Origin of the sequence: Clostridium sp. NSJ-145 (assembly GCF_021044725.1) — a bacterium.
Lineage (GTDB): Bacteria > Bacillota > Clostridia > Clostridiales > Clostridiaceae > Clostridium > Clostridium disporicum_B.
Genome location: NZ_JAJNOS010000001.1, coordinates 1 through 57,671, shown reverse-complemented (window position 1 = coordinate 57,671; position 57,671 = coordinate 1). Strand labels below are relative to the sequence as shown.

67 protein-coding genes and 5 pseudogenes (1 of these 72 running past the window's edge) are annotated in these 57,671 nt (G+C 28.2%); 69 read left to right on the top strand and 3 right to left on the bottom strand.

Annotated elements, in window-relative coordinates; all coding sequences use genetic code 11:
• The 51 genes and pseudogenes from LQE93_RS00355 to mgsA form a co-directional block, all read left to right on the top strand.
• On the top strand, window positions 1–1,408 hold the 3' portion of the coding sequence (locus tag LQE93_RS00355; RefSeq protein WP_231071617.1) for a GspE/PulE family protein. 14 nt of this gene lie to the left of the window's left edge; 1,408 of the gene's 1,422 nt are visible here — the last part of the coding sequence; the start codon falls outside the window, past its left edge; the stop codon is at window positions 1,406–1,408.
• Window positions 1,374–2,408 (top strand): type II secretion system F family protein, encoded by a 1,035-nt coding sequence (locus tag LQE93_RS00350; RefSeq protein WP_055265864.1) that lies wholly within the window; start codon window positions 1,374–1,376, stop codon window positions 2,406–2,408. The genes LQE93_RS00355 and LQE93_RS00350 overlap by 35 nt, the downstream gene beginning before the upstream one ends.
• The gene (locus LQE93_RS00345; RefSeq protein WP_055265862.1) at window positions 2,401–2,847 is read left to right on the top strand and encodes a type II secretion system protein; all 447 of its coding nucleotides are present in this window, start codon (window positions 2,401–2,403) and stop codon (window positions 2,845–2,847) included. Before LQE93_RS00350 ends, LQE93_RS00345 begins: the two co-directional genes overlap by 8 nt.
• Before the next feature lie 13 nt (window positions 2,848–2,860).
• Window positions 2,861–3,262 carry a type IV pilus modification PilV family protein gene (locus LQE93_RS00340; protein WP_055265860.1) on the top strand — a complete coding sequence of 134 codons (402 nt, stop codon included), beginning with the start codon at window positions 2,861–2,863 and terminating at the stop codon, window positions 3,260–3,262.
• A 4-nt stretch (window positions 3,263–3,266) separates the two neighbouring features.
• Window positions 3,267–3,734, top strand: coding sequence for a type II secretion system protein (locus tag LQE93_RS00335; RefSeq protein ID WP_055265858.1), 468 nt, complete (start codon window positions 3,267–3,269; stop codon window positions 3,732–3,734).
• A complete protein-coding gene (locus LQE93_RS00330) occupies window positions 3,725–4,159 on the top strand; it encodes a prepilin-type N-terminal cleavage/methylation domain-containing protein (protein WP_055265856.1) in 435 nt (144 codons plus the stop codon). Before LQE93_RS00335 ends, LQE93_RS00330 begins: the two co-directional genes overlap by 10 nt.
• Before the next feature lie 8 nt (window positions 4,160–4,167).
• A complete protein-coding gene (locus LQE93_RS00325) occupies window positions 4,168–4,815 on the top strand; it encodes a hypothetical protein (protein WP_055265854.1) in 648 nt (215 codons plus the stop codon).
• Window positions 4,796–5,188 (top strand): hypothetical protein, encoded by a 393-nt coding sequence (locus LQE93_RS00320; RefSeq protein ID WP_055265852.1) that lies wholly within the window; start codon window positions 4,796–4,798, stop codon window positions 5,186–5,188. Before LQE93_RS00325 ends, LQE93_RS00320 begins: the two co-directional genes overlap by 20 nt.
• A gap of 2 nt (window positions 5,189–5,190) precedes the next feature.
• Complete coding sequence (locus LQE93_RS00315) at window positions 5,191–5,538, top strand: hypothetical protein (protein ID WP_055265848.1); 348 nt, start codon at window positions 5,191–5,193, stop codon at window positions 5,536–5,538.
• 162 nt (window positions 5,539–5,700) lie between these two features.
• Entirely contained in the window at window positions 5,701–6,258 is a 558-nt protein-coding gene (gene efp / locus LQE93_RS00310; protein ID WP_186838557.1) for an elongation factor P, read from the top strand.
• A 133-nt stretch (window positions 6,259–6,391) separates the two neighbouring features.
• Window positions 6,392–6,754, top strand: a complete 363-nt coding sequence (locus LQE93_RS00305; protein WP_055265844.1) for a CD1247 N-terminal domain-containing protein — start codon at window positions 6,392–6,394, stop codon at window positions 6,752–6,754.
• A gap of 152 nt (window positions 6,755–6,906) precedes the next feature.
• Entirely contained in the window at window positions 6,907–7,830 is a 924-nt protein-coding gene (spoIIIAA, locus tag LQE93_RS00300; protein WP_055265842.1) for a stage III sporulation protein AA, read from the top strand.
• A complete protein-coding gene (spoIIIAB, locus tag LQE93_RS00295) occupies window positions 7,815–8,333 on the top strand; it encodes a stage III sporulation protein SpoIIIAB (protein ID WP_055265840.1) in 519 nt (172 codons plus the stop codon). The genes spoIIIAA and spoIIIAB overlap by 16 nt, the downstream gene beginning before the upstream one ends.
• Before the next feature lie 21 nt (window positions 8,334–8,354).
• Entirely contained in the window at window positions 8,355–8,552 is a 198-nt protein-coding gene (spoIIIAC, locus tag LQE93_RS00290) for a stage III sporulation protein AC (RefSeq protein WP_055265996.1), read from the top strand.
• A 9-nt stretch (window positions 8,553–8,561) separates the two neighbouring features.
• Complete coding sequence (gene spoIIIAD, locus LQE93_RS00285) at window positions 8,562–8,945, top strand: stage III sporulation protein AD (RefSeq protein ID WP_055265838.1); 384 nt, start codon at window positions 8,562–8,564, stop codon at window positions 8,943–8,945.
• 9 nt (window positions 8,946–8,954) lie between these two features.
• Entirely contained in the window at window positions 8,955–10,142 is a 1,188-nt protein-coding gene (spoIIIAE, locus tag LQE93_RS00280) for a stage III sporulation protein AE (RefSeq protein ID WP_055265836.1), read from the top strand.
• Window positions 10,143–10,145: 3 nt separating this feature from the next.
• A complete protein-coding gene (locus LQE93_RS00275) occupies window positions 10,146–10,733 on the top strand; it encodes a stage III sporulation protein AF (protein ID WP_231071615.1) in 588 nt (195 codons plus the stop codon).
• Complete coding sequence (gene spoIIIAG / locus LQE93_RS00270; RefSeq protein WP_055265832.1) at window positions 10,734–11,339, top strand: stage III sporulation protein AG; 606 nt, start codon at window positions 10,734–10,736, stop codon at window positions 11,337–11,339. It begins immediately after the preceding gene.
• Between the two features lie 54 nt (window positions 11,340–11,393).
• On the top strand, window positions 11,394–11,897 hold the full coding sequence (locus LQE93_RS00265) for a SpoIIIAH-like family protein (protein WP_055265830.1): 504 nt from the start codon (window positions 11,394–11,396) through the stop codon (window positions 11,895–11,897).
• A gap of 87 nt (window positions 11,898–11,984) precedes the next feature.
• A complete protein-coding gene (locus tag LQE93_RS00260; RefSeq protein WP_055265828.1) occupies window positions 11,985–12,374 on the top strand; it encodes an Asp23/Gls24 family envelope stress response protein in 390 nt (129 codons plus the stop codon).
• Between the two features lie 191 nt (window positions 12,375–12,565).
• A complete protein-coding gene (gene nusB, locus LQE93_RS00255) occupies window positions 12,566–12,970 on the top strand; it encodes a transcription antitermination factor NusB (RefSeq protein WP_055265826.1) in 405 nt (134 codons plus the stop codon).
• A gap of 30 nt (window positions 12,971–13,000) precedes the next feature.
• Entirely contained in the window at window positions 13,001–13,849 is an 849-nt protein-coding gene (locus LQE93_RS00250; protein ID WP_055265824.1) for a tetrahydrofolate dehydrogenase/cyclohydrolase catalytic domain-containing protein, read from the top strand.
• A complete protein-coding gene (gene xseA / locus LQE93_RS00245; RefSeq protein ID WP_055265822.1) occupies window positions 13,839–15,053 on the top strand; it encodes an exodeoxyribonuclease VII large subunit in 1,215 nt (404 codons plus the stop codon). The genes LQE93_RS00250 and xseA overlap by 11 nt, the downstream gene beginning before the upstream one ends.
• The gene (gene xseB / locus LQE93_RS00240; protein ID WP_055265820.1) at window positions 15,053–15,268 is read left to right on the top strand and encodes an exodeoxyribonuclease VII small subunit; all 216 of its coding nucleotides are present in this window, start codon (window positions 15,053–15,055) and stop codon (window positions 15,266–15,268) included. Before xseA ends, xseB begins: the two co-directional genes overlap by 1 nt.
• Window positions 15,258–16,127: a polyprenyl synthetase family protein gene (locus tag LQE93_RS00235; protein WP_055265818.1), complete on the top strand. Its 870-nt coding sequence runs from the start codon at window positions 15,258–15,260 to the stop codon at window positions 16,125–16,127. The genes xseB and LQE93_RS00235 overlap by 11 nt, the downstream gene beginning before the upstream one ends.
• A gap of 17 nt (window positions 16,128–16,144) precedes the next feature.
• Window positions 16,145–18,004, top strand: a complete 1,860-nt coding sequence (gene dxs, locus LQE93_RS00230) for a 1-deoxy-D-xylulose-5-phosphate synthase (protein WP_231071614.1) — start codon at window positions 16,145–16,147, stop codon at window positions 18,002–18,004.
• Window positions 18,005–18,015: 11 nt separating this feature from the next.
• On the top strand, window positions 18,016–18,825 hold the full coding sequence (locus LQE93_RS00225) for a TlyA family RNA methyltransferase (RefSeq protein ID WP_055265814.1): 810 nt from the start codon (window positions 18,016–18,018) through the stop codon (window positions 18,823–18,825).
• 41 nt (window positions 18,826–18,866) lie between these two features.
• The gene (locus tag LQE93_RS00220) at window positions 18,867–19,718 is read left to right on the top strand and encodes an NAD(+)/NADH kinase (RefSeq protein ID WP_231071612.1); all 852 of its coding nucleotides are present in this window, start codon (window positions 18,867–18,869) and stop codon (window positions 19,716–19,718) included.
• A gap of 1 nt (window position 19,719) precedes the next feature.
• Window positions 19,720–20,169 (top strand): arginine repressor, encoded by a 450-nt coding sequence (locus LQE93_RS00215; protein WP_055265810.1) that lies wholly within the window; start codon window positions 19,720–19,722, stop codon window positions 20,167–20,169.
• A gap of 23 nt (window positions 20,170–20,192) precedes the next feature.
• A complete protein-coding gene (gene recN, locus LQE93_RS00210; protein ID WP_231071611.1) occupies window positions 20,193–21,893 on the top strand; it encodes a DNA repair protein RecN in 1,701 nt (566 codons plus the stop codon).
• A 179-nt stretch (window positions 21,894–22,072) separates the two neighbouring features.
• Complete coding sequence (spoIVB, locus tag LQE93_RS00205; protein ID WP_231071609.1) at window positions 22,073–23,263, top strand: SpoIVB peptidase; 1,191 nt, start codon at window positions 22,073–22,075, stop codon at window positions 23,261–23,263.
• A gap of 244 nt (window positions 23,264–23,507) precedes the next feature.
• Window positions 23,508–24,314, top strand: coding sequence for a sporulation transcription factor Spo0A (spo0A, locus tag LQE93_RS00200; RefSeq protein ID WP_231071608.1), 807 nt, complete (start codon window positions 23,508–23,510; stop codon window positions 24,312–24,314).
• Between the two features lie 221 nt (window positions 24,315–24,535).
• The gene (locus tag LQE93_RS00195) at window positions 24,536–25,492 is read left to right on the top strand and encodes a tyrosine-type recombinase/integrase (protein ID WP_331000390.1); all 957 of its coding nucleotides are present in this window, start codon (window positions 24,536–24,538) and stop codon (window positions 25,490–25,492) included.
• 732 nt (window positions 25,493–26,224) lie between these two features.
• Complete coding sequence (locus LQE93_RS00190) at window positions 26,225–26,809, top strand: hypothetical protein (protein ID WP_231071606.1); 585 nt, start codon at window positions 26,225–26,227, stop codon at window positions 26,807–26,809.
• 2 nt (window positions 26,810–26,811) lie between these two features.
• The gene (locus LQE93_RS00185; RefSeq protein ID WP_231071605.1) at window positions 26,812–26,979 is read left to right on the top strand and encodes a hypothetical protein; all 168 of its coding nucleotides are present in this window, start codon (window positions 26,812–26,814) and stop codon (window positions 26,977–26,979) included.
• 68 nt (window positions 26,980–27,047) lie between these two features.
• Complete coding sequence (locus LQE93_RS00180) at window positions 27,048–27,965, top strand: hypothetical protein (RefSeq protein WP_231071603.1); 918 nt, start codon at window positions 27,048–27,050, stop codon at window positions 27,963–27,965.
• 475 nt (window positions 27,966–28,440) lie between these two features.
• Window positions 28,441–28,812, top strand: coding sequence for a helix-turn-helix domain-containing protein (locus LQE93_RS00175; protein ID WP_231071601.1), 372 nt, complete (start codon window positions 28,441–28,443; stop codon window positions 28,810–28,812).
• 237 nt (window positions 28,813–29,049) lie between these two features.
• Complete coding sequence (locus tag LQE93_RS00170; RefSeq protein ID WP_231071599.1) at window positions 29,050–29,643, top strand: recombinase family protein; 594 nt, start codon at window positions 29,050–29,052, stop codon at window positions 29,641–29,643.
• Between the two features lie 433 nt (window positions 29,644–30,076).
• Window positions 30,077–30,886: a hypothetical protein gene (locus LQE93_RS00165; protein WP_231071597.1), complete on the top strand. Its 810-nt coding sequence runs from the start codon at window positions 30,077–30,079 to the stop codon at window positions 30,884–30,886.
• A 75-nt stretch (window positions 30,887–30,961) separates the two neighbouring features.
• On the top strand, window positions 30,962–31,411 hold the full coding sequence (locus LQE93_RS00160; RefSeq protein ID WP_231071595.1) for a hypothetical protein: 450 nt from the start codon (window positions 30,962–30,964) through the stop codon (window positions 31,409–31,411).
• Between the two features lie 173 nt (window positions 31,412–31,584).
• On the top strand, window positions 31,585–31,827 hold the full coding sequence (locus LQE93_RS00155) for a hypothetical protein (RefSeq protein ID WP_231071593.1): 243 nt from the start codon (window positions 31,585–31,587) through the stop codon (window positions 31,825–31,827).
• A 138-nt stretch (window positions 31,828–31,965) separates the two neighbouring features.
• Window positions 31,966–32,259, top strand: coding sequence for an HNH endonuclease (locus tag LQE93_RS00150; protein WP_231071592.1), 294 nt, complete (start codon window positions 31,966–31,968; stop codon window positions 32,257–32,259).
• Between the two features lie 175 nt (window positions 32,260–32,434).
• Window positions 32,435–32,581, top strand: a pseudogene (locus tag LQE93_RS00145) (sporulation initiation factor Spo0A C-terminal domain-containing protein); the annotation flags it as partial.
• Window positions 32,582–32,778: 197 nt separating this feature from the next.
• Window positions 32,779–33,450 (top strand): HD domain-containing protein, encoded by a 672-nt coding sequence (locus LQE93_RS00140; RefSeq protein WP_231071590.1) that lies wholly within the window; start codon window positions 32,779–32,781, stop codon window positions 33,448–33,450.
• 81 nt (window positions 33,451–33,531) lie between these two features.
• Complete coding sequence (spoIIM, locus tag LQE93_RS00135; protein ID WP_055265800.1) at window positions 33,532–34,167, top strand: stage II sporulation protein M; 636 nt, start codon at window positions 33,532–33,534, stop codon at window positions 34,165–34,167.
• Between the two features lie 71 nt (window positions 34,168–34,238).
• A complete protein-coding gene (locus LQE93_RS00130) occupies window positions 34,239–35,117 on the top strand; it encodes a tyrosine-type recombinase/integrase (protein WP_055265798.1) in 879 nt (292 codons plus the stop codon).
• A 56-nt stretch (window positions 35,118–35,173) separates the two neighbouring features.
• Window positions 35,174–36,343: a phosphopentomutase gene (locus LQE93_RS00125; protein ID WP_055265796.1), complete on the top strand. Its 1,170-nt coding sequence runs from the start codon at window positions 35,174–35,176 to the stop codon at window positions 36,341–36,343.
• A 22-nt stretch (window positions 36,344–36,365) separates the two neighbouring features.
• A complete protein-coding gene (locus tag LQE93_RS00120; protein ID WP_055265794.1) occupies window positions 36,366–37,670 on the top strand; it encodes a pyrimidine-nucleoside phosphorylase in 1,305 nt (434 codons plus the stop codon).
• A 91-nt stretch (window positions 37,671–37,761) separates the two neighbouring features.
• Window positions 37,762–38,985, top strand: a complete 1,224-nt coding sequence (locus LQE93_RS00115) for a D-alanyl-D-alanine carboxypeptidase family protein (RefSeq protein WP_055265792.1) — start codon at window positions 37,762–37,764, stop codon at window positions 38,983–38,985.
• Between the two features lie 104 nt (window positions 38,986–39,089).
• Window positions 39,090–39,719, top strand: coding sequence for a hypothetical protein (locus tag LQE93_RS00110; RefSeq protein WP_055265790.1), 630 nt, complete (start codon window positions 39,090–39,092; stop codon window positions 39,717–39,719).
• 86 nt (window positions 39,720–39,805) lie between these two features.
• A complete protein-coding gene (mgsA, locus tag LQE93_RS00105; protein WP_055265788.1) occupies window positions 39,806–40,174 on the top strand; it encodes a methylglyoxal synthase in 369 nt (122 codons plus the stop codon).
• 44 nt (window positions 40,175–40,218) lie between these two features.
• Here mgsA and LQE93_RS00100 read toward each other — a convergent pair whose 3' ends face one another.
• Window positions 40,219–40,947 carry a YwaF family protein gene (locus tag LQE93_RS00100; protein WP_055265786.1) on the bottom strand — a complete coding sequence of 243 codons (729 nt, stop codon included), beginning with the start codon at window positions 40,945–40,947 and terminating at the stop codon, window positions 40,219–40,221.
• Window positions 40,948–41,092: 145 nt separating this feature from the next.
• Here LQE93_RS00100 and LQE93_RS00095 point away from each other — a divergent pair, with 145 nt between their 5' ends.
• The 6 genes from LQE93_RS00095 to scpB all read left to right on the top strand — a co-directional run bounded on the left by LQE93_RS00095 (window position 41,093) and on the right by scpB (window position 45,724).
• Window positions 41,093–42,037 (top strand): CobW family GTP-binding protein, encoded by a 945-nt coding sequence (locus LQE93_RS00095; protein WP_055265784.1) that lies wholly within the window; start codon window positions 41,093–41,095, stop codon window positions 42,035–42,037.
• Window positions 42,038–42,051: 14 nt separating this feature from the next.
• Window positions 42,052–42,675, top strand: a complete 624-nt coding sequence (locus tag LQE93_RS00090) for a GTP-binding protein (RefSeq protein WP_055265782.1) — start codon at window positions 42,052–42,054, stop codon at window positions 42,673–42,675.
• A 22-nt stretch (window positions 42,676–42,697) separates the two neighbouring features.
• The gene (locus LQE93_RS00085) at window positions 42,698–43,609 is read left to right on the top strand and encodes a permease (protein WP_055265780.1); all 912 of its coding nucleotides are present in this window, start codon (window positions 42,698–42,700) and stop codon (window positions 43,607–43,609) included.
• A gap of 12 nt (window positions 43,610–43,621) precedes the next feature.
• Entirely contained in the window at window positions 43,622–44,281 is a 660-nt protein-coding gene (locus tag LQE93_RS00080; protein ID WP_231071588.1) for a TIGR03943 family putative permease subunit, read from the top strand.
• Between the two features lie 68 nt (window positions 44,282–44,349).
• On the top strand, window positions 44,350–45,114 hold the full coding sequence (locus tag LQE93_RS00075) for a segregation/condensation protein A (RefSeq protein ID WP_055265776.1): 765 nt from the start codon (window positions 44,350–44,352) through the stop codon (window positions 45,112–45,114).
• A complete protein-coding gene (scpB, locus tag LQE93_RS00070) occupies window positions 45,107–45,724 on the top strand; it encodes an SMC-Scp complex subunit ScpB (RefSeq protein WP_055265774.1) in 618 nt (205 codons plus the stop codon). The genes LQE93_RS00075 and scpB overlap by 8 nt, the downstream gene beginning before the upstream one ends.
• Before the next feature lie 95 nt (window positions 45,725–45,819).
• Here scpB and ytfJ read toward each other — a convergent pair whose 3' ends face one another.
• Window positions 45,820–46,245, bottom strand: a complete 426-nt coding sequence (gene ytfJ, locus LQE93_RS00065) for a GerW family sporulation protein (protein WP_055265772.1) — start codon at window positions 46,243–46,245, stop codon at window positions 45,820–45,822.
• A 15-nt stretch (window positions 46,246–46,260) separates the two neighbouring features.
• Window positions 46,261–46,572: a DUF2953 domain-containing protein gene (locus LQE93_RS16935; protein WP_423230666.1), complete on the bottom strand. Its 312-nt coding sequence runs from the start codon at window positions 46,570–46,572 to the stop codon at window positions 46,261–46,263.
• 403 nt (window positions 46,573–46,975) lie between these two features.
• Here LQE93_RS16935 and LQE93_RS16860 point away from each other — a divergent pair.
• The 12 genes and pseudogenes from LQE93_RS16860 to LQE93_RS00005 all read left to right on the top strand — a co-directional run.
• Window positions 46,976–47,887 (top strand): annotated as a pseudogene (locus LQE93_RS16860) (D-alanyl-D-alanine carboxypeptidase family protein); the annotation flags it as partial.
• A 432-nt stretch (window positions 47,888–48,319) separates the two neighbouring features.
• Window positions 48,320–48,922, top strand: coding sequence for an NUDIX hydrolase (locus LQE93_RS00055; RefSeq protein WP_055265766.1), 603 nt, complete (start codon window positions 48,320–48,322; stop codon window positions 48,920–48,922).
• Between the two features lie 19 nt (window positions 48,923–48,941).
• Window positions 48,942–50,276 (top strand): APC family permease, encoded by a 1,335-nt coding sequence (locus LQE93_RS00050; protein WP_055265764.1) that lies wholly within the window; start codon window positions 48,942–48,944, stop codon window positions 50,274–50,276.
• Between the two features lie 115 nt (window positions 50,277–50,391).
• Window positions 50,392–51,135: a hypothetical protein gene (locus LQE93_RS00045; RefSeq protein ID WP_055265762.1), complete on the top strand. Its 744-nt coding sequence runs from the start codon at window positions 50,392–50,394 to the stop codon at window positions 51,133–51,135.
• A 301-nt stretch (window positions 51,136–51,436) separates the two neighbouring features.
• Complete coding sequence (locus LQE93_RS00040; RefSeq protein WP_055265760.1) at window positions 51,437–52,429, top strand: sulfide/dihydroorotate dehydrogenase-like FAD/NAD-binding protein; 993 nt, start codon at window positions 51,437–51,439, stop codon at window positions 52,427–52,429.
• Window positions 52,426–53,424, top strand: a pseudogene (locus LQE93_RS00035) (FAD-dependent oxidoreductase); the annotation flags it as partial. The gene LQE93_RS00040 and the pseudogene LQE93_RS00035, both read left to right, overlap by 4 nt.
• 2 nt (window positions 53,425–53,426) lie before the next feature.
• Window positions 53,427–53,843 carry a helix-turn-helix domain-containing protein gene (locus LQE93_RS00030; RefSeq protein ID WP_172675753.1) on the top strand — a complete coding sequence of 139 codons (417 nt, stop codon included), beginning with the start codon at window positions 53,427–53,429 and terminating at the stop codon, window positions 53,841–53,843.
• 316 nt (window positions 53,844–54,159) lie between these two features.
• Window positions 54,160–55,206 carry a PIN domain-containing protein gene (locus LQE93_RS00025; RefSeq protein ID WP_231071586.1) on the top strand — a complete coding sequence of 349 codons (1,047 nt, stop codon included), beginning with the start codon at window positions 54,160–54,162 and terminating at the stop codon, window positions 55,204–55,206.
• Between the two features lie 302 nt (window positions 55,207–55,508).
• On the top strand, window positions 55,509–56,093 hold the full coding sequence (locus LQE93_RS00020) for a helix-turn-helix domain-containing protein (RefSeq protein ID WP_231071585.1): 585 nt from the start codon (window positions 55,509–55,511) through the stop codon (window positions 56,091–56,093).
• 12 nt (window positions 56,094–56,105) lie between these two features.
• Window positions 56,106–56,693, top strand: a pseudogene (locus tag LQE93_RS00015) (type I restriction-modification system subunit M N-terminal domain-containing protein); the annotation flags it as partial.
• Between the two features lie 336 nt (window positions 56,694–57,029).
• Window positions 57,030–57,230, top strand: coding sequence for a helix-turn-helix domain-containing protein (locus LQE93_RS00010; protein ID WP_231071584.1), 201 nt, complete (start codon window positions 57,030–57,032; stop codon window positions 57,228–57,230).
• A 30-nt stretch (window positions 57,231–57,260) separates the two neighbouring features.
• Window positions 57,261–57,551, top strand: a pseudogene (locus LQE93_RS00005) (type I restriction-modification system subunit M N-terminal domain-containing protein); the annotation flags it as partial.
• Between the last annotated feature and the right edge of the window lie 120 nt (window positions 57,552–57,671).

Sequence of the window (57,671 nt, the reverse complement as noted above, 5' to 3'; positions counted from 1 at the left end):
AAAGGGTGAAAAGATGTTGATAGACTTTGAAAAAATTAATATTAAAATTTTAAGAAAAATAACAAAAGACGATGCAAAGAGACTTAAGGCTATTCCTTATAGGAATGAAGGTGAAAAAATATATATTATTGCTTCTAATGTAAACCTAAACATTAAAAATGAATTGAAATTTATTTTTGATAAAGAATTAGAGATAAAAGAAATAGATGAAAATACTCTTTTTGGAATGATAGAAAGATTATATGTAGGTTTAGAAGATGATGTAGAAGAGATAATAATAAGAAAATCTATAGAATTAAATGCATCAGATATACATTTTGAACCAAGAGAGAAATTTACAGTAGTTAGAATGAGAATAGATGGTAAGCTTGTTATTACCAATATTTTAACATTAGAAGAACATTTAAAGATAATATCTAAGTTAAAGGTTAAAAGTAATTTAGATATTACAGAAAAAAGACGACCACAGGATGGTAAACTTACTTTTAAAGAAATGGATAAAAATTATGATTTAAGACTTTCATTTACTAACACAATATTTGGAGAAAAACTTGTAGTAAGAATATTATATGGGCAGGTTTTTAATTATAAATTGGAAAGTTTAAGATTAACTAAAAATCAAATGAAGAAGATTAAAGAAATAATAAAAGTGAGCAATGGACTTGTGTTAGTTAACGGACCAACAGGATCTGGCAAATCAACAACATTATATACAATATTACAAGAGGTAAATACAGAAGAGGTAAACATAACGACTCTTGAAGATCCCGTAGAAGTTGTTATGCAAGGTATAAATCAAATTGCTCTAAACAAGACTATTGACTTGAATTTTGCAGAGGCTTTAAGAAGCACATTAAGGCAAGATCCAGATATAATAATGGTTGGTGAAATTAGGGATGATGAGACTGCTGTAATATCTGCTACTGCTGCAATAACAGGACATAAGGTATATTCGACTATACATACTAAAACAGCAAGAGAGGTTTTCTTTAGATTAGAAGATATGGGAGTAAAGAATTATATTATAAAAGATTCTTTAGTAGGAATTATTTCACAACGTCTAATAAGGATACTTTGCGATGATTGTAAAGTATTAGAAGGTGAAATTGAGAGTGAAGGCAAAAAAATCAATGTATATAAAAAACGAGGATGCAGTAGGTGTAATTTTACAGGGTATAGAGGAAGAGCATTAGTAGCAGCTATACATCATATGAATAAAGAAAATAAACGGAAATTAGTTAATCTAAATGAAGATGATAGATTACTAAGTAATAAAGAGATGGTAGACAATTTGAAGGAACTTTTAAAAGATGGGCTAATTAGTTGTAATGATTATAATCTGTTTTTAGAAGTAGAGGAGATTGAGTTTGACAATGAGGATAAATACACTCCTAAACACAAAACATAGAGATTTACAGATAGTTATAGAAAATTTATATAATCTATATAAATCTGGAATACCTTTATTTAATTCTTTTGAATTGATGGAAGAATTACCTTTAACAAAAGAATATAAGAAAAGCATTACAGATATACGAGGAGACTTAGGGAAGGGTGAAGGATTATATTATTCTTTTAGCAAATATGATAGATTATATCCAAAATTCTTTTTATCTATGTTAAAAGTAGGGGAAGAGACAGGGAGATTAGGCGATGTTTTAAATGGGTTATATGTATATTACAAAAAGGTGAATTTGATGAAAAGAAGATTAAAAAGCTCTTTAACGTATCCAGCTATATTAGTGTTTATAACAATTTTATTAGTATGTTTTTTTGTAATGGTTGTAATACCGACTTTCCAAGATATCTTTATTTCTATGGAAAAGGAAATACCAAAAGTAATAGAACTTTCTATTTTATTAAAAAAATTTATTGATAAATCACCAATCTTATTTATAGTATTTTTCTCTTTTTGGGGTGTACTTGCACCGGCTACAGTTATTTTTTACTTCAGAAATAATTTAGCTAATATTATATATAAAACTCCTTTAATAAGAAGATTTAAAGAATATGTTTCCGTAGTTTTACTTTCTATAATTGTTAAAAGTGGTATTAGTTTATCTATAGGATTAGAACGTTGTATGGATATAGATTTATTAGGTGGAATAAAAGAAGATTTTAAATTTATTAATTTAGCAATTTTAGAAGGTAAGTCGTTAACGTTAGCTTTAGAGGGGACTTCTGGATTTACTAGGTATACATTAGCACATATAAGATTAGGAGAAGAGTGTGGGAACCTTGAAACTGTATTGACTACATTAGAAGATGAACTTTTTGATAGATTAAATACTGAACTTAATAGGATACTAGAGCTTATACAACCAATAACAATAGTATTTATAGGAGGATTAGTGATAAGCTTTATTTTAATAGTTATACTACCTGTTTTTGAAGGGTTGATTGGATAGAAGTATGAGAAAAAGAGGATATACATTGATAGAGGTTATAGTTGTAATAGCAATATTATTAGTAATTATGCCGATATTTATAAATGGTAAGTCAACATATAAACTTATTGATACTATTACATCAAAAAGTTTAAAGAATGATATAGCTAATATAATTAGTTTTGCTAAACACTATAGCTATAATACTGGAAATACTGGCAGATTAGAGATAAATACTTTAAGTGGAGAAATACTTTTTATAGATACAAAAAATGAAATTACAAAGAATATAATTGCGAAGGTAACTTTACCAAAGGGATATAAATTTGTATCTGATTTTAAAATACCTGTAAGTAGTAAAGGGGTAGTTTCTAGCAATTCTATAATTTTTAAAAGTTTAACTGGAGAATATCATGAAGTAACAATTTCAGTTGGGATAGATTTAGTAAATATTTATTAATAAAGGTGGATAAATGAAAAGAAAAGGTGTTACTTTGATTGAAACTATAGTAAGTTTGATGATTTTAATGATTGTTATAACATTATTTGTAGCGTTAGTTAAAGATTATAATATTAATCTTACTAGTAGAAAAACGAAAGAAAAATTGAGTAGAATAACATACTGTATTATGAATGAATTAAAGTATAACTGTACTAAGGAAAATATTATTTCACAAAGTAATGCTAACAAAATAGAATTGAAAAATTATGATAATATATTAGAGGATTTAAAATGTAAAGGTTTATTTGAAGTGGATAAAGGTAATGGAATCACTATTTCATTTTCTGATAATAGTGATGATAGCTTAAATGTTAAAATTTCAATTTATGAAGATGGGTTCACAGAAGAAAGGGAGTTTATAAAGTGGAGGTAGTTTATTGAAAGAAAAAAAGAATAAAAGAGGATTTACATTAATAGAACTATTAGTTTCTTTAGGTATTTTTACTATAATAACAACGGTATCTTTTAATATAATTATTTCTGCTACTAAAGAATACGTTCTATATATAAATAAAAGCACGGAATTAGATAATTTGGATAATTGTCTTATAAATATTGATAATATTCTTAGAAGTGATTATATAATAGCTATCAATGTAGAAGGGGACAAAATTGAGATTGTATCAAAAATGGTTCATAAAGGTAAAAGTATTAAGAAAAAGATTATATATAAAAAAGATAATAACTTAATGGTTAAAACTTTAATAAATGATGATTTAGATACTAGCACAGGAAACAATGTTCTTTTAAAGAATGTTAAAGACTTTAATGTTTTACAGAAAGATGAACTTATATATTTTGAAATTATTACAAAGAGTGAAGAGAGAAGAATAAGATGTATATAAAGAAAAAGAGAGGGTTTGCATTATTAGAAACTTTAATCGTTATAAGCATTCTAATAGTTCTTATATCCTTATATGCAAAACAAAACTTTGTAAACCTAAGAAAATCTAATTATTATGGGATAAAAGAAGATATTTTAACACTTAATAGTGAAGAAGAACAGTTGATAAAAGTGGCAGAAAATAAAATTTCTTTAGATATAGAGCTTATGAGAAAGCTAGAAGAAGAGGGAATAGAAGAAAAAATAATATATACTTCATCAAATGATAATAATTTATATATAGAGTTATTAGATAAGGATATATATTTGATTCATAAGAAAAATTTAGAGAGGAAATATAGAAAATTGGAATATGAGGTTGTAAGTGAGCCTGAAAAGATTAAATTAATTCCCACGAGATATATCACAGCATACACTAATAAATAGGAGAGTTTATGAATACTGTTGTTATAGAAAAGAATAAGTATGTCTATAAAGGTAAAATATATGAAGATAATGATATAGAGAGTCTGACAAGTAAATGTGGTAAAAATATTAGAGTAGTAATATTAGCAGAAAATCCATTAATAAAAATTTGTGAAAAGATAGATATAAATATTAATAAAGATATAGAAAAAGATATACAAAATAATTTGATTATTGATGAAGATACATTAGTGGATTACATTATTGATAAAAAATCAAAGAAAATATATATATATTCAATTAAACAGAGAAATAAAGTAAGTAGAATTTTATATAAAGCTGAAAAGATGCGTGTAGAACCTATTCAATATACTTTAATAAGCATTATAAAGAAAAGGTTTAAATATAAGAAAACCTATAAAGCTTTAGTTAAAATAAATAATTATTTATATTTTATTCGGGTTCAAAGTGGAATATTAATTTACTCGAAAACCATGGAAGAAAGAGAAGATACTTTACATAAGTTACTTCTTGAAGAATTAGTAGGAGAAGATTTATTAGTCGATATTAATTTGAAGGATATAATTATAGAAAGTATTTCAGAAAATGAAGTCGTTAAGGAGATTAATTTTATAAATTTGAAAGAGAAGGTAGAATATGAAATATCAAAAATATAAAGATTTTTTACCAGAGAATATTAGAGTAAAGAAAGTTAGTGAATTTGAGAGAAGTAATAAAAGAGCATTATTTCTGATGATTTTTTTAAATAGTATTTTACTACCTTTAAATTTAAATAAGATAAATTATGATAAAGATATAGAAGTATTTAGTGAAGATGATATATATTACTATGAAAATAAAATAAAAAGTATAAAAGAATGGATTAATATAAATGATGATTACTATATAAATATTTCAATACAAAACAACGATGGAGAAATATATTTAAAAGATAGAAAATTTGCATATAACATTGAGGAAGAAGGGTTTGATATAAAAGAGTATAAGAGGATAGAAGATAATATGATTTTAAGGGTGATAAAAAGATAATTATGATTAAAAGAAAAATGATTATTTATATTGTTATATTTGCGATAACTATTATACAAATTTGTTTATATTTTAATGAGGATAACAAAACAACAGAAGTTATTTCTAGTAATGAAGTTAGAGTAAAAGGAAATTTTAAAGAGATTGATATAGAGTTAAATGAAATAGAAAATTTAGAAGTATTAGAGTTAAAAGATGATGGAGAGATATGGAGTGGTAAAGTTTTATTGTCAGGTAGTAAGGAAGAAGTATTGAATAGTATAGAATTACTAAAAAATTATAATATAATTAATTATAAAATTGATGGAAATGTTAATGATTTTCAGGTTTTATTGGACATATGTAGATGAAATAATTAAAAATTCAACAGATATTTATGAAATAATTGCATTTCTTTAGTAATTTTGATAGAATATTTTTGTTGTGTCATTATGCAACAATATAGTTATGACTATTTATCGAGTTTTACGGTCATAATAATTATGAATTCAAGTTATTTGGAGGGAACTTATATGATATCAGCAGGTGATTTAAGAAAAGGTACTACTTTTGAATATGAAGGACAAGTTTTTACAGTAATCGATTTTCTTCATGTAAAACCAGGTAAAGGTGCTGCATTCGTTAGAACTAAGTTAAGAAACGTTATTTCAGGTGGAGTTACAGATACAACTTTCAACCCAACTGCTAAATTACAAGAAGCAGTAATAGAAAGAAAAGAAATGCAATACTTATACTCTGATGGAGAATTATACTACTTCATGGATCAAGAAACTTATGAGCAAATTCCACTAAACTATGAAAAAGTTGAAGATGCTATAAAATTCTTAAAAGAAAACATGTTTGCTATAATTAAATTCTACAAAGGAGATGCTTTCTCAGTTGAAGCACCAAACTTCGTTGAATTATTAATAACTCAAGCAGATCCAGGAATCAAAGGTAATACAGCAACAAATGCTATGAAACCAGCTACATTAGAAACAGGAGCTGTAGTTAACGTTCCAATGTTCGTTAATGAAGGAGATACTATAAGAGTAGATACTAGAACTGGCGAATACATGGAAAGAGTTTAATATCTTAATTAATGCTAAGTTCCTTAGAACTTAGCATTTTTTAATATCTATTTTTAATAATAAGTTGATAATAAATTTTACAAAAAGGGTATAATTTAGATAAGAGTATTAACTTTTAAGGAAGTGAAAGCAAGTGAGAGAGATTTTTGATGAAATAGATAATATCAAAAATAGTATAGAAAGTATACAAGATGAGAAATATAAAGAGTTATTCAATCAAATTTCTAATTTGTTAATTAATTTAAGTGATAAAGTAGAAGAAGTTATAGTTAAACAAGAGTCTCTAGAAGAGAATGTTGGATACATAGGTGAAGATTTAACAGATATACAAGATGAATTATTTGAAGAAGTAACTTTTGAAGACTTAATGGATATTGAAGATGAATATATTGAGATTAGCTGTAAATGTTGTGGAAAACCACTTTTTGTTGAAAAGGATGCTTTAAATAAAAATAATAATATTCCATGTCCATTTTGTAATAATAAGGCTAATTAAAAAGAAACTGCAAAGATTTGCAGTTTCTTTTTTTTATAAAAATATGTTATCTAAATAATAAAAATATTTTACATATTTTATTTATATTAAGAATAATTATAAAGTGTGTGAAATAAAAATTATATAGAACGGTGGAAGAGGAAGTGATTAAAATGGTTTATGGAGAAGAAGTTATAAGAATACTTCCTGAAAAAATTGCTAATGAAACAAAAAAATTTATAAGCGATGGAACTATACAAGAGATAAGAATAAAGGTTGGTAAACCAATAATATTAATATTATCAAATGAGGAGAAGGTATTAAATTATGTTACAACTAATGATGAAGTTAAAGGAATACTTGTAAAGATATCAAACTATTCTTTATATGCTTATGAAGAGGAAATAAAACAAGGATATATAACAATAAAAGGTGGACATAGAGTTGGGATAGCTGGAGAGTGTGTTATTTCTAATGGAGAGATTAAAACTATAAAAAATATATCTTCATTAAATATACGTATATCTAAAGCAGTTGTAGGATCAGCTAAGAAAATCATGCCTATTATAACTGGAGGTGACAGAATTTATAATACTCTTATAGTTTCTCCACCTAAGTGTGGGAAAACAACTATCTTAAGAGATATAGCAAAGAATATCTCAAATGGAGTATATTCTCTTGGGTTAAAAGGAAAAAAGGTTGTTATTATTGATGAAAGAAGTGAGGTAGCAGCTTGTTATAATGGAGTACCTCAGATGGATGTGGGTATTAGGACGGATGTACTAGATAACTGTTTGAAAAAAACAGGGATGATTATGGCGATAAGAAGTCTGTCACCAGATGTATTGATATGTGATGAAATAGGTACTTTAGGAGAAGTTGAAGCTCTTAATATGGCATTTAATTCAGGAGTAAATATAGTTGTAACAGTTCATGGTTTTGACATAGAAGATATATATAGTAGAAAAGTTTTTAAAGAGTTAATTGATGAATCAATAATAGAAAGAGTAGTGATATTAAGTAGTAGAAAAGGAGCAGGTACTATTGAAAGAATATACAAAATAGAAAGAGGTGAAATTAAATGTTTAGAATTATAGTTATTTTAGTGGTATTTCTAGCATGCATCTATATAGGATTCTATTTTGGAGAAGTGTTTAAACATAGAAGCGTAGAGCTTAAAGATTTCCAAAAGGCATTAATGCTTATGAATACTGAGGTCTTATACTCTAGTACACCGTTACCTACAGCGTTATTAAATATTAGCTATAAGCTTGAAAGTCCTTTTAGTAAAGTTTTTAAAGAAACAGCTGATATGCTGGAGGTTGGAGAGATATATAGCGTATATGAAGGATTCAATAAAAGTTATAATAACCATAAAGATGAGTTTCATTTAAAGGCAGATGATTTTAATATAATTAAAGATTTCTTCTTTTCATTAGGTGAATCTGGAGTTTATGGGCAGGAGAAAATTTTTAATTTAACTTCTGAAGAATTGAAAAGAAAATACCTTGAAGCTGAGGAAGAGTGTAAAGTTAATAGAAAAATGTATAGGGGTATTGGTGTTTGTGTTGGAGCAATAATAGCTATATTTTTCATATAAAAAGGGGGATATTTAAAAGTGGTGTTGGATTTTAGTTTATTATTTAAAATTGGAGCTATGGGGGTCTTATTGATAATAATCGATAAGGTTCTAAAAAGCGGAGGAAGAGAGGATATATCTGTATTAACTAATTTAGCAGGGATAGTAATAATCTTAATAGCAGTACTAAGTATAATATATAAATTATTTGATTCAGTGAAGACTCTATTTACTTTATAGGAGTATTTTATGGAGATTATAAAAGTAGTTTCTTTTGCTTTAGCAGCACTATTTATATTTATGCTTCTAGGTGAGAGAAAAAAAGAATTGGCAGTTTTGGTAGCTATTATCGCAGGAGCAATAATATTTTTAGCTCTAATAGATAAACTAAGCGAGATAATAAATTTTATTAATACTATTGCTGATAAAGCTAATATAGATATGGTTTATATAGGAATAGTTCTTAAGATACTTGCCATTGCATATCTTTCAACATTTTGTAGTGAGATATGTAAAGACGCGGGTGCTACAAGTATAGCATCTAAAGTTGAGTTTGCTGGAAAGATACTTATTTTAGCATTAGCTATACCGATACTGATGGCAGTATTAAATTCAATCCTTCAGATATTGTAGGTGTTAGATATGAATAAAAAAATAAAAAGAATATTTTTAAGTTTAATTTTTTCAATAATACTTTTCAGTTTTGGTTCAGTGACAAATATATCTTTTGCAGAAGATAATATAACATCAGTTCTAGGTAATGATGAGATACAAAGTGAAGTAGACAGCTTATATAATTATATAAACACTATGAAAAGTGATATAGAGCTTATGAATGAATTAGATCCAGTAAGTTATATTAAAGCTTATATGGAAGATGGTAAAGGGAATATTAGCTTATCAAAGATAGGGGGAGCTGTTGTAAGCTTACTTTTAAAGGAAGTCAAAAGTGTTTTAGGTTTATCTTTTTCGATTATTGCAATAGGAATAATTAGTGCATTGCTAAAAAGTCTGCAAGAAGCATTTAATTCAGAGGGAATATCTGAAGTAGCTTTTTATGCCTGTTATGCTTTAATGATAGTAATACTTACAAAAACCTTTTTGATATCTTTAGATATGGCGAAGGATGTTATAACAAATGTAGTGGAATTTATGAGTAAATTGTTACCTGTATTAGTTTTGATGCTAGGTGCAGCTGGTGGATTAACTCAAGCAGCTACAATGGATCCTATAGTTTTAGGTGCTACAATTTTAATTCCACAACTATACTTAAATATAATAATACCACTTATTTTATCAAGTTTTGTATTGCAGTTTGCAAACAATATGACTAATGGAAGTAAGTTAAGTAATTTATGTGATATAGCAAAAAAAAGTACAATATGGATACAGGGAATAATAATAACAATATTTATAGGATTGTTAACGGTTAGAGGAATTACATCTTCTACGATTGATGCTGTTACTTTAAAAACAACAAAGTTTGCTATTGATAACTTTATACCTATAGTTGGGAAATCATTTTCAGATGCTATATCATCTGTAGCTGGTTATTCGTTGATTATAAAAAATGCTATAGGATCAATAGGGCTTATAGTAATTATACTTATAATATTGTACCCGATAATAAAAATAGTTTTATCATCTATAATATTCAAATTGTCTGCATCTCTTTTAGAACCAATAGCAGACAAGCGTATAACAAAATCTATAGCGGCAGCAGGAGAATCGTTAACATTGATAATGAGTTGTGTATTATGCGTTAGTTTAATGTTCTTTTTACTGATTGCAATGATGGTACAAGCAGGAAAATTTGTAATAGGGGGATAGTGTATGGAGTATATTAAAAGCTTTATAATTGCATTAGTTACAACAATAATATTTATAACCTCAGTAGAAATGATAGCTCCAGATAAACCTATTAAAAAATATATAAAGTTTGTTTTAAATTTGGTCCTTGTTTCTGTATTGTTAAATCCTATTGTTTATCTTTTTACAAAAGGGGAAGGGGAAATTATAGGAGCTATTGAGAAATACGAACAAATTTTATCTCAGGGGACAATTTCAAATGATAACAGTGCAGTTAATGATACGAGGGTAGAGGCTTTTAAGGAGAATTTAAACAAAAACTGTGCAATGCTTCTAGAAGATAAGTTTGATGGTAAAAAATTTGAATGTGATGTTATATGCACAGTTGATTTAGAAAATATGACATATAATATTGAAAAAATAAATGTTGGAGTAAAAGATAACAAAATAAAACTTATAGAGAAGATTAAGATAGATACAAGTAAAAGTACTGAAGTTATGTCATCAAATGAAGAGATAGAAGGTAGCGAAGAAATAATCGATTACTTGACAGAAGAACTTAATGTTTCTAGAGAAAAAATAGAGGTATATAAAGTGGAGAGGAGTGAGTAAATGGATAAAGAGAAACTTAATAACGAACTAAAGAAAATAGTTAATAATAAAACTTTTTTTAATGCACTGGCAGTTTTACTTGTTATAGCATTTCTATGGTTAGCTTATACTGCATTTTTTACTGGTAGTAGCAATGAAAAATCAAGTTTAACTCCAAAAGGTGCACAAGAAGTAACTGTAGAGGAAGCTGAAATAAGTAAAGAAATTTTAGATTATGAAGCTGAACAAAAGCAAGAACTGCAAGATATACTATCTAAGATGGAAGGTGTTGGGAAGGTGGATGTTAAGATGCACTTTGAAAGTGGAGAAGTAAAGGTTCCAGCGTATAATTCTACAACACAAACCGCTGAAACTAGAGAAGAGGATTCACAAGGTGGAACACGATCTACAATACAAGAAACTGGAGGAGATACCGTTGTTATGTATTCTGATGGAAGTACTAATGAACCGTTTATAGTACAGACTTATAAGCCTAAGATAACAGGAATAATTATAGTAGCAGAAGGTGCAAGTAATAGTAAATTAAGATATGATATTCAAATTGCAGTTTCTACTTTATATAATTTAAGTTTAGACAAGGTTAATGTATATCCTATGGAAAACTAGCATATAATTTATAGAAAAATAGAAAATAGAAAAATGTATAGGGGGATTTTTAAAATGACAAAAAAACAATTTGGGATTATCTTTACACTTATGGCTTTGATAGTATGTGTTGGAGTATTATCAATGAAATTAAATGAAAGCGGATTAACAGATCCAACAGATTTAGGTGCAATGTTACTAGAAAATGATACAGAAGAACAAACAATGAGTACTCAAGATTATTTCTATAACCTAAGAACACAAAAAGCTCAATCTGATGCAAAAATTAAAGATGAGATGAAAGCAATTACTGAAGATGCAAGTGCTTCTCAAGAGGCGAAAGACATAGCAAATAATTCGTTAATTCAAAAAGCTCAACTTCAAGAACAAGAATCAAGAGTTGAAATGGGAATCATGAATAAAGGGTATGAAGATGCTATTTGTATGATAGATTCTAATAAGGTTACAGTATATGTTAAAGTAAAGGAAACTCCTACTACAGAGGAAACTGCTTTATTACAACAATTAGTTGAAGATATTACAACATTAAGTGATATACAAATAGAAACAAAGAAATAATTCGTTGTAATAGTAAAAGTATTTTGATATAATAAACATAAGAAAAAAGAGGTTTTACAAAAATGTAAACCTTGAGGAGGGTTTAATATGGAAAATGTTAAGACTGATTCAGCATTAGGAATCGTAAAGATTTCTGATGAAGTTGTTAGTGTAATTGCAGGAATAGCAGCAGAAGAAATTGATGGAATAATAGAGCTTCCACAAGGCGTTGGAAATAACATATCACAAATATTAAAAGGTAAGAAGAATAACTTAGGAAAAAGCGTTAAAGTTACTTTAGTAGAAGACAAGGCTGTTATTGACTTATCTGTAGCAGTTGAGTATGGAGTTAAGATTCCAGATGTAGTTAATAGTGTACAAGAAAATGTAAAGAAAACTGTTGAAACTATAACTGGGTTAAGTGTTGAAGCGGTAAATATAAGTGTTCAAAACATATATGTACCAAAGCAAGAACAAGAAAATCTAAAAGAAGATTAGTAAAACCCTCTGATCATCAGAGGGTTTCTCATTATTTAGAGAAATTTTAGTTAATAAATTGATTTATTATAGACACAAGTAAGATTATATTGTAATATACATATGTTTAATTAATAAATATAAGTTTATAATATTAATAAAGTAAGTGTTTATATAGATATAATATATGCATTAGTACTTAGGAGGAAATTATGAAAAGACAAAGATCAAGAGAAATTGCAATGGAATTATTATTCGGAATGGAATTAAGTAAAAATTCATATGAAGAAACAATAGAAAACTTTGTAGAAGACTATGAAATGGATCTTACAACTATAGATTTAGAGTATATTAAATCTACAGTGAAAGTTGTAACTGATAATTTAGAAAAGATAGATGGAATAATTACAGAATCATTAGTGAATTGGAAATTAGATAGAATTTCAAGAGTTAACCTAACAATACTTAGACTAGCTGTTGGTGAAATGCTTTATGTTGAAGATGTACCAGAAAAAGTTGCTATAAATGAAGCGATTGAGTTAACTAAAAAATACTCTGATGAAAAGAGCGTATCATTTATCAATGGTGTATTAGATAAAGCGTTTAAAAGTATTTAATTATATGAATAGGTGAGTAGGGGTATACATATGGGAGAAATAATTAAAGGAAAAAATATAGCTGATAAAATAAAACTAGATATATCGGAGTTTGTAAATTTTAGAAAAGCTAATAATTTAATAATACCTAAAATAGCATCTATTCTTGTTGGAGAAGATGGAGGGTCTATTTATTACATAAATAATCAGGAAAAAATATCTAAGTCATTAGGTGTTGGTTTTGATAAAATATTATTCCCTAGTTCTATTTCAGAAGAAGAATTAATAAACGAGATTATAGATTTAAATAATAGAGAAGATATTAGTGGAATAATACTTCAATTACCTTTACCAAAAGAAATGAATGAGAAAAGAGTTATTTCTAATATTTCAGCAGATAAAGATATTGATTGCTTAACATATGAGAATGTTGGAAAGTTATATATGGGAGAAAAATGTTTTCTTCCATGTACCCCAAACTCAGTTATAAGAATTTTAAAGAGTTTAGATATTACTTTAGAAGGTAAAAGAGCTGTAGTAATTGGGAGAAGTAATATTGTAGGTAAACCTCTAAGTACATTATTATTAAATGAAAACTGTACAGTTACAGTATGTCATTCGAAAACTAAGAATTTAAAAGATGTTTGTAAGGAAGCCGATATATTAATTAGTGCTATTGGAAAGCCTAAGTTTATAGATGATGAATTTGTAAAAGATGGAGCCATAGTAATTGATGTTGGGACATCTTCAGTTGATGGGAAAATAACAGGAGATGTAGACTTTGATAAAGTTATTGATAAAGCATCATTTGTAACACCTGTTCCAGGAGGAGTAGGAGCATTAACTACCACTTTACTAATAAAAAATTCATGTGAGGCATTAGAGAAAGATGAAGATTAAGACATTATCTGTATCAGAAGTAAATAACTATATAAAAAAAATATTGGATAATGACTTTATTTTAAATAATCTCTCTGTAAAAGGGGAGATTTCTAATTTAAAGCTTCATTCAAGTGGACATATATACTTTTCGTTAAAAGATTCTGCTGGCAAGATAAACTGTATAATGTTTAAAAATAGAGCTTATGATTTAAGATTTCCTTTAGAAGATGGAATGGAAGTTGTTATAAGAGGTAGAGCTTCTGTTTATACAGCTAGTGGGACATTTCAAATATATTGTGATGAAATTGAAAAAGAAGGTATAGGAGAACTATACGTTAAATTTGAAAAGTTAAAGTCTAAACTAGCAAAAGAAGGATATTTTGATGAAGATTTAAAAAAAGATATACCTAGAGATATAAGATCAATAGGTGTAGTAACATCTGAAACAGGAGCAGCTATACAAGATATAAAGAATGTTATTAGAAGAAGAAATACATTAGTGGATATAATGCTTTATCCAGCTCAGGTTCAAGGAAATGGAGCGTACAAGACAATAATTGAAGGTATAAAGTATTTTAATAGAAAAAAGAATGTAGATGTAATAATTATTGGTAGAGGTGGAGGCTCCATTGAAGAGTTATGGAACTTTAATGAAGAAGAGTTAGCTAAAACAATATTTAATTCTAATATTCCTATTGTGTCAGCCGTTGGACATGAAGTAGATTTTACCATATCAGATTTTGTAGCAGATATAAGAGCAGCAACGCCATCACAGGCGGGGGAATTGGTAGCTCCTTTAGAAGAAGATATATATAAGAGAATAGAAATTAACAAATATAATCTAAACACAATAATGCAAAGAAAATTTGAAATAGAAAAAAATCTCTTAGAAAGTTATGATGAAGTATTAAGATTAAAATCCCCTTTAAATAAGATTGTAAATGGATATTTAGAAGTTCAAAACTTAAAAGAAAGATTAGATTTTAGTATTAAGAATAAGATAGATAAGGAAAAACAAAAATTAATATCTTTAAATGAAATTCTTCAAGCTCGTAGCCCTATAAATATATTAAGAAAAGGATATGCTATAATTAAGGATGAGAATGATAATATCTTAAAAAATGTAGAGGATTTTAGTGATAAAGAGGAGATTAATATTACTTTAAGGGATGGATATGTTAAAGGAAGCTTTATCTTGACAGAAAGGGGAGGAGATTTATAATGGCAAAAAAAGAGAGTTATAATGAGATGTTAGAAAACTTAGAAGATATTCTAAGAAACTTAGAGAATTCTGAGCTTACCCTTGAGGAATCAATGAAGGAATATGAAAAAGGTAGTAAGCTTATAAATAAATTATATAAAACATTAAATACATTAGAAGGTAAATTTATAAATATTAAAGAAGAAAATGAAGCGGTGAATAGTGATGAAGAATAAAGAGATTAGGGAATCGCTTAATGATTATTTGAAAAATTATTTTAATGATAAAGGCAATTATAATAAGATAATATATGATTCAGCTAGCTATAGCTTAAATATAGGTGGTAAAAGGATTAGACCTATATTAATGATATTAAGTTATAGTATGTATAAGAATAATTGGAAAGATATTTTACCTGTAGCTGCAGCTATGGAGATGATACATACGTATTCATTAATTCATGACGATTTACCAGCTATGGATAATGATGATTTAAGAAGAGGGATGCCAACAAATCATAAAAAATATGGTGAGGCAATAGCTATATTAGCTGGTGATACGCTATTAAATGAGGCTATGTCATTAATGATGAGCTTTGCACTTAAAAATGGAGAAAATGCTTTAAAAGCAGCAATTGAAATAGCTGAAGCTGCAGGACCAGAAGGCATGATTGGTGGCCAAGTTGTAGATATTGTAAGTGAAGGAAAGAAAGTCTCAAAAGATGTATTAAATTATATGCATTTAAAAAAGACTGGTGAACTTATAAGAGCATCGGTTGTAGTTGGAGCGATGCTTGCTGGAGCTAATGAAGATGATAAAAATAAACTAAATGAATTTGGACAAAAATTAGGTTTAGTTTTTCAAATAAAAGATGATATACTTGACGTAGAAGGCAATGTTAATAAGTTAGGGAAAAATACATTAAGTGATGAGAATAATGATAAAACAAACTTCATATCACTTTATGGATTAGAATATTGTAAAATAGAATGTAAAAAGTTAACGGAGAATTGTATTGATATACTTAAGACTCTATCTGTTGATGCTAGTGATTTAATTAAATTAACATATGAGTTGTTAGATAGAGAATATTAAACAAAGGAATGGTATGTATGGGAAATATATTGAATAATATAAAGTCTCCAGATGATATTCATAAGTTAAGTAGTAAAGAATTATATAAATTGTCCGAAGAAGTTAGAGAATTTTTAATAGATAGTGTTTCAAAAACGGGAGGACACTTATCTTCTAATTTAGGGGTAGTAGAATTAACTTTAAGTCTATACAAATCATACAATCTTGAGAAAGACAAGATTGTATGGGATGTTGGACATCAAGCTTATGTACATAAAATATTATCAGGAAGAAAAGAAAAGTTTGACACTTTAAGAAAATATGAAGGATTGTGTGGATTTCCTAAAAGATCTGAAAGTAAATATGACGCTTTTGGAGCAGGGCATAGTAGTACATCTATTTCAGCAGCTATAGGAATGGCAAGGGCTAGAGATGTATTAAAAGAGGATTATGATGTTGTAGCAGTTATTGGTGATGGAGCATTAACAGGGGGAATGGCTTTAGAAGCACTTAACGATGTAGGATTTAATAAAACCAATCTTACTATTGTGTTAAATGATAATCAAATGTCTATATCAAAAAATGTTGGAGGATTATCAAATCACTTAAACAAACTTAGAGTTGGACCTGGATATAATAAGTTAAAAGAAGACATAAATTCGACCTTAAATGGCTCAAATGTTGGAAAAGCATTAAGTCATTCTATACATAAAGTTAAAGATAGTATAAAGCAATTATTAGTACCATCAATGTTTTTCGAAGGGATGGGAATAAAATATATAGGACCAATAGATGGACATGACATTAATATGATGAACGATGTTTTAACAAAAGCTAAGCGTATTAATGGTCCAGTTATTATACATGTAATAACTCAAAAAGGAAAAGGATATGAATTCGCTGAGAAAAATCCAAATAAATATCATGGAGTATCACCTTTTGACTTAGAAAGTGGAGAAACTAATATAAATCCTAAAAAGACTTATTCAAAAGTTTTTGGAGATACTATGATGGAACTTGCTGAAGTTGACAATAGAGTAGTAGCTATAACAGCAGCAATGCCTGACGGAACTGGATTAAAAGAATTTTCAAAAAAATATCCTAATAGATTTTTTGATGTAGGAATAGCAGAGGAGCATGCAACAACTTTAGCAGCTGGTATGGCAAGTGCCGGATTAAAACCTGTATTTGCGGTTTATTCAACTTTCCTACAAAGAGCATTTGATCAGATAATTCATGATGTATGTATACAAAATTTACCTGTAGTTTTTGCAATAGATAGGGCAGGAATAGTAGGAGAAGATGGAGAAACTCATCAAGGAGTTTTTGATTTATCATATCTTTCGCAAATACCTAACTTAAAGGTTTTAGCACCAAAGCACTTAGAGGAATTATCATTAATGCTGAAATGGGCTATAAATCAAAATGGACCAGTGGCTATAAGATATCCTAGAGGTTCAGATTGTTGTGATGAAATTATACCTGTAAGTGAAATAAATTGTGGAAAGTGGGAAAAGATTATAGATGGAGAGAATGTTGCAATCATAGCTACAGGAAAAATGGTTCAGCATTCACTAATTGCTAGAAGCAAGTTATTAGAACTTGGATATAATCCAACTATAATTAATGCTACATTTATAAAACCTTTAGATTTAGAAATGCTAAATGAATTAGTGCAAAAAGGATTTAATATAGTTACTATTGAAGATAATATAGTAAACGGTGGATTTGGTTCATATGTACTTATGGAATTAAATAAATTAGGATTTAAAGGTAGATTTAGATCATTAGGATTTAAAGATGAATTTGTACCACATGGAGATGTTACAAATCTTTATAAGGATGCAGGATTAGATCCAAAAGGAATAAAAGATTGCATAGTAGAGATACAAGGATAAAGGAGATAAAGATGTCATCAAAGAAAGAAAGATTAGATATACTTTTAGTTGAGAAGGGCATATGTAATTCAAGAGAAAGAGCTAAAACTAATATTATGGCTGGATTAGTTTTTGTTGATGGACAGAGAGTTGACAAAGCTGGAGAGAAAGTTAACAGAGATGCTGAAATTATATTTAAAGGCGAAGAGTTAAAATACGTAAGTAGAGGCGGATTAAAGCTAGAAAAAGCAATGAATGAGTTTAATATATCATTAGATAATAAGGTATGTATGGATATAGGTGCTTCTACTGGTGGATTTACAGATTGTATGCTTCAAAATGGCGCAGCTAAGGTGTTTTCAGTAGATGTAGGATATGGACAGTTTGCTTGGAAACTTAGAGTTGATGAAAGAGTTGTTTGTATGGAGAGAACTAATATAAGATATGTGACTCCTGAAGATATAGGAGATAAATTAGATTTTGCTTCTATAGACGTTTCATTTATTTCTTTAAGAACTATAATGCCTGCAGTTAAAAATTTATTAAAAGACAATGGTGAAGTCGTGGCTTTAATTAAACCACAATTTGAAGCAGGAAGAGAAAAAGTTGGTAAAAAGGGTGTAGTTAGAGATAAAGAAGTACACAAAGAAGTTGTATCCAACATAGCTAATTATTTAATAGAAAATGACTTTAATATAATTGGCATGAGTTTCTCACCTATTAAAGGGCCAGAAGGAAATAGAGAATATCTTGTGTATTTTTCAAAAGATAAAGAAAAAGAATCAGATTTTAGTTTAGATAAAATTAATGATATAATAGAAGAATCACATAGCCAGCTATAATAGCTGGCTTTAGGTATAGGAGAATTAAAAAAGGAAATATTATGAGAAATATTGCTATAGCGTTAAATCCTTCAAAAGATAAAGATGGGAAAATACTAGAAAAGATATTATTAAAATTAAATGATGTATTCTTAGATTCTAAAATTACAGTTTTAAATAGTTTTGATATAAGTTCTATTAATATTGATGAAGAGCTTGATTTAATTATTGTATTAGGTGGAGATGGAACTATTTTAGGTGTAGCGAGGGATATAAACGACAAATACAATTATCCTATTTTAGGAGTTAATATCGGTAATTTAGGATTTCTTGCAAGTATAGAAATAGATAATTTAGATTATGCTTTGAAAAAAATTAAAAATAATGAATTCATAATTCAAGAAAGAATTTTATTAGAGTGTGAAAGTAATATAGAAGGTAATTTTGAAGTGAATAAGGCTTTAAATGATATAGTTATAGCTAGAGGGACATTATCTAGAATGATGAAATTTAAGGTGTTTATAGATGATAAGTTATACTATACTTTTAAAGGTGATGGACTAATAATTTCTACTCCAACAGGATCTACAGCATATTCATTTTCAGCAGGAGGTCCATTTGTTTATCCAGATATGGACGTAATTACAATCATACCTATTTGTCCGCATACTAAGAGTATGCAACCAATAGTTTTAAATAGTAAAAGTAAAATTGAAATTAAAGCAGATAGTTATAGTGAAGAGATATACTTGACTTTTGATGGACAAAAATCTTTAAAAAATATTGATAAAAGTATTATTAAAATAAAAAAAGCAAAAGAAAATGCAAAAATATTACTATTAGATGATTATGATTATTTTAAGGTGTTACGTAAGAAAATCTTAAATAATCAAGTAGAAGGGGAGGAAAATTAGTTTGAAGTCAAAAAGACATAATAAAGTACTAGAAATAATAAACCAATCCGAAATTGAAACACAAGAAGAATTAGCAGAAGAGCTTAAAAAAAATGGATTTGATGTAACTCAAGCTACAGTATCAAGAGATATAAAGATATTAAAACTTGTAAAAATGCAGAGTTCATCAGGCAAATATAGATATGTAGCGCCAAGTAAAGAAGAGCGTGGATTAAATGATAAATTATATAGCATTTTAAAAAATGCAGCAATTTCAGCAGAAAAAGTGGATAAGTTTGTAGTATTAAAAACATTAACTGGTACTGCTTCAGCAGTTGCAGAGGCTATAGATAATCTTTATACAGAAGATGTTGCAGGAACGATTGCAGGAGACAATACAATATTTATTTTAGTAAGAACAGATGAAAAGGCAGAAGAGCTTATTTTAAAGGTAAGAAAGATAATTTCTTAAAATAGATATTAAGGTGGGGTACAATGTTAATAGGATTAAATATAAAGAACTTTGCGTTAATTCAAGAACTTTCAGTTGAATTTGGTGCAGGATTTAATATATTATCAGGAGAAACTGGTGCCGGGAAATCTATATTAATTGATACTATTGATTATGTTTTAGGTGGAAAGTTTTCTAAAGATTTAATAAGATATGGAGAAGAGAAAACATATGTTGAAGCTATTTTCTCTATAGAAAATGAAGAAATATATGAAATTTTAGACGAATTAGGAATAGAGAAAGATGAACTGTTAATAATCACAAGAGAAACTACAATTTTTGGGAAAAGCTTTATAAAAGTAAATGGTAGAACTATTGTGTTATCACAATTAAAAAGAATAAGAGAAAAGCTTCTTGATATACACGGACAACATCAAAACCAAAATTTACTTAATAAAGGAACTCATATTTTATATTTAGATGAATTTTATATGGATAAATTAAAAGGATTATTGAGTAAATTTGATAAGTTAAGATGTAAACATATAGAATTAATAGAAAAATTAAATAGACTTAAAGGAAGCGAAGATAGAGAAAAACTTGTAGATTATATTAAGTTTCAAATAGATGATATTGAAAAAGCTAATTTGAAAATTGGAGAAGATGAAGCATTAAAAGAGGAGTTTAATCTTCTTAATAATGCTGAAAAAATATCATTAAGTCTCTCTAAAAGTTATAGTTATTTACATACTTCAAATAATGGAATGTCAGTATTAGAAGGTTTATCTAAGGTAATAAGTGAGTTATCATCTGTTGAAGGTCATTCAGAGAAGATCAAAAATAGAAGAGTTGAAATAGAAGAAGCGTATTATGTTATAGAAGAAGCTTCACGTGAGATTAGAGATATTGGCGATGAAGTATATTATGATGAAAATGAATTAGCTAAAATTAATGAAAGAATATATCAGATAGATATTTACAAAAGAAAATATGGAAACTCTATAGAAGATATTTTAAATAATTTAAAAAATTTAAAAGAGCAATATGAAGAGTTAACAAATTCTGAAGTTATAATTAATAAATTAAAAGAAGAATTAGAAGAATTAAAAGTTCAAATGAGAAAAGTTGGAGAAGAGATACATATATTAAGAGTTGAAGCTGCTGAAATTTTACAGAAAAGTATAAAAGAAGAGCTTTCATATGTAGGATTAGAAAAAGCAATCATAAAGATAGAAGTTGAATTATGTGAAGACTTTAATCAATATGGTTATGATGATGTTCAATTTTTAGTATCTGCAAATCCTGGAGAACCATTAAAACCATTAGAGAAGGTTTTATCAGGAGGAGAATTATCAAGAATTATGTTAGCATTAAAATGTGTATTTGTTGATAAAGATAGAATTCCAACACTTATTTTTGATGAAATTGATACAGGTATAAGTGGTACTATTGGAAAAAGAGTTGGAGAAAAAATGTATCAAGTTTCTACAAAGCATCAAGTTTTATGTATAACTCACTTACCTCAAATAGCTGCACTTTCAGATAATCATTACTTTGTATCAAAAAAGGTTGAAGATAATAAAACATTTACTGGCATTAAGATATTACCTAAAGATGAAAAAGTAAAAGAAATTGCTAAAATGATTGGTGGAGATGAAATTAGTAGCGTAGCTTTAGAAAATGCTTCAGAAATGGTTAGATTTGCTGATTTAAAAAAAGAAGAAATTAAAAAAAATCATATATAGTTACATAAGATTAAGCAATACTGCAAAAAATAAAATCATGGAAAAAAAACATGGTTTTATTTTTTTTATAAAAAATTATTTTTCTTAATAATTTTTAACTTTAATAACAAAGTTACTACAGCATATTGTAAATTCTATAAGGGAAAATTAAAGTCAGAAGCAAAGGAGGAGGAGATAAAATGATTAAAAAGTTCATTAAACGCTTTAGCATAATAGCTGCTCCAATGTTTATTTTGACTTTAATTACTTATCTAAGTATCTCAAGGATACCAGATAAAATATACATTAATGAAGAATCAAAGTTAACAGACCTTTCATTACATGATAATAGCTTTCTAAACAAAATAAAATTAAATAACGATAAATTGAATATAGACTTTTTAGGACTTTTTCCTATAAAATCTGTAGCTGTTCAAACAGTTCCAAATTTAGAGGTATATCCAGGTGGAACTAGTGTTGGAGTCAAATTATCAACTAATGGAGTCCTAGTTGTAGGATATTCAAATGTGGAGACACTAAATGGAACAGAAGATAGCCCAGGTAAAAGTTCAGGTATAGAGCTAGGAGATATGATATTAAAAGTTAATGGAACTGACATAGAAAGTTCTAAGGATTTGATATCTAAAGTTAAATCAAGTAATAGTGATTTTATAAATGTTGAAATTTTAAGAGGTAAAAGTAAGTTAACAAAAGAAATTAAACTTTTAAAAGAAGGAGAAGAATATAAATTAGGATTATGGGTGCGTGATTCTACTGCAGGGATTGGAACATTAACATTTTATCATGAAGATAGTGATACTTTTGGTGCATTAGGACATCCAATAACAGATTCTGATACAAATACAGTATTTTCAATAAAAAATGGTGAATTACTTAGATCATCCATTTTAAGTGTTAGAAAAGGTCAAAGAGGAGCTCCTGGAGAATTGAAAGGATTATTCCTCAATGAAAAAGAATCAATTGGAAGTATAAGTAGAAATATGGGATCAGGAATATATGGAAAGACCTCTGAACCATTAATAAATCCTGTATTTAATGAACCTATGCAAGTTGGTTATAGGAATGAGATAAATGAAGGACCAGCAAAAATTATAACAACTATAGGAGAAGATGGTCCAAAATTATATGATATAGAAATTGTTAAATTATTGCCTCAAGATAAACCGGGGGCAAAAAGTATGATAATCAAAGTAACTGATGAAGAGTTATTAAGTCGTACAGGTGGAATTGTTCAAGGAATGAGTGGAAGTCCAATAATACAAAATGATAAAATTATTGGTGCAGTTACGCACGTTTTGATAAATAAACCCGATTATGGATATGGTATATATATCGAATGGATGTTAAAAGATGCTGAAATTTTACCATAAAAGCAAGGCCTACTTTATTAAAGTAGGCTTTTGTTTAAAAAAAGGCAGAAAAATTTCAAAATTATGTAAAAAGGACTATTATGTTTTTTTTTATTGTGTTATAATACAAATATAATGTGATTTGTATTATAAAAAACATAAATTTTACAAATAATTAAAAATCTATTAAATTGAAGGGTTTTTTTATATAACATTGAATATGGTTTATATTTTTATGTAAAATCATGGTAAAGGAGAAAGGGAAATGGAATCAAACAAAATTTCAGTATTAATTGCAGATGATAATAAAGAATTTTGCAGTATTTTAAATGACTATTTATTAAATCAGAGAGATATTGTTGTAACAGGTATTGCAAAAGATGGAAAGGAAGCTTTAGCACTTATTGAACAAAAAGAACCAGATTTAGTTGTTTTAGAAATAATTATGCCACATTTAGATGGCCTTGGAGTTCTTGAAAGATTACATTCAATGAATTTAAAGAAATTTCCAAGAATCATTGTTCTTTCAGCAGTAGGACAAGATAAGATAACTCAAAGAGCTATAACTTTAGGTGCAGATTATTATGTAGTAAAACCATTTGATATGGATATTTTTACAAAGAGAATAAGGGAAATGTTTAATGGGGTTGTTACAACAGAAGTTATAAAGAAACCTATATCAGTACCTGTAAACGAAGTAGTGTCATCTAATGGGCCAATGGATTTAGAAACTGAAATTACAAATATTATCCATGAGATTGGTGTGCCTGCTCACATAAAAGGATATATGTATTTAAGAGAAGCTATAACTATGGTTGTTAATGATATGGAACTTCTATCTGCTGTTACAAAGGAATTATATCCTTCAATAGCTAAGAAATACAATACAACAGCTTCAAGAGTAGAAAGAGCTATAAGACATGCTATAGAAGTTGCGTGGGGAAGAGGGCAAATAGAAGCTATCAACAAATTGTTTGGATATACAGTTCATAATGATAAAGGAAAGCCTACAAATAGTGAATTTATTGCTATCATTGCAGACAAGCTAAGATTAAAGAATAAAGTGTCTTAGGGCTGTCTAACGCTAGTGAAATCAGCGTAGAGCAAGTATTTCTAATTTGTCAAATGTATTTCAGGTATAGCACTAAACTACATTTAGACGACACTAAATTTTATATAGAGAAGATAAAAAACACTTTTTATTAATTGGTAAAACAGTTAATAGGAGGTGTTTTTTTTCGTGCCTAAAATTTTAAAGTCTAATAGAGTATTCATTTTTATATCGAAGATTTTATGGAATATTGTAGCTTAAAGGGGCTATCTGTAAAAACTATGTCATCATATGAGACTACTTTAAAGTTATTAGCTAAGTATCTACAGGAAGAGTACTGTATTTCAACACTAAAAGAAATCAAAGGAGAACATATATCAGAGTATTTAAAGTTTACAAAAGATAGAGGTAAATACTCATATGTAAGTGATGATAAGACAGTAGGTCTAAATAACCCAGCAGGTAGAAAAGATTTTGGAAAGCCTGTATCTGATGTAACCATTAATAATTACATAAGAAATATAAAGGTATTTTTTAACTGGCTGTATGACCAAAGGGTTATTAAAAGTAATCCAGTAGAAAAAATAGGCTTTATAAAGGTTAAGAGAAAGGCTAAGGAAGATATATCAGATAGTGAGTTTAAGGCTTTAGTCAAGGCTTTAGACGTTACTAAGTATCATGAGTATAGGGACTATGTAGTTATACAGCTGATTATGGATACTGGTATGAGATTAGGAGAGACATTAGCTTTATCTTATGAGGATATAGACATAGATAAAAGAGCTATTTTAATACCAGCTCAAATATCTAAGGGTAAAAAAGATAGATATGTATTTTTCAGCTCAATAATGGCTGGAATACTTAGAAAGTGGCTCCAATATAAAGACAGATATAGTATTACTGATAAGACTTTATTTCCAACTAGAAAAGGGACAGCATTAACAGTACGTAATTTTGAAAGAAACTTTAGAATTTATAAAAATAGAGCAGGTATATCTAAGGATATAGCTCCTCACGGATTACGTAATAATTTTGCTAAGAGAGCTTTAATGTCAGGTATGGATATATATACTCTCTCAAGAATACTGGGACATAGTTCAGTAACAGTAACAGAAAAGGCGTATTTAGACTTGACTGTAACAGATATTAGAAAAAATTATCAGAGGTTTAGTCCTTTAGAAAATATGCAGAGAAAGTAAGAGATAAAAGGAGTAATAAGATATATGGACGTTAAAGAAATTCAAGATATATTACTAAGATATTTAAGAAAAGAAAGAGTTACTAAAGAGGAAGAAGATAAACTTTTTAAATACTATGAAGAACATATTTTTTAAGATAACAGAAAAGGAGCTATTCCACTAGCTCCCCCTGTAACAATTAAATATTGTTAAATAAATCTTTGTGTACCTCACTAGGAGATACTGTTAACCGTTAAATATATGGTATCAAAAAAAGAGAGAGTATGCAAGGCTTTATTTCCTATACCCTAAAATAGGGAGTAGGTTAGTCTGTAAGCACTCTAGGACTATAAATTTAGAGTAGGTGAGCTGGAGCCGTTGCAGAAAATACAGCAGGAGTATTCCGACTGACTCGGAGTATTGCTTTAGGAGGGTACAGCTGACCTCCTTATGAATTAGCTGGGGAGGAAGTCTGGACTAGAAATAGTCGGGGTTACTGTATTTGCTTATGGGCAGACTATAGGTGTACAAGCAGTAATTAACAAGTCAGAAAGCCGAAACGAAACGACGTGAAAAAGAGGCTGTATAATGTTTACCTTTGAAAAATAGGGTAAACTATACCTTCACTCACTTAGCTCCCCTAAGGCTGTATAGACGCTACGCTACTTAAACTAAAGTAATTACTTGCTTAATAGATATACATTAGAAAAAAATTTAATAATTAGTATAATATTTATAGATAGGAGGGGGAATATGGAATATGTAAACGAACTTAGAAAATTAAAACTTAATGAAGATAGTAAAATACATATACAAAAAAGAAAGGAGTTTATAAATGCTACAAAAAGAGACGATACGTTAGCTATTGTATTAAAAGCACATTTATATATTGAGGCAGAATTAGAGGAACTATTAAGATTAGGGACTAAAAATTATAAAGCATTAGATTTAAAGTATTTTAAAGAGAAGTTAAATCTATGTTATGGGATAGGATTGATAGATAGGGATTTATATACTGTACTCACAAAGTTCAATACAATAAGAAATAAGTATGGTCATAAGGTAGAGTTTGAGATAACAGAAACAGAATTTAAAGAAATGTACGATTTGATGAATAGTGAACAAAAAATAGAGTATAGTGAGGATTTGAAAATTACTACTATGTATTCACAAGAAACTTTTGATATGAGGTTGAGGGTGTTATTGGCAAGTTTATATTCAGAGGTAGTAGTATCTTCTCAGTCAGTAAACAGCACAATAGTGGATAATTTCTTAGAGTGGCAAATTAATATACTTAATGAGTATTCAGATATATTAAAAAAAGGAGTAGAAAAGTAATAATGTTTATAGAGCCTATTAACATAAGAATTATAGTTGCTATAGTATTATTTATAGCTGGACTAGTATGTTATTTAATAGCACAGAGACCAGCATTATCAGAAAAGGAAGAGAAAGAGCTACAGGAGCTAGATAATGAAATAAGTAGATTGTACGGAGGCAAGAAGTAGAGAGCTGTAACAAGGCTCTTTTTTTATTTGTATTACTTACTGAAATATAAATAATAGGAGGTAATACTATGATTAATAGAATAAGTGGAAGGCTTACAGAGTTTGTACAGGTGGATACAGGAGAAGTGCTGACAGCTGAGGAAATAGTAAGAGAGCATTTGCAGGAGGAGACTAAGAAAAGGTCTAATCAGATAAAAGGTCTGAATAAAAGGAAATCAAAAGAGGAGCTACAATACTATTTAGATTTTAGCTATGGTAGCTTTAGTTTTAATAGATATAAGAGAGTAATAGACATTTTTACTAATGAGGGGAAGTTTGACGGTGCTACTTGCTTTAAGTTTATGTATTTAGTAACGTTTATGGACTATGATAATAAGCTGAGATACGGCTGTAAGTATGGAGATAAACATAGAAATCTTATGACGGCTAGTGATTTGCCTGAGGTGCTTAGAATAAGTCGAAAGCAAGCTATAATAGTAAAGGATAAGTTAACGGCGTTAGGGGCTGTAATAATAGATAGTAACGGTAATATGACTATAAACCCTGAGTTAGTATCTAAGGGGAGATTAAATAAGGGATATAAGCAGAATAGTGCTAGAGTATTCGAGGAGACTGTAAGGGAGTTGTATGAGAGGTCTAAGATTAGAGAACATGCTAGATTAGCTATATTTATTCAACTACTACCTTATATTAATATCTACCATAACTCAATATGCTCTAATCCTGAGGAGAGAGACGCTAGACTTATTGAGCCTATGTCTATGACTGATATATGTAGAGTATTAGGATTAAACGTAGAAAAGGCTAAGAGGACAGAGACTGAGTTATTTAAAATTAGTGTAGCTGGTGAGTATATGATAGGGAAATTTTTAAGGTATGGAAAGTATTCATACTGTATTAATACTAGATTATATTATAAAGGTAGTAGTATAGAAGATTTAAAGGCTTTAGGAAACTTGTTTTTAATAGGTACAGAGGTAAAGTAGTAGGGGCTGGAGTAGGCTCCTTTTATATTTGCCATTGAGGTTACAAAAGTACTAAAAAACTTGCCATTGAGGTTACAATACTTTGAGGCTATTACTGGCTTAGAGCATAAAACTTATTCTATATCTGTGTTAAGTAAACAGGAGATAAAACTAGCATAATAATAACTGGAGATAGAGACGGCGAGACAGTAAAAAGGACAGTAAGACCGTTATACTTCGGCTCAAGAGCCTCAGGAGCTTACGCTCTACATAGTCTAAATACTAGGATATAGAACTCTAAACATATCTAAACATAATTGTAGAAGGGGCAGAGCCTTAACGAAGTTAGGCTATGAATACCGAAGGTATTTAGTAACGGTATAAACAGCATAACAGTACAATGTAGATTAACAGTTAGTACTTTCAGTATAAACAGTAATAAAGTTGATTATTAATATTCAAAAGAGATAAAGAATAAAACAGGAGGAGATAACATATGACTAAATTAGAAAGATTAAGCCAACAGGAGCAGGACTTTATATATGAGATTAGCCGTAAATTCATTACAGGCAAAACTATGGATAAGATAGCAGATGAGATAGGTATATCTAGGAGAACAGCTTTTAACTGGAAGGAGAAGTTTAAGGAGCTAATAGAGGAGCAGAAAGTAGCAGAGTTTAGCACCATAGAGGATAAGGTATTAAAGACAGCTAATGACCTGCTAGATAGCAGTAAATTATCTGATAGACTAAAAGGCTCAGAACTATTCTTTGATACTATGAAGATATTACAGGCTAGACGTGATATGAAAGCTATTAAAAGACCTGAGCTATCTACTGAGGACGTATTAAAAGAGTTAGGACTGTAGTAATTAGTGGGGCAGGCTCGCTGTGTGTCTGTCTATTGCACTTAGTAAATATCTATCTATACTAGTATTTTCAACGGTTAGAGGCTTTTTAGGGAGTGCATAGGTGCAAGTTCAAAAGTATCAACTAGCTCATAACTTAAGAGTATTGACCCAATTAAAAGAGCTATGATATAATCAGTACTGAGCCTAGCTCATAAGTTAAGCTCAAAAGTGATTTTAGAAAGAGGTTAATATTTTATGATATATGGATACTGTAGAGTTAGTAGTAAAGGGCAGATAGATAATAATAGCTTAGAGGCACAGGAACATGAGATATTGCAGAGATACTCTGAGGCTAAGATATATAAAGAACAGTTTACAGGAGCTACTACAGATAGACCAGTATTAGGAACTGTTATGGAGGAGCTACAAGCTGGTGATACGTTAGTAGTTGCTAAACTTGATAGACTAGCTAGAAATACTGTAGAAGGAATTAACATAGTAAAGGAGCTGTTCAGTAAAGGTGTAGCTGTTCATGTACTTAACATAGGACTATTAGAAGATACAGCTATGGGGCAATTCTTTTTAACTACTTTATTAGCTGTAGCAGAATTAGAAAGGGTACAGATTATAGAACGTACTCAAACAGGTAAGGTTGTAGCAAAAGCTAAGGCAGAGGCAAAGGGAGAGAAGTTTAAAGACGGAAGACCTAAGAAATATTCAATCTCTCAACTAGACCATGCTATGGAGTTAAGGAAAGAATACAGCATTAAGAAAGTATCAGAAATGACAGGAATATCAGAGGCAACAATTAAGCGAGAACAGGCAAGGAGAAGGGCAGAGGAAGTGTAATAACTTTCTCTTTTTTTATTTGAGGTGGGTAACAGAGTAAGGGTACTGGGGGAAGGGGAAGGAGGTACTAGTAGACTCTGTGTAAGAGAAATTGACAGTACTTAATATATTTTTAAAATTAATATAAAAAAATTTATATTTTTACTTATAAAAAAGGTCAAGTCGTGAGCTAGTAAGTGATTAAGAGAGTAGTTCGGTAATTCTACTCTCTAGCGAATAGTATTCTGTATTATAAAGAAAAATACATTTTGCTTGTTCTAAAAATACTAGCAACACAGGGCAGGAGGATTCTACAGCTCTTGCTTAAATTACTTCCTTAATTTTAGTAAAGAGGAACAGTCAGAACGGTTAGGCTGTTCCTCATTTTTATTTTATTGAACTTTACAAGTCAGTAAATAAGCTGGCATTAACAGAACAAAGGAGGAGACTATATATGTCACAAAAGAATTTATTAAGTTACTGTCAGGGTACTTTAGAAAAAGGCTCTGTATTATCAATGGCTACAGCTACGCCAGTAGTTGAGGCTATGCCTTTTATTCAAATTAGAGGTAATGCTTACTCTTATAATGTAGTGGATACTTTATTACCAACTGAACATAGAGAGTTAGGCGAAGACGTTATCGCCTCAGAGTTACAGTCTACTAAGGTTACTAAGAGCCTAGTTATCTTAACAAACTCAGTTAAAACAGATAGAGCTTTAGGGGTAATGTCAGATATTACAGACATTAAAGCTGAAGGACAGCATTTAGCTATGGTATCTAGTGGTAAAGCATTAGAGAAAAAAGTAATAGCTGAGTTAAAAGATATGCTAACTAAAGATATAGCTGGTACTAAATTAACTGGAGAGTTAACTATTGATTTAATGGACGACGCTTTAGACGCTGTACCAGGGGCTAATATGATATTTGTAAATAACAAAGGTCATAGATCATTAAAGAAGTTATTTAAATCAGAAGGATATACACCAGTACAAATTGAGGCTTTTGGACATAGGGTAGTGTCTTATAATGGCGTGCCTATAGTAGTATCTCAGGACTTAGCTGATAATGAGATATTAGTAGTTAAATTTGCCGAGGACGGTGTATGTGGTATTACTAACGGAGGCTTAAATGTATATGAGAAAGAAGTAGGAGTATTTCATGTAGCAGATACTGAGTTACTTTATAACATTGTAGCTAAGGTGAAACATTCATTCTCTTTGGTAGAGTTTACTGGTGGAGCTGTAGCTAAGGCTAGAAAGTAGATAATATAATGAGGGAGCTGTAATATCAGTTCTCTTGTACTTTTTTAGATTTAAGAAATGGGAGGACTAAATATTATGAATAAAGATAGAGTAGAAATTTTAAAAAGAGAAATAATAGGGGCAGATATTAACGATATTAGTAAAGGACAGCTATTACTAGCTATGGAGGCTGGAGAGTTATCAGAGAAGGTACTAGAGGAGTTATATAAAAGATTGGTAGCGCAGAGAGAGGCAAGTATATCTCCCGATATAACAGCTCATACAGCTAATGTGAATTATAATTTTATAGAACTTTTAAAACATATGACTACAGATAATTTCATAGAGAGCTGTAAGGTATTACATGTTAAATATGGCTTGAAGTATGGACAGATAGCTGAGGCAATGAGGATAGCTAAGCCTACTATGTACGCTATAGGTAATGGTAGTTTTATTCCTAGTGAGAAACTAATGGAGGCTGGGATAACAGCTATCAAGGAGTATTATTTAGGACAGTATTACGCTGAGATATTAGAGAGGATATAAAACGTCCTCTCTAGTAAAAAAGAATTTTGAAAAATGATATAAACAGTAGCTAGGTAAATCATTCATATTCTTTAGTAGAATATAATTAGGTAGAGTAAAGTAAAAATATGACTCCGAATTATTAATAATATATTGTATAATATAGGATATATTAATAACTTGGAGGGAATTGTATGGCTCATAAGAATAAATGGCTTGATGAAATAATTGAAGCTATAGAGGAATTAGGTGGACATGCTTTTTACAAGGATATCTATGATAAAATAATAGAAAGAGATAATATGGATTTAGTACAAAATAAGAGTTGGACAGCTTCAGTTCGTGGAACTATAGAAAGATATTCAAGTGATAGTGATGTTTATAATGGGAAAATGGATATTTTTTATTCTGTTGAAGGAAAAGGAAAAGGACATTGAGGATTAAGAAATTTTACACCAACTATAAAGAATATCGATATTACAGATGATGATTCTGGGTTTCCAGAAGGAAGAAAAAGGCTTAAACAGCACGTAGTTAGAGAAAGAGATCCAAGGGTTATAAAAAAGGCAAAAGATATGTTTAAGGAGAAAAATGGTAAGATATACTGTGAGGTATGTGGATTTGATTATGAAAGTGTTTATGGAGAAATTGGAAAAGATTATATAGAGGGGCATCATATAAAACCAGTATCGGAGTTAGAAGAAAATGAAGTTACTAAGGTTGAGGATATTGTTTTGGTTTGTGCAAACTGTCATAGAATGTTACATAGAAAAAGACCTTGGTTAAGTAAAGAAAAACTTAAATTACTAATAGAAAGTAAGATTTCAATTAAAGAGATTGAGGTTCCTATAAAAGAGACTAACGTATAAATATCAATAGATTAGTTGTAAGATAAGCAAATATATGGTATATTAAATTTGATAATGAATTTATAACAGTTAAGGCAACTAATATCTAGTGGAAAACTATTAAATCTGTTATAAAATTTAGTGAGAAATTAGCAGTATCTAACGCTGATGAAATACAGGCTAAACTATCCTAAAGCTAGAAGTTGCTTGGGGTAGAGGACAAGTAGAAGCTATCAATAAGTTATTTGGTTATACTGTACACAATGAAAAAGGTAAGCCAACAAATTCAGAATTTATCGCTATAATTGCAGACAAGCTAAGACTTAAGAATAAAGTTTCTTAATAATTAAAAAGCTAAATAAGAATGGTTAAGACAGCAACTAATTTGTTAAATGCATTTTAGTTGCTGTTTTTTATGTTATTTGATTATTATTGTTTTATAACTTAATAGTAATTTAGTAATATAGATAAAAAAGAGAGGGATAATATAGTTAAAATTATAAATTTAAAATAATAGTTAAAAAGAAAGTAGGTATAAATTTGAGTACATTATTAAGATATATAATTGATCATCTTTTAGCTGATGCTAAACCATCAATTTATTTAAAAAGTATTAAAGAATCATTAAAAGATACACCTTTAGAGATACTGATAGAATTAGAATCGGTAGAACAAGAAAAAAAACACCATCCAGAAGGAAATGTGTGGAATCATGTATTATTAGTTGTAGATCAAGCTGCTACTATAAGAGAGTATGCAAATAGTCCTAAGAGTCTAATGTTAGCAGCTTTATTACATGATGTAGGAAAAAAAGCAGCAACTAAAAAAAATAGAAGCGGTAGATGGATATCTTACGATCATGATAAAATTGGAGCTGACTTAGCTCGTAAAATATTAAAAAACTACGATATTAAAGAAGATGAAATTGATAAGGTTTGTAATATGGTTAGATATCATATGCACCATTTATTTATTATAAAAAACTTACCTTATGGAAATGTTGAAAGCTTGATAAATGATGTAGATATTAATGATATGGCATTATTATTTATTTCTGATAGATTAGGAAGAAATCAAGAAACATATGAAGAAAAGAGTAAGGAAGTTTTAGATGTACTAGAAATCTTAGATATTTTAAAAAGAAATTATAATGTAGATGTAACTCAAGCTAAGGAAAATGTTGAAAAAATACTGAAAAATTTAAATAAATAGTATTTTACATATATTCACTTATGAATAATACTGTTAATCTCGTCATATTATTCAATGTAGAATGATTTTGGAGGGATTAAAATGAATATAATTAATAAGGCACAACATAATTATAAAGAAAATAAAATATTTTATTTTATGGTATTCATATTTTTTTGTGTAGGAATTACTTTAGGAACTTTTATGGTTAAGTATATGAACTATAATGATGCTACTGACTTAACAGATTACTTTTTAACTTTTACTAAAAGTATAGTTTCAGAGCAAGTTAACACAAAAGTTTTATTACTAGATGTCTTAAAGAAAAATTTGATTCTGCTAACAGCAATCGTATTATTTGGCTTTACAATCTTTGGTGCCCCATTAATTTTATTAATAGACTTAATTAAGGGATTTACCTTAGGTTATACATTTAGTTTTTTATTAACTAGCTTTGATGGAAAGGGAATTTGGCTTGCAGTAGCATCGACTTTACCTCAGAACATAATTTATATACCATGTTTCATTGCATTAAGTATAGTTTTTATACAATTTTCTTCAATGAAACTTAGAGATAGGTTCTTTAATAAAGGAAAAGTAAATACAATAGTAGAGAAGGAAATAATTTTTAAAGTAGGGGTATTCTTGTGTGTATTTATTGTTGGTACGATAGTTGAAACTTATCTCTGTCCAAACTTAATTAAGTTTATTTTAACAAATGTTTATAAAATTGTTTAACAGAATATAAATATAGAGGGAAATATAAAAAAATGTCGAATTATATAAATTAGATGGGAATGGGGAGAATTATGAAAGAGATAGTAAACGAGTATAGGGAATCATTGTTACAAAGCCATAAAAGTGAAAATACTGTTTATGCATATGTTACAGATGTAAATTTATATATTAAATATTTAAATAGCAAGGATATTTATCTAAATGAATCAGATAATAACACAGTATCTGATTATATACAATATCTATTAGATGAAGGGAAATCTGAAAGGTCAATAAATAGAATAGTAATTAGTTTAAGAAGTTTTTATAATTTTTTAAAAGATCATAAGATAATAAGAGATATTCCTAAAATATATTATAAGGCAACTGATAGCACAAAGAAACTTCCAGAAATTCTTACAGTTGAAGAAGTTGATAAGATAATAAAGGTAGTGGATAAGGATTGTAATAAAGGTATAAGAGATAACGCACTATTAGAACTTATGTATGCAACTGGTATGAAGGTATCAGAAATAATAGGGTTAAAAGTAGAATGTGTTAATCTTGATTTATCATACGTTGTATGTCATGATAATAGAAATTATGAAAGAGTAATTCCTATTGGCAGAAGTGCTAAAAATGCAATAAAAGAATATTTAAAGATAAGAGATCTTATTGCAGCAAGTGGAGTTGATAATCTTTTTGTAAATCTTAATGGTCAACAATTAACTAGACAAGGTGTATGGAGAATAGTAAAAGAGTATTCTCACAAAGCTGGAATAAAGAAAGATGTAAACTTAAATACTTTCAGACACTCATTTGCTGTACACTTATTACAAAATGGAGCTAATGTAAGAGCAGTACAAAAATTATTAGGAAATCAAGTCCTAACATATATGGATACTTACTATGAAATAATAAACAATGATAAGATAAATTTAGTTTACAAGAACTCCCATCCGAGAGCATAAGGCAATAAGACATGAGTATAGGGAGCATATTTAAGAGTAGGAAAGGAGAAACAAAAATGAAGAGAGCTATACTAGTTATATTAGATAGTTTAGGAGTAGGAGAATTACCAGATGCAAAGGAATATGGTGATGTTGGAAGCCATACGCTAGACAACATATATAAAGTTTGCGGAAGATTAAATATTAACAATTTAGAGGAGCTTGGTATCGGAAATATAGAAGGCGTTAATGGACCTAATAAATGTGATAGTCCAAAAGGATCATATGGTAGAGCTATGGAACTTTCTAAAGGTAAAGATACAGTTACTGGACATTGGGAAATCGGAGGGGTTATCTTAGATAAACCATTAAACACATATCCCGAAGGATTCTCAGATGAAATAATAAATGAATTTTTAGAAAAAACAAATCAAAAAGGTATATTAGGTAATGTAGTTGCTTCAGGGACAGAGATAATTAAAGAATTAGGTGCAGAACATGTAAAAACAGGATACCCAATAATCTATACTTCTGCAGATTCAGTATTTCAAATAGCAGCTCATGAAGAAGTTATTTCCATAGAGGAATTATATAAAATGTGCGAAATTGCAAGGGAAATGTTAGTAGGCGACAAGGCTGTAGGTAGAGTAATCGCAAGACCATTTATAGGTGAAGAAGGTAACTTCACAAGAACATCTAATAGAAGAGATTATGCGTTAAATCCATTTTCTAAAACTATGCTTGAATATTTAAAAGAAAACGGTAAAGAAGTAGCAGCAGTAGGCAAAATAGAAGACATTTATAATAAAGTAGGTGTTACTAAAGCTGTGCATACTAAAAATAATATGGATGGCGTAGATAAAACATTAGAATATATGAAAGAAGTAGAAGAGGGATTAATCTTTACTAATCTTGTAGATTTTGATATGTTATATGGCCATAGAAATGACGCAAAAGGTTACGGAAAAGCTATAGAAGATTTTGATGGCAGATTACAAGAAATATATAACAATATGAGCGATGATGATATGCTTATAATTGCAGCAGATCATGGTTGTGACCCTACAACAGATAGCACAGATCACTCAAGAGAATATATTCCAGTATTAGTTTATGGTAAAAAACTTAAAGGTGGAGTAGATTTAGGAACAAGAAAAGGCTTTACAGATATAGGAAAGACTATTTTAGATTTCTTTAATATAGATAATGAAATTAAAGGTGAAAGCTTTTTAGATAAGCTAAAGTAGTTTCTTAGGAGGAATATTAATTATGAGAATGTATGACATAATAATGAATAAAAGAAAAGGTAATGAATTATCAAAAGAAGAGATTGATTTTGTTGTAGATGGATTTACAAAAGGTGAAATTCCAGATTACCAAGTTTCAGCTTTGTTAATGGCTATTTTCTTTAATAAAATGAATAAAAGAGAAACTGCAGATTTAACTATGGCTATGGTAAAATCAGGAGATGAAATTGATTTAAGTAAAATTAATGGAATTAAAGTAGATAAACATTCAACTGGAGGAGTTGGTGATAAAACTTCAATCTGCTTAACTCCTTTAGTAGCATCATTAGATGTGCCTGTAGCTAAAATGTCTGGAAGAGGTTTAGGACATACAGGAGGAACTATAGATAAGCTTGAAACATTTGAAGGATTCTCTGTAGAATTAACAGAAGAAGAATTTACTAATAATGTTAACTCAATAAACATAGCAATTATGGGGCAAAGTGGAAACCTAGTTCCAGCTGATAAAAAGCTATATGCATTAAGAGATGTTACAGCGACAGTAGATAATATGTCTTTAATAGCATCAAGTATAATGAGTAAAAAGATAGCTTCAGGAGCAGATGCCATAGTTTTAGATGTAAAAGTTGGAGATGGAGCTTTTATGAAAACACCAGAAGATGCTAGAAGCTTAGCACAAGAGATGGTTAACATAGGTAATGCTTTAGATAGACAGACTATAGCTGTAATATCTGATATGGATCAACCTTTAGGATATGCTATAGGAAATAGCTTAGAGGTTAAAGAGGCTATAGAGCTATTAAAAGGTAATGGGCCAAAAGACTTATTAGAATTAACTTTAACTATAGGTTCTAATATGTTAGTATGCGCAAAGAAGGCTAATACTGTAGAAGAGGGAAGAAAATTATTACTTCAAAACATAGAAAATGGTAAAGGCTTAGAAAAGCTAAAAGAATTTATAAAAGCTCAAGGTGGAGATGTGGCACCAATAGATAACTTAGATCTTTTACCAAAAGCTAAATTTATTGAACCTGTAGTAGCACAACAGGATGGATATATAACAAAAATTAAAGCAGAAGCTTTTGGGCTAATAGCAATGGAATTAGGTGCAGGAAGAGCAACTAAGGAAAGCGAAATAGATTTAGCTGTTGGTATAGTTTTAAATAAGAAACGTGGAGATAAAGTTTCTAAAGGTGATATTCTAGCTTATATTCATGCAAATAACGAAGATAAGATAGAAAAAGCTAAAAAGGATATATTAAGCAATATAACTATAAATGATAGTTATGACTTAAATATTCCAGTAGTATATGAAATAATTAGATAATTATAAAAAAATATGATAGAGAGAAATAATAATTCTTTCTATCATATTTTTATTTCTTTTGGTAATAATAAGCTTGAAAGGAGGAACATAGATGAACAAAAATTTTATTAAAATTATTTCTTTTGTACTTTTATGTTTATTATCTTTAAGCAATATTACAGTTAGCGCAAGCTTAAATGGAGAAAACTTAGAGGAAGAATTCTACGATGAAATTACTACTAATTCAGTGTATGAAGAGGGTAATATAGTAGTTGAAGCGAGAAGTGCACTTTTAATGGAGCCAATAAGTGGCACTATTTTGTATGAAAAAAATATAGATGAAAAGTTTGCTCCAGCGTCAGTTACAAAAATAATGACAATGCTTTTAGCTATGGAAGCTGTAGATAGTGGTAAAATATCTTTACAAGACAAAATAACTTGTAGTGAAAATGCTAAAAAAATGGGTGGTAGCACAATGCTACTAGATACAGGAGAAGTAAGAACAGTAGAAGAAATATTAAAAGGAATTGCTATTGCTTCAGGAAATGATGCTGCAGTTGCTATGGCGGAGTTTTTAGGTGGTACAGAAGAAGCTTTTGTTGAAATGATGAATAAAAGAGCACAAGAGCTGGGAATGACTAATACAACTTTTAAAAATTGCAATGGATTACCTGTAGAAGGACATCTTTCAACCGCACGTGATATTGCAACAATGTCAATGGAACTTTTAAAACATAAAGGTATTTTAAAGTATACTGGAACATACATGGAAACAATATCAGAAGGTCGTAAAACTCCAATAGAATTAGTAAATCATAATAAGTTAGTTCGTTTCTTTAATGGATGTGATGGTCTAAAAACAGGATTTACTGATGAAGCAAAATATTGTATTTCTGCAACAGCAGTTCATGATGGTGTAAGAATGTTAAGTATAATTATGGGTGCGCCAACATACAAGGTGCGTAATAGAGATGCTAGCATGCTTCTAAATTATGGTTTCTCAAAATTTGAAGGCAAAAAGATTTTTGATAAAGATGCTGATGTAGAAAAGATTTATTTAGGCAAGAATACCGACAGATTCTTTATAGCAAAATCTCAAGATGATTTAGTTATTGTAGTACCTAAAGGAACTGATGGTGAACCAACAACTAAAGTGGTATTAGATGAGTTAAAAGACTCATATACTATGGGAGAAGTTGTAGGAAAATGTGAAGTTTATATGGGAGAAAACAAAGTTGGTGAAGGATTACTTTATGCAGATAGAGATGTAGAAAAAGCTAATTTCCTAGATAACTTCAAATATAATATGAAAAATCTATTTAAAAAAGGTATCTAATAAAAATTTGAGCACATAATATACTAAATTTTGTATATTATGTGCTTGATTTGTTTATACAAATATGCATTATATGATATAATCAAGCTATAGGAGTGGATATTATGAAAAGAATAAGTATTTTAGCTTTGATTATAATTACTATGCTAACTATAGGTTGTAGTAATAAAAATAAAGAAAGTATAGATAACAATGGAATGTATACAGAAGAAGTAGAGAAAGATGAAGAAATAATTGAAGAAAATTATACTGTATTTAATTGTTTAGATAATGTTTATGAGAAAAATCAAGATATTACATTATACGAAAAAGGTGAGGAAGTATTTAATAACTTAACTAATAATATATATGAAACCGGTAAGTATATGGAAGTAGACTATGCTAATGATTTTATTGAGAAATATTTATCTGGAGATCAAAGCGTTTATAATTATTTAATAACTCTTGATGATAAATATGATGTAGGATATAAAGAAGCTAATAATGATGAAAAAGATAGATTAAAAGAATCATTACAATTTTTAAGAGAGCAGATGTATTTAAATAATGAAGATCCAATTTATTTTAGGCTTTCTAAAGTTAGTTATGATGGACAAGTTGATGGAATAAAAGATTCAGTTATTTTAAATATGACTGGATATATTTCAGGGGATAATATTAACTTTTTATCTTTATCAAAGTTTACTATTACTATAGTTCAAGATAAAGACAAGTTATTAGTTAATATTATATAGAAATTATAAGTATTGTTTTAAGCAATAGGCAAGATGAATAACTTATAATTTACAATAAAAAATTAAAAATTTTTGGAGGAGAGTATATGAAGGTAGCGTTAATAGCCCATGATAAGAAGAAAGAAGAAATGATAGAATTTACTAAGAAAAATGAAGACATATTAAAAAATATGGATTTAGTTGCTACAGGAACAACAGGATTAAGAATTATGGAGAATACATCTTTACAAGTTAAAAGATTTAAGAGTGGACCATTAGGAGGAGATCAACAAATAGGGGCTTTAGTATCTGAACATGAAGTTGATATGGTAATTTTTTTAAGAGACCCACTTACTGCACAACCTCATGAACCAGATATTAGTGCATTATTAAGATTATGTGATGTTTATAAGATACCACTAGCAACAAATATTGGAACTGCAGAGCTTTTACTAGAGGCAACAACTATAAAGTAGTTAAATAAATACATAATAAAAAAAGTCAGCTTTGCTGGCTTTTTTTATTTTAAATATTTATAGCTAAATTTTAATATTAAGTACCATAATAACATTGTAATTAGGAATAGGAATTGTAGATTTATAAAGTAAAAATATCCTTCTCCTATGTAAGATAAAACAGAATCTTTAGCAGCATAATTTGAAGTAAAGCTTACAAACATATAATTCGAACCGTATATTTCGTTAAATATACCAAGACAAATTCCTAGAATTTCAGTTAGAAATATAACTTTAAAAGTATCTTTTATAGTTACGGTATATTTGTAAATAAAAATAAAATAGATTGGAATTAAAATGATAGATAGATGACAAATCATAAATTGGTAGTATCTAAAATATTTAAATGAAAGATCTAATTCAGGTGCTAAAAGGCTACTTATTCCACCTAATACACCGGTAAAGACAACAAAATTAAACAGATTTTTATTTTTAGTAAAACATAATATTATACAAAGGATATTACTAATAAAGCAAATATGAAGAGGGAGATTATATACAGTTACTCCATTACTAGACCATTCTAATATATAGTAAAGTGTTAGAAAAATTGAAGATATTATAGCAAAAGAGTATCTAAGTTTTTTATCTAATAATTTATTATTTCTGAGTTTATTCCTCATTAAATAAAGTGCAATTATTATAAATATAAGAATAACGATAGGGGTGAACTTTTCAAAGAAAGTTATTTGATAATTTACCTCTATGTTACTTAAGCTAAAAAACTTACTCATAAACACCATCCTTAATATAATAATTATTATATTAAAGTATATAAAGATACAGGGATAATATGATAAAAAAAGTTACTTTAAACATATTTATAATATCAAAAACATAAAATGGTTTAAGGATAGTAATTAGAGGATGTGAGTAAAAATGAAAGTTAAAGTAGATGTATTTTCAGGTTTTTTAGGCGCAGGAAAAACAAGACTTATTAAAAAGTTAATTAATGATAAGTATTATAGAGAAAAGATAGCTATAGTTGAAAATGAATTTGGAGAAGTAAGTATCGATGGTGCTATTTTAAGAGAAACAAACACTGTAATTACAGAGATTAATTCAGGATGTATTTGTTGTCAAGTAAGTGGAAATTTTAAAAAAGCTATATCTAATATTATTAATAATTATGAAGTTGATAGGCTTATAATTGAGCCTACTGGTGTCGCTAAACTTAGTGAATTAAAAAGAGTATTTGAAGAAAAAGAACTTAGTGAAGTTGTAGATATAGATAAATTAATTACAGTTGTAGATGGAGAAAGATTTTATATATACTTAAATAATTTTAGAAAGTTCTTCGTAGATCAAATTAAAGCTGCTGATGTAATAGTTATTAGTAGGGTACAATTTATAGATAAAGATAAATTGGATAAGATAGTAGCTGATATTAAAACTTTGAATTCAAAAGCTATAGTAGTAGATAAAGAGTGGAGTAAAGTAAATGCACAAGAACTTATTCCAATAGGAGAGCATAGGAAAGGTGATAATAAGATTTTTAGAAGAGCCTATGTTAAAAATAATAAAGGAGTATCAGCTCATATTGATTCTGCAGATGATACATTCCAAACATTTGCTATGAGCTTAAATAGAGCAATTTCTGAAAAAGAGCTTATTAGTAAATTTAATTTTGTAGCTAATACACATAGCTTTGGGGAAATTATAAGAGCTAAAGGTATAGTAAAACTTAATGATGAAACAATGAAGCAATTTGATTTTTCTTTAGATGAATTCTCCATTGAAGCTGTAAATTATGAAGGTGATGGGATTATATCTTTTATCGGTGTAGATTTAAATAAAGATGAAATAAAAAGATTTTTTCAGTAATAATAGGTGAAATTATGAAAGTAAAACTAGATATTGTCACAGGTTTTTTAGGAAGTGGAAAAAGTGTATTTATAAATAATATTATTGCCGAAACTATTACAAATGATGAAAAAGTGGTAGTTATACAATTAGAAGATGGTGAAACAAAGATAAGAAAAGATTTTATTAATGTTAAAACTTTTATGTATGATGATGAGATTTGTAAATTAGATTCTTTTATAAATAATACTATAGAAGAATCTAATTGTACAAGAATCATAATAGAGTATAATGGAACAGAATCTTTTGAAGAATTACAATATACTTTAAGTATCCATAATACAAGAAAAAAATATAAGATAAATGATATTTATTTTATAGCTGATGCAAATGTAATAGAATCTTATATTTTAAATATGGGAGATTTTATTATACCTGCTTTAGAAAGTAGTAATTTAATACTTATAAATAATTGTTTTGACAAAAAAGAGGACAAGATTAATGAAATTATATCATTAATAAAGAAGATTAATTTAAACGGACATATTTTAAAATGTGAAAATAATGAAGATATAGGAAATACAATAATGAAAAGTAACTTATTTAGTAAAAAAAGAATTAAAAGATTATATATGAACATAAGGGGAGAGAGAAATTAAATTTTAGAAAAGGTGTGGTATGGTGGATACAAGTATTTTAGAGAGTTTTATATGGAGCTTTTTAGGTATAGTGGTAGAATCGCTACCATTTATAATAATAGGCTCCTTAGTTTCTGCAATTATTCAAGTATTTTTAACAGAAGAATTAATAAGAAAGTTTATTCCTAGAGTGAGTATATTAGGTTATTTAGGAGCTGTTCTTTCAGGGATATTGTTTCCAATATGTGAATGTGCTATAGTACCAATTACTAGAAGCTTAATAAAAAAGGGGTTACCAGTAGGTATTGGAATTAGCTTTATGCTTGCTGTGCCAATAGTTAACCCAATTGTTATAATGTCTACATACTATGCATTTCCGAATAATATATCAATAGTATTATTAAGGACATTAGGTGGTGCATTAATAGCTTTGTTAGTAGGTTTAATTATGGGGTATTTATATAATGGTAAAAAGAAAGAAGTTATTTTAAAAGAAAATATAATGACAATTAGATGTGATTGTTGTGTAAGTAATAAATTTGCAACAACCAAAAGTGAGAAAATATTAAATCTAATAAATCATGGATCAAATGAATTTTTAAATATTAGTGTGTATTTCATAATAGGTGCATTTATATCAAGCATATTTGTAGCTTTGATGAATAATGAAGTAATAGCAAGAATAAATACTAATAATTTAGTTGGTGTTTTATTTATGATAGGCTTATCTTTTATATTGTCATTATGTTCTGAAGCTGATGCTTTTGTAGTTAAAGGATTTTTAAACAACTTTGGAGTCGGAGCAATAGTAGGGTTTTTGATAATGGGACCTATGATGGATTTAAAGAATGCGTTTTTGGCTTTTGGGGTATTTAAGAATAGGTTTGCTTCTAGATTAATTTTAATTATAACAATATTAGTTACAGCTCTTGCTTTACTTATATCAATACTGTAAAGGAGGAAGAATATGAAAAAATTTAATATGGATGAGTTTATTTGGTTTATAATTCAGTTAACACTTATTATATTAATGATATATTTAAAGGTATCAGGAAAGATAACATACTTTATAAGTAGTAAAATGATGATATATTTCAATATGTCTATAATAATTTTAATGTTGTATGCTTTGGCTCAAAGTAGAAAAATATTTACAGTGAGAAATAGGAATTATATTACTAATAAATTTTATCCTATACTTTCAGTAATTGTTTTATGTGCAGTATTTTTATATGTTATGCCTAATTACAAGAGTTTGAAAGCTGTGGAAAATAATGTAAGTATGCTCGATGAAAATATATATGAAGGTATGATAAAAGTAACTAATGATAACTATGAAATTTTATATAATATGGATGAGTATAATAATTCTATTATTGAGCTAACAGGGTTTGTATATGAAACGAATAATGATAATGAAATAATTTTAGGAAGAGAAGTAGTAAGTTGTTGCCAATCAGATAAATCACTAATACAAATTAAAGTTAAGGGAATTAATAATATTAATAAAGGTACATGGGTTAAAGTAATTGGTAAAGTAGAATATATTGATGAAACATACTTAGAATGTATAGAATACGAAAAGATAGATGAACCAATTGAAATATATTTTCATGAAAAGCTATAACGCTTGTTCTTTTTTATTAAAATTGATATTATAGTTATAGCATTTAACTGTAATGAGGTGAGTTATATATGGAATTGCTAAAGATAAAAGTAGCAGATTTCGAAGGACCCTTTGATTTGTTATTACATTTAATTAAGAAAAATAAGATGGATATATATAATGTAGAAATATATAAAATAACCAATCAATATTTAGAATCTCTTAATGAAATGAAAGAGATGGATTTAGAGATTACATCTGAGTTTGTAGTAATAGCTGCAACGTTAATTGAAATTAAATCAAAGAAGTTACTTCCTAAAGTAAAGGAAGAAGAGGAAGAAAACGAAGAAGATATCGAAAAACGCTTAATGGAAAAACTTATAGAATATAAGAAATTTAAAGGTGTATCTGAATTCTTTAAAGAGAGATATACAAGTGCTGGAGAGGTTTATAGTAAAAAGCCGGAAGTAATAGAAGAAGTAGAAAAACCAGAAGAAAAAGTGGTTGAAAGCTTTGAAGATATTTTTAAAAATATTACTTTGTTAGATTTATATAATATTTACAATAGAATACTTGAGAATTATAGAGAAAAACAGAATGTTGCAAATGTAGTTCAAAAAAGAATATACGTAGATAAATATAAAATAGAAGATAAAATGAATACTCTAATTAAAAAGTTTGAAAATGATGAAGTTGTTGAGTTTTCATCTATTATGATGGAAAGTGAATGTAAAATGGAAACAGTAGTTACATTCTTAGCAGTACTTGAACTTATTAAAATAAGAGTAATAAAAGTTTATCAAGAAGATAACTTTGGAAATATACTAATGAAAAGAAGAAGGGAGAATGAATAGGGTGGATGAAAAACAGTTTGAGTTTGAAGAAGTATCTATTAAGCCTAAAATGAAGTCTGCAATAGAGGCCATGTTATTTGTAAGTGGAGAGCCATTACCGGCTAAAGAATTAATGGCAAACTTAGAAATAGATAATAAGCTTATACTAGAAATAATAAATGAAATGATGGAAGAATATAAAAAGGAAGATAGAGGACTTAGATTAATTGAGATAAATGGTGGATATCAGTTAGTTACTAAAGAAGAAAATTCTGATTATATTCAAAAGTTATTAAAAAAGAATAGAAAACATTCATTATCACAAGCCTCAATAGAAAGTTTAGCAATAATTGCTTATAAGCAGCCAATTACAAGAATTGATATAGATGAAATTAGAGGAGTAAAATCAGAATCTGCTCTTCAAAGATTAGTTGAAAGAAGCTTAATAAGGGAAGTAGGAAGACTAGAAGTTCCAGGTAGACCAATTCTTTATGGAACTACTGATGAATTTTTAAGACAATTTGGATTAAAAAATCTTAAAGAACTTCCATCATTAGATCTTTATGAAGATAAGGATACAGAGGAATCAATAGAATTAATGGATCAAGTTTTTAAAGATATAGATAAATAAAAGATAGGAGGAATCCTATCTTTTATTTTTAAATGTAGATAAAAATTAATTAATAAAGGAAATTAATATATTTATAAGATATTTATAATTACATATTAAAGGTCGTTAAGGTTATTATTATTTGAGTTATTTAGTGGTTCGTTATTAGACTTAAATAAACTCTTAACTGATTCTAAAAAATCAGGAATTGAATCTACAATTCTATCTACTGTTGTATCATAATCCATAGGTAACAACTTAACGCTATCGCCTCTTATAACTAAAAAGGCTACTGGTTTAACACTTACGCCTGCACCAGAACCTCCACCAAAAGGATATTTATCAAAATCATCTCTTTTAGCTAAAGTTCCAAATTCACTTCCACCAGAAGCAAAACCAAAAGAAACTTTTGATATTGGAACTATATAATTCCCGTCAGCGGTTTCTATAGTATCACCAATTACGGTATTTACGTCTATCATATCTCTTAAATTTTCCATAGTACTTCTCATAAGATTCTCAAGTTCGTGTTTATTTTCCATAGCTTTGCCCTAAAACTATAGGGACACCTCCTTTTTTCGTATCAAAAACAATATATAGATAATTTGTGCAAAATTAAAAGTAATTATACAATTTAAAGTCAAATTAATATTAAATTTATTTTTGAAGTTTGGATTTAAGGAATAGTTAAATTTTTTTACTTTAAAAAAATCAGAAAAAACTTTAAGGAATATAAAGTTTAAATTGCTAAAAAATCCATATGACATAGCAGTTAATGCAGCGTCACTAAAACTATAATTTCCTAAAAGGGAAAATTTTATTGAAGGCTTAAACTTATTAATTTTTAGCCTATAATAAACTTTTTTCATTGAAAATGATTTTTTATTACTTTCTTTATTTTTAGTTTTAGCATTATTTACTTTTTGATTTTTATTATTTTTTTTAGAAGAATTAGATTTACGATTTAGTAATTTACGTATGATACCATCATTATTAGAATAAAGATTAATTCCATATAGTTTTAAATAATAATTATCATTGCTATAATGGGCACTAACCTTTATTGGGATTGGTAATAAAATTATAAAAATAAAGAATAATAATAATATAAAAAAAATCATAAAAATCTCTCCTAAACTCTTTTATGATTATATCCAAAAATATGAAAAATAAACAATAAAATTTATATTGTATTGGGAGTAAAAATAAGATTTTTGAAAAAAATAGATATCAGATAGACAAATGGAGGTGAATAGAATGAATAGGAAAACTATTATAAAGGTAATATGTTCAATTCTATTAATTATGCAAAGTTATTCTATTTGCAGTGCTAGTGTTCTCTTTGAAGAAGATAGTGAAGAAATGGAAGATGAAATAATAATAACAGAAGATAGAGAAATAAATGATGTAGATAATAGCTTAGTTTTAGATAAATTAAGAGTAAATGCAAGAAACGCTATAGCTATAGATGGAACAACAAGACAAATTTTATATGAACAAAATTGTTATGAAGTAGTTCCTATGGCAAGCACGACCAAAATTCTTACAGCTTTAGTAGCTTTAAATGAAGGTGATTTAGATAGAGAACTTACTGTAACTAAAAATGCTGCAAGTATTAGAGGGTCAAAGGTTGGATATAAAGCAGGAGAAACTATTAAGCTAAGAGAGCTTTTATATGGATTAATGCTTAAATCAGGAAATGATGCAGCTATTACTATTGCAGAAGGTTTAGGAGGAAGTATTGAAAACTTTTCTAAGATTATGAATCATTATGCTACAAGCTTAGGGTTAACTACATCACATTTTGAAACTCCTCATGGATTAGATAGCCAAAAACATTATTCATCAGCTTATGATTTAGCTATATTAACTGCAAAAGCTATGGAAAATGATACTTTTAAAGAGATTTGTGGAGAAAAATTAATTACACAAGATAAATATAACTTTACAAGAGAGTATCAAAATATAAATAAAATATTGTGGAAGATACCTGATGCTAATGGAGTTAAAACAGGATATACAGGCGGTGCTGGAAAATGCTTAGTATCTTCAGTTAAGCATGAAGGAAGAAACATAATTATTGTAGTATTAAACTGCAGCGATAGATGGAATGTTACAGAAAAAATATTTAATTATGTTTGTACAAACTATGATTTTAAGAAAGAAAGTAATAGTGAGATAATTAAGTCTAATGCTATTTCTAATTTAGGATCTATCGTTGAAGAAGCGGATTTTCAGTATGGTAGTAAAGAAAAGGCAAACTTAGAAGTTGAAGTTTTTAAACCTATAATGAATGTATTAAAAGGTGATATTATAGGTAAAATTTCATTAAAAGATGAGGGAAATGAAGTTTTAAGACAAGAAATTAGATGCAATAAGAATATTTCAAAAGATAAATACGATACGGTTTTATCTATGAGTCATTCTGATAAAGAAGATACTAGTGAAAGTTAGTATCTTCTTTTCTATTGAAGTAATAATTTGAAATTTAAAATAAGAAAACGATATCTAAAAAAAAGTAATAAAAAATGAAAAAAATATATTCAAATATTGGTTTTATTAGTATACAATGTTAAGTAATAAATAGGAGTGTTGTTAAATAAAAGGAGTTAGGTTATGAAGAAGACTAAAATTAAAGATGTTGAAGTTTTAGCTAGAACAAAATTTTTAAGTTTATATAATGCAAAATATGAAAATAAGAATGGTAGAGAAAAAAATTGGACTATTGCTTCAAGAAAAGGAACTGAAGTTTTAAATGAAACATTACTTCAAGGAAAAGAAGATAAAGTTGATGCAGTAGTTATAGTAGCTTTTCATAAGAGTGAAAAAAAGTTAGTTTTAGTTAAACAATTTAGAGTTCCAATTAATGATTATATATATGAGCTTCCTGCAGGACTAGTTGATCAGGGAGAAGATGCTTTAAATTCATTAAAAAGAGAATTAAAAGAAGAAACAGGTTTAGATCTTGTTGAAATTATACCAGGTATAGGAAGAGATAAAGTTTATTTATCACCTGGAATGACTGATGAGTCAGTAAATCTAGTTTATTGTACTTGTGAAGGTGATATTTCAAAAGATGGGTTAGAAGAGGATGAAGATCTTGAGCCATTATTAATATCAAAAGAAGAAGCTAAAGCTATATTAGAAAGTGATAGTAAAATAGACATTAAATGTCTTATGGTTTTACAATCATTTATTAATATAAATACAGATATCTAAAGAATAGAGGAGATTACTTATGAAGAAAAATGAATATGGTTTATTTACAGCTATTGCTATGATAGTTGGCGTAGTGATAGGATCTGGAATATTCTTTAAGAGCGACAACATTTTAGTTGCAACTGGTGGAAGCATTAGTTTAGGAGTTTTAGTTTTCGGCTTAGCAGCTATAGCAATTATATTTGGAAGTTTAACTATTTCTGAACTAGCGTCAAGAACTTCACAAGCTGGAGGAGTTATAGCTTATGCAGAAGAATCTTATAATAAATCAGTTGCATGTGCATTTGGATGGTTCCAAACATTTTTATATTTTCCAACATTAATTGCTGTAGTATCATGGGTTGCAGGTATATATATTTGTATGTTGTTTGGATTTGAAAGTACATTAAATGTACAAATATTTATTGGACTAGCTATTACAATAGTTTTATTTATTACAAATACACTTTCAGCAAAATTAGGTGGATATTTTCAAAATGCATCAACGATAATCAAACTAATACCTTTAATATTTATAGCTATAATTGGATTAATATTTGGTGATGTATCTAAGGTATCATTTTCAGATGTCACAACAATGCAATCAGCTGGATGGATAACGGCAATTGCTCCTATAGCATTCTCTTTTGATGGATGGATAGTAGCAACATCAATTGGACATGAAATTAAAGATTCTAAAAGAAATTTACCAAAAGCATTAATTATTGCACCAATATTTATCCTACTAGTATATATTATATACTTTGTTGGTGTATCTACATATTTAGGACCTGATGCAGTAATGAGCTTAGGAGATGGACATGTTGACTTAATTGCAAATAAGATTTTAGGACCTTTTGGGGCAAAGATAATCTTAATATTTGTAATAATATCAATTATTGGAACAGTTAATGGATTAATCTTAGGATTAATAAGATTACCATACTCTTTAGCAATTAGAGAAATGTTCCCAAATTCTAAGAATATTTCTAAATTAGATCAAAAAATAAATATGCCACTAAACTCAGCAATGGTAGCATTTGCTTTATGTATTTTTTGGACAATAGTACATTACTTAACTACAAAATTTGGATTATTATCTAATTCAGATATTTCAGAAATATCAATTACTGTAAGTTATGTCATGTATATTCTTTTATATGTAAAAGTGTTTAAACTTGGACGTGAGGGAGAAGTTAAAGGATTATGGAGAGGAACTATAAATCCTATATTAGCTATTATTGGATCTTTAATAATACTTACAGGTAGTTTAGGTAATGAATTATTCTTTGTATATGCATTAGTATGTGGTATGGTTATTTTATCTTCAGTAGCTTTTTGGAAGAAGAGAGCTGGAGAATTAGAATTAGCATAACAAAAGAATTTAGGAGAGATTAAATTTAATCTCTCCTAAATTCTTTTGTAATAAAACAAGTTTTAGAATAATAAGTTAGTAAAGAGAAATAAATTATAATTTTGGAGGAATTAGTATGAAATTGTTTGGAAAGGTTACAAGCAACATAGAGGAAAATGAAAATTTAACTCCAGAAGCAACAGAAAAGAAGGAAAACATACTAGATTTAGAAGTTATAAAATTCGTAATAAATGAATTTCCACAATTAGGAGAAGATATTAAAGATGCATTAGATAACTTAATAAATACTCTGGATAAATCAATTGATATAATTGAAGATAGGTCTACTGAAGTTATAAAAGTAAGCAGAGATTATAAGCTAAGTGGAAAATATCGAGAAACATCACAAAAACTATATGAGATTAATAAAGATATAAATGAATATATCAATTGGATGGATAAAAATCTAAAAAATCACAATGGAAAAAATATAGCAATAGAAAAGGTTGAAAATGTAGAAAAAGAAAAAGTTACTTATGATGAAGAGAATGCTTTAGATGCAGATGAGATAAAATTAGATGATTATATAGAAAAATTTATTTATGAAGATTTTACGGGCTATGAACCATGTAAATTAAAACTAGAAAACTATGAAGAGTGTGTGGATGGTTGGGATGATACTATAGTTAAGACAGCAGATATTCTTAATAAGAAATTCAAATGTGATAAGAATCTTAACTTTAATAATATAAATACTGACAAAAAGGTGATTGGTAAGAAATCAAAGCAAAATGATTCTAGAGATATTATTATAGAAATGTTAGAAGATCACAATATTTCTTTAAGTAATTTTAAGATGTATATAAAAATGGTTAAATAAATATTACTTTTAGTAGTATCAAGTAATATTGGAATTCATTATTATAATGAATTCCTGTTTTTTTTGTTTTAGCAAACTTTATCATTAATTTCTGATAAAGTATTTATTGAAATTAATATCTTAATATCAAAAATTATACTTTATTAAATTATATCAAGTAAGCATTTATCAGAGTTTTAATTATTTAAGTTATAAAAATAATATTTTTTATAATAAAATTTTATAATAAATTACACGTTGTAACATTTTATTATTTTGAAAATAATCTATATAGTGTATATAAATTAATTAAGGAGCTAGCATGTTTAAGGAAGCTATAGATTGCATTGATGCTGGTACTGAGTATTGTCCTTGTCATTTAGCAGCATCTGGAGAATGTATTTTATGTTCACAGCTTCATGGAAGCAACTTTTGTGATTGCTTAAACTGGAAAGGGGTTTGCATATACCAAGAGTTTCATGATAATGGCAATAAACCTAAAGAAGAAAGAAAAGTCTATACTTGTAAGGTAGTAGATAGAATTTTATATGAAGATTCATTATTAATAATTAAATTTGAAGCACCTCATAAATTAGCAATAGATTTGGCTAAACCAGGTAGTTTCATATTTATAAGAAGTGATGAAAATATTTATTACGATGTTCCGATATCAATATTAGAATCTGATATAGATAATAATGTAATCACTGTGATGATTGAAGTAAGAGGTATTAAAACAAAGAAAATATTAGATTTAAAAAAGGAAGGAAATATAGTAATAAGAGGTCCTTATTGGAACGGAGTATTTGGGATAAAGAACATAGAAAAACAAAAAGATAATCATGTTTTGGTATTAGCAAGAGGAATAGGTATGGCACCAATGATACCTGTATTAAAAAAATTAGTTCAAAATGACAATAAAGTTACTTTAATTGTTGATAAGCAACCATTTGAAGATATATATGTTACAGAATGGCTAGATAAGTTAGGACTAATTCCACAAGAGATGAATTTAATTGAAAAGGGACAATTATCACCAGAAGGTAAAGTAGCTATTAAATCACTTATAAAATATAATAATGTATCTTTAATCCATATAGCTGGTGCAGATATATTAACTTATAAAGTAATAGATTATTTAGATGAATTAGAAAGAAAAGATATAGATTTATCATGTTGTAATAATATGAAGATGTGTTGTGGAGAAGGAATATGTGGTAGTTGTACCGCCAGATTTAGCGGTCATAGAGTAAAGCGGCTTTGCAAAGTTCAAACAGATCCGCGTAGTATCTTTGGGGGAAGGAGATTTATATGAAGGTAATTATAGTAGGTGGAGGATGGGCTGGTTGCGCAGCTGCAATTACAGCAAAAAAAGCAGGAGCAGAAGTCCATATATACGAAAAAACAGATTTGCTTTTAGGACTTGGGAATGTGGGCGGTATAATGCGTAATAATGGTAGATATACTGCATCAGAAGAACTTATTGCATTAGGAGCAGGAGATTTAATAAAGCTTACAGATAAATGGGCAAAACACAGAAATATAGATTTTCCAGGTCATAAACATGCAACATTATATGATGTAAATATAATTGAAGGAAAAGTAAGAGAATACCTTTTAGGTATGGGAATAAAACTACATCTCGAAAAGAGAGTAAAGGATGTAGATATTGAAAAAAATAAGATAAATGGAATATTATTAAGTGATGATACTTATGTAAGTGGAGATGTATTTATTGAAACTACAGGTTCTACAGGACCAATGGGTAATTGCTTAAGATATGGTAATGGATGCTCAATGTGCATATTAAGGTGTCCAGCTTTTGGACCAAGACTAAGTATAAGTGCAAGATGCGGTGTTCAAGATATACAAGGGGAAAGAGCAGATGATTCTTTAGGAGCATTTTCAGGATCTTGTAAACTTGCAAAAGAAAGTTTATCAGAAGATGTAAGAAATGAATTAGATCAAAAGGGTGTTGTAGTACTAAAGGTTCCAGAGGAGGATGTAAACTACGATAAGTTAAACAAAAAGGTATGCCAACAATATGCTTTAAAAGAATTTGCAGAAAATATTGTATTACTAGATACAGGTCATGCTAAGCTTATGACAACTTATTATCCATTAGAAAAGCTTAGAAAGATTAAGGGACTAGAGTATGCTAAGTATGTTGATCCTTATGCAGGAAGTAAAGGAAACTCAATAAGATACCTTTCAGTAGCTCCAAGAACTAATGATATGAAGGTAGTAGGGGTAGATAATTTATTCTGCGCAGGAGAAAAATCTGGATTATTTGTTGGTCATACAGATGCATGATGTTCAAAACTGCGAAAGATATTACAGATATAGAAGAATATAGAATAGTTAATGAAGAACTGTTGGAAAGAATTAAAATAGCTAGAAAAATAAAGGGTTTAAGCCAGATGCAGTTAGCTAAAATTAGTGGATTGGATAGAAGCACCATTAATGAGATTGAAAGGAACCCTAATCATAATATTAAATTGGATACATTAAGAAAGTTAATGACAGTATTAGATAATGAAATTTTATTAGATGATTATTGTAAGTTTATACTTAATCAGCAAGAAGTAATACAAAATCTAATTGATAAATTTGGTAAGGAATATTTGTGTAATATATTAGGAGTACATAGATCAACTTTGGAGAGATGGGGGAGTGGTAAGTATCAGGTTAAGAGAAGAGTATTTGAAAAAATTAAATGCATTACATAGTGTAATACAAAGAATGATATCGGATTTTTTCATGTATATTCAGTACCCATCGCCTCCACCAAATAAGAACGCAAGTAAGGATACAATGGTAAAACCTTGATATATCAAGGCTTGGCCATTGTATTTTTCGTTTTAAGGATAAAAATTTAAAGAGTTATAATAGATATTTTAGCCGTTTTTAGGCTTTTTGAGTATTTGTGCACACCTCTTAGTGATATTCTTGCTAGGGGGTATGCATTTTTATGCATAAAGGGGTTAATTAAAAGAGCCAAGCTACATTCCACATATGATAGAATATTAATAAGAGGTGATATTAATGGTAAATATTTTTATTGATACTAACATATTTATTAGATTAATAACGAATAATGATGATAATAAATTATTTGAAGAATTGAAAGTAATGATAGAGGAAGGGATTGTAAAACTGCTCGTACCAGAGATAGTTATATTGGAATTAGAAAAGCAAGACAGAGTAGCTAAAGATAAAATAAAGGAGGAATTTAATTGCCTAAATAAGAATATAAAAGAAGTATCTAAGGCGCTATGGTCTGAAGTTAGGTATATATCAGAAAAAATATCGAACTTAATAGAAGAAGAAAAAAGTTATAAATTGCAAATGTGGGATAATAACTATGAGGATGTAAGAAGGTATCTTACATCAAGTAGTGTTGAATATATAGAATTTACGCCAGAGATAATGTGCAAAGGGGAAAAAAGAATTATTGCAGGAAAATTAGTTAGAGCTAATAGTAATAGCAGTCAGGATTCGTATAATATTGAATCTTTAATTAGTTATTTTGAATTCTTGGGAAAGAATGAAGAAGATGAATTGATAATATGTTCCAATGATATAAAAGATTTTTCAGCAGCTAAGAAAGGTGAAAATGGGTTTTATGAATTACATCCAAATTTTAAAGAAAAGCTTCCTAATACAAAATGCTCACAAACTTTAGAAAATTTAATGAAATATATTAATTATGGATTTGAATATATATATAAGGGAAATGTTGAAATAAAAGACAATAATATTATTGATGAATTATCACTTTTTGATAATATAGATGATGAAAATATATATGAAGATGCAAGTATTAATGAGTTAAAAGAAAATGTATTTATAAAATTAAATTTTACTCAAAAGGAATTAAAAGAGTATAGGGGGAAAGTAATAGATAATATTAAGGGGATTTTAGAAAAATGTAGGTGTTTAGAGAGCTGGAATGATAGGAGTGAATCAAAGTTATATTCTTGGATGGAAAATAGAACAGAAGAAGAAATTGAAATTTCAAAATTGAGTGATATTATATTAATCAGAAGAAGTTTAGAGAAATACTATAATTTGCATTTAGAAGAGCTATAGATAATATTAAAAATGCAAAGAATATATATGTTACCTAATACTACTCACGCAGAGACGGTTGTTAGGCTGATTAAGAAATAGCCTGATATCAAAGGTTTAGCGGATTTTAATTGAATATTGAAGTGTGTTTTATGTTCCCTAAGACTACGGTCTTGGGGAATTTTTGCGTTAGGGGGTCTAAGTATAATTAATTTTCGTGTATTTGTATTGACTACAGCTATAAAAAACAATTACAATATATGTATATTGACTAAGACAATAAAATACAAAATAAGTAAATGGAGGTGATATCAATTATAGGATTGGAGTATATTTTAGCATTATATGATATGCAGCACATTGATTTAGCTGAAAGATTAGGAATTAAAAAGCAAAATATTAATATGTGGATTAAAGGTAAACAAAAGATTCCTAAAAAATACTTACCTGTATTAAAAGAGTTATTTGGAATAAATGGCGATTATTTTAACAAAAATATAAATGAAGTAGACAAACTGGAAATACAAAAGGAAAAACTAAAAAGAGATTTAAATCCAATTATAAAAAAGCAAGAATTAGTATATATAGCTGAAGATATAAATGATATAGTTCAAATATCTGTTTATGATAAAGAAGAAATAAATACAATTGAAAGAACTATTGAAAAAGTAAAGATTATGAATAAATTTAAATCGGCTTTAGAAATTGTAGATCCTAATCCTTATATTGATACATACAAGCTTATGGTAGAAATATTAGAAAAAGGTCAGCATGAAGCTATAGTTCATAAAACTATAGAGGCTTTAGCTCATTACTTAGGGATATTACCAGATAAAATAACTACTGGTGAAGATCAGATGGAATTTGAAAGTCAAATATTTGAAGTATTTGATGATTACAATTATTAAAAATTTGGAGGAATGAAAATGTCAACAGCAAACATTGGTTTTGAGGAAACGTTATGGAAATCAGCAGATAAATTAAGGGGAAGTATGGATTCAGCAGAATATAAGTATGTAGTATTAGGTCTTATATTCATGAAATACATTTCAGATAAATTTGAAACTAAATATGAAGAGTTAGTTGAAGAAGGAGATGGCTTTGAAGAAGATAGAGATGAATACGAAGCAGAAAATATCTTCTGGGTACCAAAAGAAGCAAGATGGGGTTATTTAAAAGATAATGCAAAGGACCCTAAAATAGGTCAAATAATTGATGATGCAATGATTCTTATAGAAAAAGAAAATCCTACATTAAAAGGTGTTCTTGATAAGAGATATGCAAGACCAGAACTTGATAAAAGAAGACTTGGGGAGCTTATAGATTTAATTTCAACTATAAGACTTCATAAAAATGGTGAAAAAGACCTTTTAGGTAGAGTATATGAATATTTCTTAGGACAATTTGCAAGTTCAGAAGGAAAAGGCGGTGGAGAGTTCTATACTCCTACATCTGTAGTTAAAACTTTAGTAGAAATGATAGAGCCTTATAAAGGTAGAATATATGACCAAACAACTCCAAATATGATACAAAGATTAAATATTGAATTTGAAAGAAATCCTTTGATTTCAAGGGAAAATTAGCCTTTTCTAAATTTTAAGTGATTTAGAGAAGACTATTTTTTTATGCCCGAATTTAAAGAAAGTAAAAAATATAGATTTATAATTTAATAGTGAAATTTTTATATGTTGCAGTTAATTAGATAGCTTAATGAAAAAATTATTGTATGTTTTATCATAAGTATTCATATAAAATCATATAAAATCACATCAAATTATTGTAATTTTTTTAATAAAAAGATATAATGTAAAATGTAAAGATATAAATCCAAAGGAGAGAAAATTATGGATGCTGTTGATAAAAACGAAGAGAAGTGGGTTGGCATTGAAGAAGCCGCTAATCATCTTGGAGTAAATAAAGATACTATTAGAAATTGGATAAAAAAAGAAAATGGAATACCTGCTCATAAAATAGGGAAACTGTGGAAGTTCAAATTATCTGAACTTGATGAGTGGGTAAAAAGTGGAAAAAGTGCGATTGAGTAAATCAGAGTAAAAAAATGGAGGTAATGAAAAATGGCAAGTAACCGTGAAAGAGAAGAATTACATAAAGCAATATGGTCTATCGCAGATGATTTAAGAGGATCTGTTGATGGCTGGGACTTCAAGCAATACATATTAGGTATTATGTTTTATAGATATATATCAGAAAATATAACAAATTACATAAATGAAGGAGAAAGAAAAGCAGGAGATACTACTTTTGATTATGCTAAATTAAAAGATAGTGAAGCTGAATATGAAAGAGAAAATCTAGTAAAGGAAAAAGGTTTCTTTATTCGTCCATCAGAATTGTTTTGTAATGTAATGGTGTTAGTATAAAGTAGTGGACACATTAAATCGAACTAAGTAAAATAATATTTAGTTAAGAAAGGATGTGTCCATTATGGGAAAGGGCAGAAGATATGATCAAGAATATAAGGATAT

Coding starts and splice junctions, on each gene's coding strand:
- LQE93_RS00350 (WP_055265864.1), top strand. CDS start 1,374: ATGAGGATAAATACACTCCTAAACACAAAACATAGAGATTTACAGATA.
- LQE93_RS00340 (WP_055265860.1), top strand. CDS start 2,861: ATGAAAAGAAAAGGTGTTACTTTGATTGAAACTATAGTAAGTTTGATG.
- LQE93_RS00330 (WP_055265856.1), top strand. CDS start 3,725: ATGTATATAAAGAAAAAGAGAGGGTTTGCATTATTAGAAACTTTAATC.
- LQE93_RS00325 (WP_055265854.1), top strand. CDS start 4,168: ATGAATACTGTTGTTATAGAAAAGAATAAGTATGTCTATAAAGGTAAA.
- LQE93_RS00320 (WP_055265852.1), top strand. CDS start 4,796: ATGAAATATCAAAAATATAAAGATTTTTTACCAGAGAATATTAGAGTA.
- LQE93_RS00315 (WP_055265848.1), top strand. CDS start 5,191: ATGATTAAAAGAAAAATGATTATTTATATTGTTATATTTGCGATAACT.
- efp (WP_186838557.1), top strand. CDS start 5,701: ATGATATCAGCAGGTGATTTAAGAAAAGGTACTACTTTTGAATATGAA.
- spoIIIAA (WP_055265842.1), top strand. CDS start 6,907: ATGGTTTATGGAGAAGAAGTTATAAGAATACTTCCTGAAAAAATTGCT.
- spoIIIAB (WP_055265840.1), top strand. CDS start 7,815: ATGTTTAGAATTATAGTTATTTTAGTGGTATTTCTAGCATGCATCTAT.
- spoIIIAD (WP_055265838.1), top strand. CDS start 8,562: ATGGAGATTATAAAAGTAGTTTCTTTTGCTTTAGCAGCACTATTTATA.
- spoIIIAE (WP_055265836.1), top strand. CDS start 8,955: ATGAATAAAAAAATAAAAAGAATATTTTTAAGTTTAATTTTTTCAATA.
- LQE93_RS00275 (WP_231071615.1), top strand. CDS start 10,146: ATGGAGTATATTAAAAGCTTTATAATTGCATTAGTTACAACAATAATA.
- spoIIIAG (WP_055265832.1), top strand. CDS start 10,734: ATGGATAAAGAGAAACTTAATAACGAACTAAAGAAAATAGTTAATAAT.
- LQE93_RS00265 (WP_055265830.1), top strand. CDS start 11,394: ATGACAAAAAAACAATTTGGGATTATCTTTACACTTATGGCTTTGATA.
- LQE93_RS00260 (WP_055265828.1), top strand. CDS start 11,985: ATGGAAAATGTTAAGACTGATTCAGCATTAGGAATCGTAAAGATTTCT.
- nusB (WP_055265826.1), top strand. CDS start 12,566: ATGAAAAGACAAAGATCAAGAGAAATTGCAATGGAATTATTATTCGGA.
- LQE93_RS00250 (WP_055265824.1), top strand. CDS start 13,001: ATGGGAGAAATAATTAAAGGAAAAAATATAGCTGATAAAATAAAACTA.
- xseA (WP_055265822.1), top strand. CDS start 13,839: ATGAAGATTAAGACATTATCTGTATCAGAAGTAAATAACTATATAAAA.
- xseB (WP_055265820.1), top strand. CDS start 15,053: ATGGCAAAAAAAGAGAGTTATAATGAGATGTTAGAAAACTTAGAAGAT.
- LQE93_RS00235 (WP_055265818.1), top strand. CDS start 15,258: ATGAAGAATAAAGAGATTAGGGAATCGCTTAATGATTATTTGAAAAAT.
- dxs (WP_231071614.1), top strand. CDS start 16,145: ATGGGAAATATATTGAATAATATAAAGTCTCCAGATGATATTCATAAG.
- LQE93_RS00225 (WP_055265814.1), top strand. CDS start 18,016: ATGTCATCAAAGAAAGAAAGATTAGATATACTTTTAGTTGAGAAGGGC.
- LQE93_RS00220 (WP_231071612.1), top strand. CDS start 18,867: ATGAGAAATATTGCTATAGCGTTAAATCCTTCAAAAGATAAAGATGGG.
- recN (WP_231071611.1), top strand. CDS start 20,193: ATGTTAATAGGATTAAATATAAAGAACTTTGCGTTAATTCAAGAACTT.
- spoIVB (WP_231071609.1), top strand. CDS start 22,073: ATGATTAAAAAGTTCATTAAACGCTTTAGCATAATAGCTGCTCCAATG.
- spo0A (WP_231071608.1), top strand. CDS start 23,508: ATGGAATCAAACAAAATTTCAGTATTAATTGCAGATGATAATAAAGAA.
- LQE93_RS00195 (WP_331000390.1), top strand. CDS start 24,536: ATGGAATATTGTAGCTTAAAGGGGCTATCTGTAAAAACTATGTCATCA.
- LQE93_RS00190 (WP_231071606.1), top strand. CDS start 26,225: ATGGAATATGTAAACGAACTTAGAAAATTAAAACTTAATGAAGATAGT.
- LQE93_RS00185 (WP_231071605.1), top strand. CDS start 26,812: ATGTTTATAGAGCCTATTAACATAAGAATTATAGTTGCTATAGTATTA.
- LQE93_RS00180 (WP_231071603.1), top strand. CDS start 27,048: ATGATTAATAGAATAAGTGGAAGGCTTACAGAGTTTGTACAGGTGGAT.
- LQE93_RS00175 (WP_231071601.1), top strand. CDS start 28,441: ATGACTAAATTAGAAAGATTAAGCCAACAGGAGCAGGACTTTATATAT.
- LQE93_RS00170 (WP_231071599.1), top strand. CDS start 29,050: ATGATATATGGATACTGTAGAGTTAGTAGTAAAGGGCAGATAGATAAT.
- LQE93_RS00165 (WP_231071597.1), top strand. CDS start 30,077: ATGTCACAAAAGAATTTATTAAGTTACTGTCAGGGTACTTTAGAAAAA.
- LQE93_RS00160 (WP_231071595.1), top strand. CDS start 30,962: ATGAATAAAGATAGAGTAGAAATTTTAAAAAGAGAAATAATAGGGGCA.
- LQE93_RS00155 (WP_231071593.1), top strand. CDS start 31,585: ATGGCTCATAAGAATAAATGGCTTGATGAAATAATTGAAGCTATAGAG.
- LQE93_RS00150 (WP_231071592.1), top strand. CDS start 31,966: ATGTTTAAGGAGAAAAATGGTAAGATATACTGTGAGGTATGTGGATTT.
- spoIIM (WP_055265800.1), top strand. CDS start 33,532: ATGAATATAATTAATAAGGCACAACATAATTATAAAGAAAATAAAATA.
- LQE93_RS00130 (WP_055265798.1), top strand. CDS start 34,239: ATGAAAGAGATAGTAAACGAGTATAGGGAATCATTGTTACAAAGCCAT.
- LQE93_RS00125 (WP_055265796.1), top strand. CDS start 35,174: ATGAAGAGAGCTATACTAGTTATATTAGATAGTTTAGGAGTAGGAGAA.
- LQE93_RS00120 (WP_055265794.1), top strand. CDS start 36,366: ATGAGAATGTATGACATAATAATGAATAAAAGAAAAGGTAATGAATTA.
- LQE93_RS00115 (WP_055265792.1), top strand. CDS start 37,762: ATGAACAAAAATTTTATTAAAATTATTTCTTTTGTACTTTTATGTTTA.
- LQE93_RS00110 (WP_055265790.1), top strand. CDS start 39,090: ATGAAAAGAATAAGTATTTTAGCTTTGATTATAATTACTATGCTAACT.
- mgsA (WP_055265788.1), top strand. CDS start 39,806: ATGAAGGTAGCGTTAATAGCCCATGATAAGAAGAAAGAAGAAATGATA.
- LQE93_RS00100 (WP_055265786.1), bottom strand. CDS start 40,947: ATGAGTAAGTTTTTTAGCTTAAGTAACATAGAGGTAAATTATCAAATA.
- LQE93_RS00095 (WP_055265784.1), top strand. CDS start 41,093: ATGAAAGTTAAAGTAGATGTATTTTCAGGTTTTTTAGGCGCAGGAAAA.
- LQE93_RS00090 (WP_055265782.1), top strand. CDS start 42,052: ATGAAAGTAAAACTAGATATTGTCACAGGTTTTTTAGGAAGTGGAAAA.
- LQE93_RS00080 (WP_231071588.1), top strand. CDS start 43,622: ATGAAAAAATTTAATATGGATGAGTTTATTTGGTTTATAATTCAGTTA.
- LQE93_RS00075 (WP_055265776.1), top strand. CDS start 44,350: ATGGAATTGCTAAAGATAAAAGTAGCAGATTTCGAAGGACCCTTTGAT.
- scpB (WP_055265774.1), top strand. CDS start 45,107: ATGAATAGGGTGGATGAAAAACAGTTTGAGTTTGAAGAAGTATCTATT.
- ytfJ (WP_055265772.1), bottom strand. CDS start 46,245: ATGGAAAATAAACACGAACTTGAGAATCTTATGAGAAGTACTATGGAA.
- LQE93_RS16935 (WP_423230666.1), bottom strand. CDS start 46,572: ATGAAAAAAGTTTATTATAGGCTAAAAATTAATAAGTTTAAGCCTTCA.
- LQE93_RS00055 (WP_055265766.1), top strand. CDS start 48,320: ATGAAGAAGACTAAAATTAAAGATGTTGAAGTTTTAGCTAGAACAAAA.
- LQE93_RS00050 (WP_055265764.1), top strand. CDS start 48,942: ATGAAGAAAAATGAATATGGTTTATTTACAGCTATTGCTATGATAGTT.
- LQE93_RS00045 (WP_055265762.1), top strand. CDS start 50,392: ATGAAATTGTTTGGAAAGGTTACAAGCAACATAGAGGAAAATGAAAAT.
- LQE93_RS00040 (WP_055265760.1), top strand. CDS start 51,437: ATGTTTAAGGAAGCTATAGATTGCATTGATGCTGGTACTGAGTATTGT.
- LQE93_RS00030 (WP_172675753.1), top strand. CDS start 53,427: ATGTTCAAAACTGCGAAAGATATTACAGATATAGAAGAATATAGAATA.
- LQE93_RS00025 (WP_231071586.1), top strand. CDS start 54,160: ATGGTAAATATTTTTATTGATACTAACATATTTATTAGATTAATAACG.
- LQE93_RS00010 (WP_231071584.1), top strand. CDS start 57,030: ATGGATGCTGTTGATAAAAACGAAGAGAAGTGGGTTGGCATTGAAGAA.